The organism is Colwellia marinimaniae (assembly GCF_002207865.1).
GTDB lineage: Bacteria > Pseudomonadota > Gammaproteobacteria > Enterobacterales > Alteromonadaceae > Colwellia > Colwellia marinimaniae.
Map to the genome: position 1 here is coordinate 115343 of NZ_BDQM01000004.1, position 57671 is coordinate 173013.

At 38.9% G+C, this 57671-nt stretch carries 44 protein-coding genes and 3 tRNA genes (2 of these 47 running past the window's edge); 30 read left to right on the forward strand and 17 right to left on the reverse strand.

All coding sequences use genetic code 11. The annotated features are described in order from the left end of the window. On the reverse strand, positions 1–459 hold the 5' portion of the coding sequence (locus MTCD1_RS04080) for a TIR domain-containing protein (protein ID WP_057181170.1). It extends 405 nt beyond the left edge of the window; the window shows 459 of its 864 coding nt (coding positions 1–459); the start codon lies at positions 457–459; the stop codon falls past the left edge of the window. Between the two features lie 1178 nt (positions 460–1637). Between MTCD1_RS04080 and MTCD1_RS20615 the strand changes: the two genes are divergently transcribed. The 3 genes from MTCD1_RS20615 (at position 1638) to MTCD1_RS04090 (ending at position 4952) form a co-directional block, all read left to right on the forward strand. Then, positions 1638–1880 carry a hypothetical protein gene (locus MTCD1_RS20615; RefSeq protein ID WP_143760085.1) on the forward strand — a complete coding sequence of 81 codons (243 nt, stop codon included), beginning with the start codon at positions 1638–1640 and terminating at the stop codon, positions 1878–1880. A gap of 430 nt (positions 1881–2310) precedes the next feature. Continuing rightward, positions 2311–4341, forward strand: a complete 2031-nt coding sequence (locus tag MTCD1_RS04085; RefSeq protein ID WP_057181169.1) for an MHYT domain-containing protein — start codon at positions 2311–2313, stop codon at positions 4339–4341. Between the two features lie 176 nt (positions 4342–4517). Beyond that, the gene (locus MTCD1_RS04090; RefSeq protein ID WP_057181168.1) at positions 4518–4952 is read left to right on the forward strand and encodes a plastocyanin/azurin family copper-binding protein; all 435 of its coding nucleotides are present in this window, start codon (positions 4518–4520) and stop codon (positions 4950–4952) included. Between the two features lie 250 nt (positions 4953–5202). Here MTCD1_RS04090 and trxC read toward each other — a convergent pair whose 3' ends face one another. Beyond that, a complete protein-coding gene (trxC, locus tag MTCD1_RS04095) occupies positions 5203–5637 on the reverse strand; it encodes a thioredoxin TrxC (protein WP_057181167.1) in 435 nt (144 codons plus the stop codon). Positions 5638–5872: 235 nt separating this feature from the next. On the opposite strand from trxC, the gene MTCD1_RS04100 reads away from it, so the two are divergent. The 6 genes from MTCD1_RS04100 to MTCD1_RS04120 all read left to right on the forward strand — a co-directional run bounded on the left by MTCD1_RS04100 (position 5873) and on the right by MTCD1_RS04120 (position 14392). Further along, the gene (locus MTCD1_RS04100; protein ID WP_057181166.1) at positions 5873–7861 is read left to right on the forward strand and encodes a collagenase; all 1989 of its coding nucleotides are present in this window, start codon (positions 5873–5875) and stop codon (positions 7859–7861) included. A 309-nt stretch (positions 7862–8170) separates the two neighbouring features. Continuing rightward, entirely contained in the window at positions 8171–8362 is a 192-nt protein-coding gene (locus MTCD1_RS20620) for a hypothetical protein (protein WP_143760086.1), read from the forward strand. A gap of 394 nt (positions 8363–8756) precedes the next feature. Then, on the forward strand, positions 8757–8960 hold the full coding sequence (locus tag MTCD1_RS04105; protein ID WP_057181165.1) for a hypothetical protein: 204 nt from the start codon (positions 8757–8759) through the stop codon (positions 8958–8960). A 289-nt stretch (positions 8961–9249) separates the two neighbouring features. Next, positions 9250–9684, forward strand: coding sequence for a CBS domain-containing protein (locus MTCD1_RS04110; RefSeq protein WP_057181164.1), 435 nt, complete (start codon positions 9250–9252; stop codon positions 9682–9684). Positions 9685–9879: 195 nt separating this feature from the next. After that, positions 9880–13995: an ATP-dependent RNA helicase HrpA gene (gene hrpA, locus MTCD1_RS04115; protein WP_231733034.1), complete on the forward strand. Its 4116-nt coding sequence runs from the start codon at positions 9880–9882 to the stop codon at positions 13993–13995. A 97-nt stretch (positions 13996–14092) separates the two neighbouring features. Further along, positions 14093–14392, forward strand: a complete 300-nt coding sequence (locus MTCD1_RS04120) for a PilZ domain-containing protein (protein WP_057181163.1) — start codon at positions 14093–14095, stop codon at positions 14390–14392. Positions 14393–14504: 112 nt separating this feature from the next. On the opposite strand, the gene MTCD1_RS04125 is transcribed toward MTCD1_RS04120, so the two are convergent. Further along, entirely contained in the window at positions 14505–17591 is a 3087-nt protein-coding gene (locus tag MTCD1_RS04125; RefSeq protein WP_057181162.1) for a collagenase, read from the reverse strand. 634 nt (positions 17592–18225) lie between these two features. Then, a complete protein-coding gene (locus MTCD1_RS04130) occupies positions 18226–19416 on the reverse strand; it encodes a class I SAM-dependent methyltransferase (protein WP_057181161.1) in 1191 nt (396 codons plus the stop codon). 148 nt (positions 19417–19564) lie between these two features. On the opposite strand from MTCD1_RS04130, the gene MTCD1_RS04135 reads away from it, so the two are divergent. Beyond that, positions 19565–19834 carry an acylphosphatase gene (locus MTCD1_RS04135; RefSeq protein ID WP_057181345.1) on the forward strand — a complete coding sequence of 90 codons (270 nt, stop codon included), beginning with the start codon at positions 19565–19567 and terminating at the stop codon, positions 19832–19834. Positions 19835–19875: 41 nt separating this feature from the next. On the opposite strand, the gene MTCD1_RS04140 is transcribed toward MTCD1_RS04135, so the two are convergent. The 4 genes from MTCD1_RS04140 to MTCD1_RS04155 form a co-directional block, all read right to left on the reverse strand. Next, positions 19876–20085 (reverse strand): DUF1653 domain-containing protein, encoded by a 210-nt coding sequence (locus tag MTCD1_RS04140; protein WP_057181160.1) that lies wholly within the window; start codon positions 20083–20085, stop codon positions 19876–19878. A gap of 36 nt (positions 20086–20121) precedes the next feature. Further along, positions 20122–20568 (reverse strand): hypothetical protein, encoded by a 447-nt coding sequence (locus MTCD1_RS04145; RefSeq protein ID WP_057181159.1) that lies wholly within the window; start codon positions 20566–20568, stop codon positions 20122–20124. A gap of 141 nt (positions 20569–20709) precedes the next feature. Next, positions 20710–21690, reverse strand: coding sequence for a cysteine synthase A (cysK, locus tag MTCD1_RS04150; RefSeq protein ID WP_057181158.1), 981 nt, complete (start codon positions 21688–21690; stop codon positions 20710–20712). Between the two features lie 132 nt (positions 21691–21822). Then, positions 21823–22257, reverse strand: a complete 435-nt coding sequence (locus MTCD1_RS04155) for an META domain-containing protein (RefSeq protein WP_057181157.1) — start codon at positions 22255–22257, stop codon at positions 21823–21825. A 312-nt stretch (positions 22258–22569) separates the two neighbouring features. On the opposite strand from MTCD1_RS04155, the gene MTCD1_RS04160 reads away from it, so the two are divergent. The 8 genes from MTCD1_RS04160 to MTCD1_RS04195 all read left to right on the forward strand — a co-directional run bounded on the left by MTCD1_RS04160 (position 22570) and on the right by MTCD1_RS04195 (position 29619). Next, positions 22570–23304 (forward strand): DUF599 domain-containing protein, encoded by a 735-nt coding sequence (locus MTCD1_RS04160; RefSeq protein WP_057181156.1) that lies wholly within the window; start codon positions 22570–22572, stop codon positions 23302–23304. After that, the gene (locus MTCD1_RS04165; protein ID WP_057181155.1) at positions 23282–23785 is read left to right on the forward strand and encodes a DUF2919 family protein; all 504 of its coding nucleotides are present in this window, start codon (positions 23282–23284) and stop codon (positions 23783–23785) included. The genes MTCD1_RS04160 and MTCD1_RS04165 overlap by 23 nt, the downstream gene beginning before the upstream one ends. Before the next feature lie 34 nt (positions 23786–23819). Next, a complete protein-coding gene (gene dnaQ, locus MTCD1_RS04170) occupies positions 23820–24590 on the forward strand; it encodes a DNA polymerase III subunit epsilon (protein ID WP_082606508.1) in 771 nt (256 codons plus the stop codon). Then, positions 24581–25942: a TIGR03503 family protein gene (locus MTCD1_RS04175; RefSeq protein WP_057181154.1), complete on the forward strand. Its 1362-nt coding sequence runs from the start codon at positions 24581–24583 to the stop codon at positions 25940–25942. Before dnaQ ends, MTCD1_RS04175 begins: the two co-directional genes overlap by 10 nt. Positions 25943–26286: 344 nt before the next feature. Then, positions 26287–26363 (forward strand) — tRNA-Asp (locus MTCD1_RS04180). Between the two features lie 186 nt (positions 26364–26549). Next, positions 26550–26626: transfer RNA gene (locus MTCD1_RS04185), tRNA-Asp, on the forward strand. 186 nt (positions 26627–26812) lie between these two features. Next, positions 26813–26889: transfer RNA gene (locus MTCD1_RS04190), tRNA-Asp, on the forward strand. 909 nt (positions 26890–27798) lie between these two features. Then, positions 27799–29619: an acyl-CoA dehydrogenase C-terminal domain-containing protein gene (locus MTCD1_RS04195; RefSeq protein ID WP_057181153.1), complete on the forward strand. Its 1821-nt coding sequence runs from the start codon at positions 27799–27801 to the stop codon at positions 29617–29619. A gap of 104 nt (positions 29620–29723) precedes the next feature. Here the strand turns inward: MTCD1_RS04195 and MTCD1_RS04200 are convergent, their stop codons facing one another. Further along, positions 29724–30404, reverse strand: coding sequence for a TetR/AcrR family transcriptional regulator (locus tag MTCD1_RS04200; RefSeq protein WP_082606507.1), 681 nt, complete (start codon positions 30402–30404; stop codon positions 29724–29726). 148 nt (positions 30405–30552) lie between these two features. Then, a complete protein-coding gene (fadE, locus tag MTCD1_RS04205) occupies positions 30553–32982 on the reverse strand; it encodes an acyl-CoA dehydrogenase FadE (protein ID WP_082606506.1) in 2430 nt (809 codons plus the stop codon). 816 nt (positions 32983–33798) lie between these two features. Here fadE and MTCD1_RS21155 point away from each other — a divergent pair. Both MTCD1_RS21155 and MTCD1_RS04210 read left to right on the forward strand, forming a co-directional pair. After that, positions 33799–33945: a hypothetical protein gene (locus tag MTCD1_RS21155; RefSeq protein WP_159459897.1), complete on the forward strand. Its 147-nt coding sequence runs from the start codon at positions 33799–33801 to the stop codon at positions 33943–33945. A 136-nt stretch (positions 33946–34081) separates the two neighbouring features. After that, entirely contained in the window at positions 34082–34885 is an 804-nt protein-coding gene (locus tag MTCD1_RS04210) for a class II glutamine amidotransferase (protein ID WP_057181151.1), read from the forward strand. Between the two features lie 193 nt (positions 34886–35078). On the opposite strand, the gene rlmF is transcribed toward MTCD1_RS04210, so the two are convergent. The 3 genes from rlmF to MTCD1_RS04225 all read right to left on the reverse strand — a co-directional run bounded on the left by rlmF (position 35079) and on the right by MTCD1_RS04225 (position 37177). Next, complete coding sequence (gene rlmF, locus MTCD1_RS04215; RefSeq protein ID WP_057181150.1) at positions 35079–35984, reverse strand: 23S rRNA (adenine(1618)-N(6))-methyltransferase RlmF; 906 nt, start codon at positions 35982–35984, stop codon at positions 35079–35081. Between the two features lie 44 nt (positions 35985–36028). Further along, positions 36029–36511: a DUF2947 domain-containing protein gene (locus tag MTCD1_RS04220; RefSeq protein ID WP_057181149.1), complete on the reverse strand. Its 483-nt coding sequence runs from the start codon at positions 36509–36511 to the stop codon at positions 36029–36031. A 312-nt stretch (positions 36512–36823) separates the two neighbouring features. Continuing rightward, the gene (locus MTCD1_RS04225; protein WP_057181148.1) at positions 36824–37177 is read right to left on the reverse strand and encodes a hypothetical protein; all 354 of its coding nucleotides are present in this window, start codon (positions 37175–37177) and stop codon (positions 36824–36826) included. Positions 37178–37571: 394 nt separating this feature from the next. Here MTCD1_RS04225 and MTCD1_RS04230 point away from each other — a divergent pair, with 394 nt between their 5' ends. After that, positions 37572–38642, forward strand: coding sequence for an SEL1-like repeat protein (locus MTCD1_RS04230; protein WP_057181147.1), 1071 nt, complete (start codon positions 37572–37574; stop codon positions 38640–38642). Between the two features lie 86 nt (positions 38643–38728). Here MTCD1_RS04230 and dinG read toward each other — a convergent pair whose 3' ends face one another. Next, a complete protein-coding gene (gene dinG, locus MTCD1_RS04235) occupies positions 38729–40867 on the reverse strand; it encodes an ATP-dependent DNA helicase DinG (protein ID WP_057181146.1) in 2139 nt (712 codons plus the stop codon). A gap of 89 nt (positions 40868–40956) precedes the next feature. Here dinG and MTCD1_RS04240 point away from each other — a divergent pair, with 89 nt between their 5' ends. Beyond that, entirely contained in the window at positions 40957–43506 is a 2550-nt protein-coding gene (locus tag MTCD1_RS04240; RefSeq protein ID WP_082606505.1) for a DNA polymerase II, read from the forward strand. 178 nt (positions 43507–43684) lie between these two features. Next, positions 43685–44866 carry a cystathionine beta-lyase gene (locus tag MTCD1_RS04245; protein ID WP_082606526.1) on the forward strand — a complete coding sequence of 394 codons (1182 nt, stop codon included), beginning with the start codon at positions 43685–43687 and terminating at the stop codon, positions 44864–44866. Between the two features lie 532 nt (positions 44867–45398). Here MTCD1_RS04245 and MTCD1_RS04250 read toward each other — a convergent pair. Next, a complete protein-coding gene (locus tag MTCD1_RS04250) occupies positions 45399–46745 on the reverse strand; it encodes an alkaline phosphatase (RefSeq protein ID WP_057181341.1) in 1347 nt (448 codons plus the stop codon). Between the two features lie 676 nt (positions 46746–47421). Here MTCD1_RS04250 and MTCD1_RS04255 point away from each other — a divergent pair. From MTCD1_RS04255 to MTCD1_RS04265, 3 genes are all read left to right on the forward strand, one after another. Beyond that, positions 47422–47772 (forward strand): HIT domain-containing protein, encoded by a 351-nt coding sequence (locus MTCD1_RS04255; protein WP_057181144.1) that lies wholly within the window; start codon positions 47422–47424, stop codon positions 47770–47772. Positions 47773–47982: 210 nt separating this feature from the next. Beyond that, positions 47983–49059 (forward strand): sensor histidine kinase, encoded by a 1077-nt coding sequence (locus MTCD1_RS04260; protein WP_057181143.1) that lies wholly within the window; start codon positions 47983–47985, stop codon positions 49057–49059. 113 nt (positions 49060–49172) lie between these two features. Continuing rightward, a complete protein-coding gene (locus MTCD1_RS04265) occupies positions 49173–50015 on the forward strand; it encodes a LytR/AlgR family response regulator transcription factor (protein ID WP_057181142.1) in 843 nt (280 codons plus the stop codon). A gap of 78 nt (positions 50016–50093) precedes the next feature. On the opposite strand, the gene pyk is transcribed toward MTCD1_RS04265, so the two are convergent. Together pyk and MTCD1_RS04275 are read right to left on the reverse strand one after the other, a co-directional pair. After that, positions 50094–51548, reverse strand: a complete 1455-nt coding sequence (gene pyk / locus MTCD1_RS04270) for a pyruvate kinase (protein ID WP_057181141.1) — start codon at positions 51546–51548, stop codon at positions 50094–50096. A 94-nt stretch (positions 51549–51642) separates the two neighbouring features. Then, positions 51643–52491, reverse strand: a complete 849-nt coding sequence (locus MTCD1_RS04275; RefSeq protein ID WP_057181140.1) for a MurR/RpiR family transcriptional regulator — start codon at positions 52489–52491, stop codon at positions 51643–51645. Positions 52492–52950: 459 nt separating this feature from the next. Between MTCD1_RS04275 and zwf the strand changes: the two genes are divergently transcribed. The 4 genes from zwf to MTCD1_RS04295 form a co-directional block, all read left to right on the forward strand. Continuing rightward, complete coding sequence (zwf, locus tag MTCD1_RS04280; protein WP_057181139.1) at positions 52951–54420, forward strand: glucose-6-phosphate dehydrogenase; 1470 nt, start codon at positions 52951–52953, stop codon at positions 54418–54420. After that, the gene (gene pgl, locus MTCD1_RS04285) at positions 54420–55115 is read left to right on the forward strand and encodes a 6-phosphogluconolactonase (RefSeq protein WP_057181138.1); all 696 of its coding nucleotides are present in this window, start codon (positions 54420–54422) and stop codon (positions 55113–55115) included. The genes zwf and pgl overlap by 1 nt, the downstream gene beginning before the upstream one ends. Positions 55116–55176: 61 nt before the next feature. Next, positions 55177–56991 carry a phosphogluconate dehydratase gene (gene edd / locus MTCD1_RS04290; protein ID WP_057181137.1) on the forward strand — a complete coding sequence of 605 codons (1815 nt, stop codon included), beginning with the start codon at positions 55177–55179 and terminating at the stop codon, positions 56989–56991. Positions 56992–57123: 132 nt separating this feature from the next. Continuing rightward, positions 57124–57671: the 5' portion of a bifunctional 4-hydroxy-2-oxoglutarate aldolase/2-dehydro-3-deoxy-phosphogluconate aldolase gene (locus MTCD1_RS04295; protein ID WP_057181136.1), read on the forward strand. Its footprint extends 100 nt past the window's final position; the window shows 548 of its 648 coding nt (coding positions 1–548); its start codon is at positions 57124–57126; its stop codon lies off the right edge, out of view.

Genomic DNA, 57671 nt, shown 5'->3' on the forward strand with positions numbered 1-57671 from the left:
CAGTCCCTGTTGATTCATTTGTGTTGTAATTTTTATACAAGCCGCATTTACAGCACAATCTAGGTTTGTATCACTTCTATCTGAATCAAAATCTAACGTATTAATACCTGCTAAATCTGAAGCGATGTATAGTTCTTTATTTCTTGGTTTAAGTATGAAACAACGTTCCTTACCAAGCGAGCCAATGAATAGGCCTAATTCAAAAAGAACATTATCTCTTACTGTTTGATGATCACTTCCTCGGATACAAGTTATGTCATCAGGAGAAAAAACAAATAAAGCAAAATCAACATTATTAGCTTTAGTCATTAAAGAACTTAATGTATCGCTGCCTGCTTTATCAAAAACATTTGGCCAGACAGAAACTTCAGCAGTATGATCTAACGCTACATTACATGCGTTTGCTATATCTAAGCTATCGCTTGAAGATCCTATAAAAATTCTAGGTTTATTAGTCATTTTTAATTTTACTCTTTGTTTAAACTTTCCTGTATATATTTTAACAACTTATTGTTATTAATTACATAATTAAAAGTCGCGGTGGCGACGACACCCCAAAGGGGGCTAAACGCCGAGCCCTCTTTGGAATCTCTCAGCGCTGCGGTCCAAACGTGACCTTACATTTATAAAAGTGTTTTCGACGTAACAGCGCTGATGGCACATCAGGACAATATGCGTCCTGCATTGTCTAATAAGGTACATCCTGTACCGTAATGTGCCGCATTACTTTTGCCATCATCCCTGATGGTAATACGTGATATTGCCTTTCTTTTCGGCACTTGATTCAAGCAGACTTGGTGTGTATTGATAGGGTAGGTGATGGTGTTGTTATTCCATCGGCACTTAAAGTCGTCATTCCCGAAGTTTATGATCGGGTATCAAGGGGTCAGAACAGTTGATTTGATATCAACAAGGTCAGAGTTAGTTGATATTATTGTCGCGGTGGCGACGACACCCAAAGGGGGGCTAAACGCCGAGCCCCCTTTGGAATCCCCCAGCGCTGCGATCCAAACGTGATCTTACATTTATAAAAGTGTTTTCGACGTAACAGCGCTGATGGCACATCAGGACAATATGCGTCCTGCATTGTCTAATAAGGTACATCCTGTACCGTAATGTGCCGCATTACTTTTGCCATCATCCCTGATGGTAATACGTGATATTGCCTTTCTTTTCGGCACTTGATTCAAGCAGACTTGGTGTGTATTGATAGGGTAGGTGATGGTGTTGTTATTCCATCGGCACTTAAAGTCGTCATTCCCGAAGTTTATGATCGGGAATCCAGTTCACTAAGGTCTGAATCCACGATTAAACCACCACGAAGATGACAGTTGTTATGTGAGCTATCCGTGCCAAACACTCCAACCCCATCTCAGTATCAAGGGGTCAGAACAGTTGATTTGATATCAACAAGGTCAGAGTTAGTTGATATCAAGGAGCCAGACCAGTTGATTTTATATCAACAAGGTCAGAGTTAGTTGATATTATTGTCGCGGTGGCGACGACACCCAAAAGGGGCTAAACGCCGAACCCCCTTTGGAATCTCCCGGCGCTGCTAATCAAGTGTAATCCTCCATTCAAGGCAATATCTTCGACGTAACAGTAATGATGGCACATCAGGACAATGTGCTCCTGCATTGTCTAATAAGGTACATCCTGTACCGTCATGTGCCGCATTACTTTTCCCATCATCCCTGATGGTAATACGTGAATATTGCCTTTCTTTTCGGCACTTGATTCAAGCAGACTTAGTGCGTGTTGATAGGCTAGGTAATGGTGTTGTTATTCCACTGGCACTTAAAGTCGTCATTCCCGAAGTTTCTGATCGGGAATCCAGAGCACTAAGTTCTGGATCTTCGACTAAGCCACCACGAAGATGACAGTTGCTATGTGAGCTACCCGTGCCAAACACTCCAACCCCATCTCAGCAATGAAATGACAGACTAGCAGTTAGCAGCCCTCGACCTGAGATAGGATGTCGATGGCTGCCGTTGTTCAGGGATGATAAATCGGCAGGAATCGTGGTTTGCGCTAGTGTGTTATTGAATGTTCTGCTGAGCTGGGCGCTCTGGGGATTGGAAAGGGGAGCAGAGCGGTCGTTCCCCTTTCTGTGTTGTCGCCACCGCGACACCAAGCTGGAGAATAAAGCTCAAGCTTTACGGTTCACCTGCATAACAGCGGTATTGTTCAGGAAGTGTGAGAGGAGGTAATCGATTCTCCTGAAACTAGCCGTTATAGCAAACTAACTGGCCTTGTCTATACTTTGATGAATAGTTAAAAGTCCAATAATTTCGATAGGTATCCACAATCATGGATCACAAGCATTTTTTTAGCTGGGGAGTAGATGCTAGTACTTCGCTGATAGGTAGTTATGATCCGCTATTGGTACTTTTATCGTATATTGTCGCCGCAATTGCTGGGTTTTGCGCGCTTAATATCATTAACTTTATCCGTACTAAGGTAGGCTCGAATCATTACTTATTAAAAGTATGTGGTGGTGCAATCTTAGGTTTAGGCGTTTGGAGTATGCACTTTATGGGCATGCTGGCTTTTTCCTTGCCTATTCCTGTATTTTATGATTTAACCATTACCTTGATTTCAATTTTACCGGCCATATTCGCAGCTATTGTTGTACTACATAACATCAGCAAACCTGACATCAGTTATACCAATATTATCTTTACCGCTTTACTGCTTGCCCTAGGTATCGCATCAATGCATTTTATCGGCATGAGTGCCATGTCGATGCAAGCCTATATGAGCCATGATGTGGTATTTGTTAGTTTATCCGTGTTAACTTCCTGGTTTTTAGCGGTAACCACCCTACTTATCAAGTCGAGGCGTATTGGTATTTTTAATTTAAGTGGCCGAGGTATTGATATTTTAGCGGGTTTGTTTTTTGGTTTTTCTGTAGCAACTATGCATTATTTAGCCATGGCTGCTACCTTGTTTTTTCCCGATAATACGATACATACTTCGGGCATAGATAACCGTGTAATTGGTTATGGCATTATCATTAGTGTGGTGCTGTTAATGGCATTATTAATGGCGGTGCTTTTTTATAAACAAAAAATAAAACAATTACTTGAACTGGCTTCTACTCATCACAAACGGGTTATTGAAACCATAGATAACATGCAAGACGGCTTTGTATTAAGTGATGAAAATGGCATCGTTATTTTAGTAAATACAAAGTTTATTAAAACTTTTGCTCATTCAGATCCTAAATTTGTCGGGGTGGGAGAAAATATTGCCAGCATGTATCAACGTATCGCGACTCTTTATTTGAAATTTTCCAATGATGCCGAGCGTATGCAGGTATTAGAGTTAATCAACCACAGCAGAGATCATTCAATATCGTTAAAAGTGCAGACTAAAGACGGCGGTTGGTGGTTGTTAAGGCAGAATAAAACTTTTGCTAAATCACTGATTCAAACATGGACTGATATCACTGAACAAACTAGTCAAGAGCAAGAATTGATAGCCGCTAAAAATACTGCTTTTGAATCGATAGAAAATTTAAAAAGTGCACAAGATGAATTAGTTGAAGCGAAGAAAATGGCATCTTTAGCCAGTGTAGTGACTGGGGTGGCTCATGAACTCAATACGCCTTTAGGTGTGGGCATCACCGCACTTTCATCTATCAAAGATATTATAGAAAATTTACAAAAAACAATTAATAGCGGTAAGCTAACAAAATCTAAGTTGGACAATAACTTAGATTCTATTTATAAGTTTGAAAGCTTAGCAATGTCTAATTTTGAGCGAGTAGCAAATTTAATACAGCAATTTCGTTATATTTCCGTCGATCAGCAAATGGAAGATAAGCTTAAATTTCAGCTAGATAAAAGCTTTCTTAAGATGATGCCCATTTGGCAACAAGTCGCTAAAAAGCAGAACATTAGTATCAATACCGATATTCCTACCAATATAACCTTATTTAGTTATGAAAATGCTATCTTCCAAGTACTGACAAGTTTCGTCACTAATTCACTAGAACATGCTTTTGCCGGCCAAAGTGACGGTGAAATACATATATCTGCACAAGTCGATAAACAAATGTTGCGCTTAACATACAGTGACAATGGTTGTGGTGTTAACACCAAGATAGTGAGTACTATTTTTGATCCCTTCGTCACTACGAATAGAAATGCAGGGGCGATGGGTTTAGGTTTGCATATTAGTTATAACTTAGTGCATCAGTTACTCAAAGGTAAAATCAGACTAGGCTCAGATAAAAATAGTCAGTCGAAAATAAAACAAACCCTGTTTATTGTTGAAATCCCATTAGATTTAAGTGCTGAAAAAAGTGACTCTATTGCTGCTAAAATCAGTAGTTAGCTCTGGTATGCGCTATTTTTTTGTGCTGTTTTACCGGTAAAAAACATTGCCAAGGCCTTTACTTTGAATTTTTAGTGATAGAAATATATCTGGCTGTGTTGCAACTACATTACCATTGATAATCTAAATGAGAATTGTTAACATGATTTTTTATAAATAACCTACAGAAGTAAAAGATGAAACGATTAATTATTACCTTGGTATTATTACTACCGACTTTACTTGTGGCAAAAGAGCACCAAGTTAAGTTATTAACCGCCAATGCTAGTGGTCAAACTATGATCATGGAGCCTGATTTTTTGAAAATTTCACCCGGTGATACCGTGCGCTTTATTCCGTCTGATGCTTCCCATAATGCACAATCTTTGCTCAGCCCAAAAGGTGGTATTACGTTTAATACGCCTATGGGGAAAGTTGCAGTAGTCGAATTCAAGCAAGAGGGGGTTTTTCTCTATAAATGTCTACCGCATTTCGCCCTTGGTATGGTTGGCGTTATCCAGGTAGGTAATGCGGTAAACCTAGCTGATGTTAAAACTCAGTGGCAAACATTACAGGCGGGTGTAGTGATGAATAAAGACCGGGTAACCGCTACTATTGCTAAAATAAAATAAAATAAAATAAAATAAAAAATCACAATCTCTATAGATTAAATTCAAGTGCACTGAGAAAGTTGCAACCAATTTATTATATGGATAAACTATAGTGCTGCTCATATCTCTCTTAAAGGGTTTAGTTAAATCCTCTAAGAGAGTTTTTCGTCGCTAGGCTAGTTGCCCTTGCTATTTATTATCTTAATAAATGAATATTTAAAAGCCGCACTTGTGGCTTTTTTTATCGGTGATTTATGCTGGCGAGGCAAATCTACTTAGAAATTTTTTGCAAACTTTGCCCTAGCCACTGCTTCATTTGTATTTCATTAAGGCCACCGGAAATACGGTCGATTTCTTCGCCCTTATGAAAAAAGACTAGAGTAGGTAAGCTGCGAATATTAGCCTTAGCTGCTATCTGCTGTATTTGCTCAGTGTTTACTTTGGCAAAAAGTAATGTCGGGGAGTCTTGTGACACTTTACTAAATACTGGCGCCATGTTTTGGCATGGGCCACACCAGCTTGCCCAAAAATCAACAACTACCGGTAAATCGTTACGTTCAATAAAGGCATAAAAATTATTACTTGTTAACTCAACAGGTTTAGCTGAATAAACGCCTTGCTGACATTTACCGCACTTTCCCTTGTTATGGTCTTTATCATCAGGAATGTGATTGGTAGTAAAACAGTTGGCACATACTATATTCATACGTTAGGTGTCACTTTCTTTAGAGGTCAATTTGTTGAATATTACCTGATTAGCAGGAAACTGTTAATAACTATCGACGCTGGCTCTTTGTTGATAAGCAAAGTGTGTCAATATGAATGCTTATGGTCATTCTTACACGTTTGTCGGTAAGTAACCGCCTTAACTAAATAGTCAGTGTACCGCTGGTATATTGTATGCAATAATATTTTATCATTCAAACAACAAAAATATCTAGATGCATAAATTTTCAATGACACTTGCCGCCGTTGCTATTACTTCGCTCCTTGCCGCTTGTGGCTCCAGCACTCATAACACAATAGCGCAGCAAGCAAACACCAGCATGACCACGGTAGCAATTGATCCTATGGTTGCCCAAATATTAGCGACAGATGTTGAGCAATTGTGGAGTCAAGACTTTAACCATTATCAAGCGGGTTTGCTCAAAGCGGTTGCCGATGCAATTTCACTTGAAGCATTAAAAGGTGAGTTAAATAATGATAACTTGGCCAAGCTAACTTTCTATTTACGTATCTACAGTAGTTTTGGTAGCGATAAAGACTGGCCTGCAGATACGGCTGAATCTGTTAACAATGCCTTGACCCATTTGTACAATATGCCGGGATTCTTTCAAGTAAATCAAACTACGGCGCGTTTGCATGAAAATTATGCTGTGGCCCTATACCGTTTGTATTTTTTAGCACCATTACAGCCTTTTACTGCTGAGCAAGTAAAACCGTTAACTCAGTTAATAGATCTTTATGCCAGCGCCGATTTAGCGGATGCGGAGCGCATAAATGATAAAGCCATTGATTATGCTTTATGGGAAATTCTTCGTGCGAGTGCCATTTTACCTTACGAAGCACGAAGAAAAAATAACAGTGTCTTTACCCAAGCGGTATTAGGTGCGGATGAGTTACCACAGGCGCTAACCGAATTTATTAGCGGTAAAAATAATACCTTAGCCGATAATGATTGGCCTAGGCAACACGCACTTTGGGCCTTGGCCCAATATTATAATTTATATAATAAAGAATATTGGAATGAATATTATCAGCGTACCAGTGACGAGCAAAAACGCTTAGATGATGACAAGCTAACACTGCAAGTCGAAGCTAAAATGGCTGCCCTTGATAACAGTGTTTGGGCTGCGTTAACTATAAATGACCAAGTATCAGCCCAGCAAAGTAAAACGCTTTTTAGTGTGCCGTATGTGGTCAACACTTTTCGAGGAAAATCAGCATGTGAAGAGGGGACATTAGCCGATCGCTGCATTACACCTACGATTGAACAAGCATTACCTAGCAATCATGAGTGTTCAGACCGAATTTATATTCTTAGCCAAGCTATGTCACTCGCCCAGTTAAATGACTCTTGCCAACAATTAATTTCTCAAGAAAGTAATTTTCATAACATCTTAGCCACTAATAATCAGCCAGTAGCCAATGATTTTAACGATAAATTACGTGTGGTCATTTTTGATAATCACGCAGAATATAATAAATACGGTCAACTGGTTTTTGATATTAATACCGATAATGGCGGCATGTACATAGAGGGCAGCCCACAAGATCCCGATAATATTGCTACTTTCTATTCATTCGAACACTTTTGGCTTAGACCTGAATTTGCCGTGTGGAACCTAAATCATGAGTTTGTCCATTACTTAGATGGTCGCTTCGTAAAATACGACACCTTTAATCACTTTCCTAGTCATATGGTGTGGTGGTCTGAAGGGTTGGCTGAATATGTAGCTAAGCAAGATAATAATCCTAAAGCCTTTAAATTGCTCAATGATACTCAAGCGCAAGATTGGCTGAGTTTAACGGATGTTTTTAATACCGAATATAAAGATGGTACCGACCGAGTGTATCGCTGGGGCTATTTAGCGGTGCGTTTTATGAATGAACGCCATCAAGTTGATTATAGAAAAATGGCACACTTGTTAAAGACTGATTTCTTTGCCGGCTATAAAAAATTATTAGCTGAGTCAGGAGAACAGTTTAAGGATGAATTTACTCACTGGCTTGTTGAGCATAATGCAAACTATGTCGCTGAAGCAGATGAAAATAATCCACACAAGCCACGTCAATTTTATCGCTATACTTATAAAGACTACTTACAGCCGGCACATTTAGTCGAAGATCACTTACATATGCACTGGCAATATTGGCATGAAAATGCCTTAAAGTCGACAGAAGCAAAACTTGCCAACGAGCATAACTAACCATCAATTAAGCTAATCTGTGGCTAGGCCCTTGAGCTTCCATTGCCGATAAACGCTAGCTAAAGGGCTTATCAATACCCTATGACTAGCGTTTTTTTATGGTAAGTTGAAAAGCAGTTTTGCAAACTGCGATTTATTAGTTGCAATAAGATAAAATTAACCGTCAGCTTGCTCATGAGTGAAAAAATATCTACAACATCAATAACTAATAAAATATTAAATTTGGCACTATTGATGCTTATCTTTTATTAATCATAGAGGTAATAAGTAAAACGTGTCGCGTAATTTTACTAAGTTGAGGGTAGTTGTATGTCAAGTAATAGTAATCATAGACGGATAATAATGTCAGCAGCTTTGCTGGATTTATATCAACAAAATGCCAAGGTAACACCTCAGGTTGATATGCATAGTGATAATTTTAATGAGCAAAACATTGAGAAAACTACGAAGAAATTGCTCGATAAGGATGACAATCCTTTTTATATTTTGGGTTATAACTAATACCAATCGGACTGATTTATTGCTCATTTAGCGAGAATTAAAAGCCTTAGTTTGTTCGTAAACTTTATTGTGCTTAATCACTATTTTTATCGATGAATAATGAACCGTGATAGTAGTTACTCTTTGATAATGCTAATAAGAATACTGCTATGGGGATATTAGCCTCAGCTAATGAGCAACAAGGTAACTTTATCTATAGCGGTAGAATGTTGTCACCAAACATTTATCCAAGATAAATAAGACTGCTAGTTAAACTACCTGGTGCCAGAAATTTTACTGTGCACCGAATACTGGCGCTATTCCTGACGTTAGTTTTGTTTACCTAGGCTGCTATAATAATAGACATAGAGAGCATCATGATATTTTGGTGTATCAACTATTTATGGAGGTTGAGATGGTTTCGTCAATCGAAGGTAATGGCTCTGTAGCCAAAGTGCTGCAACAACAGCAGCAACACATTGCAAGTCAACAAGAAGATCAGCGCATTAAAGATCAGCAAGAAGAGGTTAATCGCCAAGCGCAAGCAAGAAGCGCTGCTGAATCAAGTCGAAGCTCTGCTGATGATAGAAAAGGTCGCTCTGTGGATTTAAGCGTTTAATGTGACTATTTTAGTGCAACTTGCGGTCTGTTTGATAAGCCTACTCTAATTGGGCTTGTTCATTGTTATGAGAAAAAACACAATAACTTGTCTGACATTTTAACCCTATAAAATATTTCATCTCACTTGGCAAGTTATTGTTCAATAAAGTACCTGAGTCTACTAATAAAGGTAATAAAAATAAGTAAAAAGTGGTTTTATGGCAAAGGCTTAGCTAGAGTTAGTATTAAGTAAACGCTCGATTTAATAACAATGAAAAGTCTACATTACTATTTAGTTAGGGGTTAAAATGGAATCATTAAAAGTACAAGAATATATGAATCACTACCCAGTCACTTTTACCGAGAATATGTCTGTTGAAGAAGCGGTCTTACGTTTTTTAAAAACCAAGCAAATTGGCGGGCCAGTGATTGATGAAAACTATAAATTGTTAGGCTTTATTTCTGAAGGTGATGTTTTGGCTATTATGTTAGAAAGCCTTTATTTTAATGAACATGTTGCCATGATCAAAGATATTATGCGTAAAGATGTTTTATCAGTAAAACCCTATGCCAGTATCATTGAGCTGGGACAAAGCATGCGAGAAAATAAACCTAAGGTATACCCAGTGATTGATGATGATGACAATTTACTGGGTACTATCTCTCGTAATGAAGTATTACAAGCTTGTTATCAGCATGGCCGAGCAAGGCTATCCATTGAAAAAGAGCATGCTGCTGTTTGATGAAAAATATCGATACTCAAGGTGATATTCCTGATAGACCGGTGCTACTTGCCGCTGTAGGCGGCAAGTAGCACCGGTAAATAGGCGCGCAAAGCTCATTTACTGCCTTGTCCTTACTCTTTTTAATACTTTACTCGCTGTAATTACGAAGTATTACTGCTAAAATGCTCTTTTGATTTTCTATCCGAGTCTGTTTTGTCTGTTTCGATTGAGTCTGCTATCACTTCATTTTCCCATCTACAAAATCTTTTTGAATTATTGCCACAAGCAAAACATTGTGATGTGCCACGTTTTAAAAAAAGATTAAGCAACCTTAAAAAAACAATTGCTAAGGAGGCTGGGCAAAAGTCAGCGACCGAATTAGCAACATTGGCGTTATCAGCTAAGCAAATAAACTTAGTTGAGCAGTTGCAATGCCACATTGTTAAATCAATTAAAGATAAACAATATAAAATAAATAATTTACCAAAAATTAGCTATCCTGAAGGTTTACCCATAGCGGATAATGCCAAGCAAATTGCCCAAGCTATTCAAGCTAACCAAGTGGTTATTATTTCCGGTGAAACGGGCTCAGGAAAAACCACGCAAATCCCTAAAATTTGTCTAGAGCTAGGTCGTGGTGTTGATGGCCTTATTGGTCATACTCAACCTAGGCGTATTGCTGCGAGAACCGTTGCCAACCGAATTGCCGAAGAACTGGGTACCAAACTAGGCGACGAGGTCGGTTATAAAGTTCGTTTTAATGATCAAGTCAGTGACCGTAGCTATATTAAATTAATGACCGATGGTATTTTGCTGGCGGAAATGCAAAAAGACCGTTTACTGCGTCAATACGACACCATTATTATTGATGAAGCCCATGAGCGTAGTTTAAATATCGATTTTATTTTAGGTTATTTAAAACAAATACTGGTTAAACGACCTGATCTTAAGGTTATTATTACCTCAGCAACCATTGACCCGCAACGTTTTGCCAAACATTTTGCCAGTAAAACAGGTGTATTAGCGCCAATTATCGAAGTATCGGGCCGAACTTTTCCGGTTGAAATTCGCTATAGACCTTTAAATGATAGGCCCGTTGATGACGGTGAGGCGCAATCCAGCCAAGATGTCGATATTATCAGTGGCATTTTATCGGCGGTTGATGAACTCAGTGAGTGTAGCCAAGGCGATATTCTAGTGTTTCTTAACGGCGAGCGAGAAATACGTGATACTGCGGCCGCGCTCAATAATGCGAATTTACGCGATACCCATATATTACCCTTGTATGCCCGTTTAACCATTAGTGAGCAAAACCAGATATTTAAACCTCATAGTGGTCGTAACTTGATTTTGGCTACTAACGTCGCCGAAACGAGCTTAACCATACCGGGCATTAAATACGTTATTGATCCTGGTACCGCGCGTATTTCCCGTTATAGTTATCGCACTAAAGTTCAGCGTTTACCCATTGAAGCTATTTCACAGGCAAGTGCTAATCAACGTGCAGGCCGCTGTGGTCGTGTCTCTGATGGTATTTGTATTCGCTTATATGCCGAAGACGATTATAATAATCGGGTTGAATTTACCGAGCCAGAAATTTTACGCACTAACTTAGCCACGGTTATTCTACAAATGCATGCCCTAGACTTAGGCGACATTGCTAACTTCCCGTTTGTTGAGGCGCCAGATCATCGTAATATCTCCGACGGTGTGCGTTTATTGGAAGAAATCGCCGCCATTGAAAGTGTCGATAAGGACGGTAAATCAGCCCAAGGTAAACAGCTAAGTACGGCAACACAACTGACCAAGTCAGGGCGTTTATTAGCAAAGTTCCCCATAGACCCACGTTTGGCCAAAATGGTTATCACCGCCATTGAGTTTGGCTGTATAGAACAAATACTTATTATCGTTAGCGCGTTAAGCATTCAAGATCCGCGTGAAAGACCTTATGAAAAAAAACAGCTTAGTGATGAAAAACATAATCGTTTTAAAAATAAGCAATCTGATTTTGTCAGTTTATTGAATCTTTGGCAGTATTTTAACACCCAACAAAAAGACTTAACACAAAGCCAGTTTAGAAAGCTCTGCCAGCGTGAGTTTCTTTCTTATGTGCGTTTACGTGAATGGCAAGATATCTTTAGTCAATTAAAGATGACGCTAAAAGAGCAAAAAATAGCGTTAACATCCGTTGATTACCGTTTTACCTTACCCAGTATTGAGCAAGGTCAAGCAAACGATAAAAGCAAAGAGAGTGAGCAAGACTCAGCGTTAACACCTATTCACCAAGCATTATTATCTGGCTTGTTGAGTCATATCGGTCAACAAGATGAAAACCGCGAGTATAAGGGTGCGCGCGGCATGAAGTTTTTTATTTTCCCTGGCTCAGCATTAACTAAAAAGTCGCCTAAGTGGTTAATGTCGGCTGAATTAGTGGAAACCAGTCGATTATTTGCCCGTATGAATGCCAAGATAGATCCCTTGTGGCTTGAACCGCTGGCACAGCATCTCGTTAAGCGCAATTACAGTGAGCCGCACTGGGAGAAAAAGCAAGGTGCGGTGATGGCCTTTGAGCAAGTGACACTCTATGGGTTAACTATCGTCAATAAACGTAAGATTAACTTTAATACTATCGAGCCGGCTACTTGTCGTGAACTATTTATCCGCGAAGCGTTAGTTCATGGTGATTGTGTTATTAAAGAAAAATTCTTAAGTAAAAACCAACAATTAGTCGAAAGTATTGAAGCCTTGGAGCAAAAAGCTCGCCGGAAAGATTTCTTGATTGATGAACAGCACTTGGTAGATTTTTACCGTGATAAGTTACCCGAAACGGTTATTTGCCAACGTAGCTTTCTTGCTTGGTGGAAAAAAGCCAAGCAAGTTAATGGTCATTTATTAGACTTTAGTAAAGCCTTTTTATTAAATGAATCCTCGGCTGAACTGAGTGAAGCAGACTATCCAGATCTGTGGCATCAAGATAACATTACCTTGCCGCTAAGCTATCATTTTACGCCAGGTGATATTGATGATGGCATTAGCCTTATTATTCCTATTGCCTTATTGAACCAAGTACAGGATGTTGGTTTTGATTGGTTGATCCCAGCATTACACCATGAGCTCGTTATCGCTTTGATTAAAGCACTGCCTAAAACATTAAGGCGTAACTTTGTTCCAGCACCTAACTATGCTCAAGCTTGTTTAGCGGCAATGCCGAGCGAGCAAGGTGATTTGCAACCGGCACTGGCAAAACATCTATTACGCATGACTGGGGTACGTTTACCCGAAGATGCTTGGCATGATATTTCACTGCCAGTACATTTAACGATGAATTTTCAAATAGTAGATGATAAAGGTAAGTTATTAAAGCAGGGCCGAGACCTTAACGAGCTTAAAGCTGAGCTACAAGGTAAAGTTAAAGCCTCGATAAAAAAAGTAGCAGAAAAAGGCATAGAGCAAACCGATTTAACTCAGTGGAACTTTGGTAAATTACCTAAAGGTTATGAAAAGAAAATTGCCAATATAACGATTAAGGCCTTTCCTGCGTTAGTTGACCATAAAAGCAGTGTCGCCATCGAGCTTTTTGAGCAAGAGCAACATGCACAAGATGCCATGTTAAAAGGTATCAGCCGACTTATTTTGTTGAATATCCCGACACCAGTAAAATATTTACAGGAAAAACTGCCGAATAAAGCCAAGCTTGGTTTATATTTTAACCCTTTTGGCACAATCAATGAGCTACTACAAGACTGTATTCAAGGTGCTTGTTTGTCTTTGGTGCAAGAGTTTGCTCAACAGAAAAATGCTGGCCAACTTCCGCGTGATGAACTACAGTTTGCTCAATGTAGTGATTATGTTAGGGCTGAAATAGCTGAATGTGTATTAGCGGCCGCCATTAAAGTGGAGCGTGCCTTAAGTTTACGCTATGAAGTGGCCAAAAAGATGAAGGGTAGCGTGCCGTTAAATGTTATCCAATCTCATGGTGATATTAAACAGCAATGTGAAAAATTAGTGTTCAAAGGTTTTGTCAGTGACTCTGGCTTAAGTAGACTCGATGATATTACTCGCTATTTACAAGGCATGTTACGTCGTTTAGAGAAGCTACCCATTGACCCTAATCAAGATAGATTAAAACTTATTGATGTGAATAAAGTGAATGACGCCTATCAAGTCATCATAGGTAAACAGCGCAAAGATAAACCCGTTGAAAGTGAGTTACTTAACACTCGTTGGTTGATTGAAGAGCTGCGTATTTCATTGTTTGCACAAAACCTTGGCACTGCCGCGCCGGTATCAGTAAAACGTATTCTTAATTATTTAAAGGACTTTTCTTAGTTAACCGTTAATGTGCTTTTTTATGACGGTTAGTTGACACTTCGGCTTTTGCTCAGTATAAATAATAAGGTATTAAATAGTTTGTTTGGGAGAGCGAATGAAAGGTTTTGATGATAAACGTGATTTTTACCGCATGATGTTAAATAGTGAAGTTTATGTCACTGTTATAGATGACGAAGTAAACAGTCATTTTCTTGCTACCTGCCGGGATTTAAGTGCCACGGGTATGGCGTTTGAAATTGAACATCCATTAGCTATATCGACCCATGTTAGAGTGAAAATTGATTCAGCTAGCAGTCAAGTTCAAGCACTGGATGTCAGTGGTCGTGTGGTGCGCATTGAAGAAGAAAGTAAAAATTGTTACCTCATTGGCATTACTATCGAAGAAATTGATTAGCGGATTCATTTACTTTTTCCATTTCGATAAAAATAAAACCAGAGTAAATTCTGGTTTTATCTAGTCTTGCGGTTATTTTTTTATATTCACCGTTTGATTTATATTAATGGCCTTAACGACAACCGCTAGTATCAAAATCAATAACTAACGAAGCATTATTCGCCTCACCAGATACCTTAATATATCCCCAGTATTCCGACAGATTTGTTAAGTAAATACACTCACTATTACCTGAGTTATATGAAGCACCATGATGATTAGCACCATTTGGCCAGCCCATATTACTAAACTCTATGCTTAAGTCGCCAGTACCATTACCGGTAGTGATAGCAATACTGCTATGACCACTAACATCGGCAATGGATAACCAACTAGTACTTATATTACCAAGACAAATGGCTTGTCCTGCTTGTACTTGACCACTTGACTGTGGCCCTTGCACAGCACACATATCAGCAACATTACTACCTGGTGTTGTTGAGGCACTAATATTAGCCGTTGTTGTCGCTGTTTCCGTTAAACCTTGATTATCGGTAATGCTCAAGGTTACTGGATAATTGTTTGCTGAAGTATAAGTATGACTTGGGTTTGCTAATGAGCTGCTCGCGCCATCACCAAAGTTCCAACTATATGAGGCAATTGCACCATCAGAATCATAGCTGCCGGCGCTACTAAAGCTAACCTCGACACCTTCATCCGCAACATACGGGCCATTGATGTAAACAACGGGCGCTGTATTTGGTGTTCCTTGACCTGTATCGAAGCTGGCCGTAAGGGTGACATTGACAAAGGCACTATACGCATTAACATTCATATACCAAGTCCCAGCAGCAGGAGCGGCAACTGTACATGTTTCATTATTACCCGCCAGGTAAGGACGACAATCATAGCTACTAGCCGATGGCGCTGTGCCTTGCTTAAGGAATAAGTCAGCGTCGCCACTGCCGCCATTAATACTTACCACTAAGTTTGTTGCTCCCACGGGGACATGAATATAATAACTGTCAGTGGTTTGATTAGTACTTGCGCTTAAGCCTGATTTTGAGCCACCGTTAGCAATTTCAAGACTGGGTCCAGAGGAAATAGTCACCGGTGCAGTTGCTGTACCAATAGCGCCTTTATCATCTGTTACCGTTAAGGTTACCCTATAGTTATTAGCCGTAGCGTAACTGTGGCTAGTGGTGCTACCTGTGCTCGTTGTACCATCACCAAAATCCCAACTATAACTTACGATAGAGCCATCTGAGTCTACTGAGCCGTTACTATCAAAGTTGATCACTTCATTCACTTGACCTGCATAGGGTCCATTCGCGTTGGCTGATGGTGCCGCGTTATTTGGTGTTGTGCCACCATCACTTTTCACGGTTTGTGTCCAGGTGGTAAATTCGTTACTGTAATTGCTAACCCAAGTATTTAAACGTGTTTTATAAGCAGTCCAGTTACCGGCGCGTGTTTCTGCAATCATGGCTTTAACTTCACTGAAATGGTTTTCAAACATAAAGCGCACCGCTAAATAACCCCAGCGATAAATTCTATCCTGATCAAAACCATCATAAGTGGTTTCAAATATGGTACTTAGGGTATAAGTTGAGCCATCATGAATGGTATCAATTGCTGCTTGGTTATTATTTTGATTGGCAACGTATTCGGCCACACCTTCAGCCCACCAAACAACTTTTTCAGTTGGGGTGTTAAAGTTGCCAAACAAATCAAAACGCCCATCTAGGTAATGTACGTACTCGTGCTCTAAGTTCCAAACATAATGTGGCGCTTCAGCATAAGAGGCTTCATAGGCAACAAAGTTTGGGATATTACCGGCAACGGATGGGTCACCTTCTAAATACATACCACCATTATTGGTATTTATATCAAAGATAGCACCGGCATATTTACCATAGTCGGTGCTGCTATCGAAAATATTAATTTGCAATTGATTATTGGTATCACCAGGTATTGGCACATTGCCAGACTGTGTTTTGTTGTGGAAATAAGTTTCTTCAGCCCCTAACACGGAACAAGCAGATGATTGCTGCGCCGATGTTAGGTTTTGCGAGCGAATTTTAAGCGTTGAACTACAGGTATAAGTTTGTGCTAACGCTTTTGCTTCTAATTGCGTTTCATAACCACAAATACCGTAATCAGCACAGTTACCATAGTAAGTGGCGGTATCAGCAGCGCCTAACCAGACAGCATCGCCATTACCAAACATAACATAGTTAGCAAAAATGCTATTTAGGCCTGAGTCAACAGTAGACTGAATAGCCGTACCGTACATCTTCATTCGACCTAATTCACGGGCCGCATTAGAGATAAGATATTCAGACTCACTGTTAAGCATCCAACTTTGTTGAGTAAAGTTATTTAAGCGACTTATTAACGTGGTGTCATTATTTACTAAGTTTTTAAAATTAGTATTGTATTGGCCGCGAAATAAAATAGTGAAGATACCATTAACGGCACTACGTATATTCCATTTATTGGCGTAACTTTGATTCCAGCGGCTTAACCATTCTTTAACAACAGGTAAATATATATCTTGTTGCTCAGAGCTATCCATAGTGATGATAACTTCAGCTAAGGTTTTACCATGGGCGTCGTTATCTTGGTAAAAGTTGGCATTGTTAACAAAAGCATCAATAGCACCTTTAACCGCAGGTTTTACCCAAGAGACAAACGTTACGCCATTATTGTAAAACTCGACATAATAGCCAGCGCGTAGATAAAGAAACATGGCTTCAATATCTACGTCACCACCACCGGCATACGATTGAGATAAGCTTTTTAAATGATTAGCCACTGAGTACATGTTGTCTGAGCTATAGGCACTTGTTTGAATGCTAGCTGAGGCGTTAAACAATTCATTAACACAATTCGGACCTTGAGCTTTAATTTCATTGATCAAGGTTGATGCGTTTGATGTAGCAAATGCATTAACGTTACAAGGCGCTGCGGCAGCGACTTGTAATGACATGGGCTGCATAGCTTGGCTATTTATACTTGTTAATGGCTTTGCCGTTGTTTGCTTATCCCTTTGGGGCGTAGGTGCTTTAATATCTAGGGTGTTTTCATGTGCATGACCACTGTGTAATTCGAGGCTTGGCACGCTTGCTTGTTGGGGCGCTTGCGGTATGTGTGCTGCTTGTGCCGAGGCCATTGTTAGCAAAGTACAGCTAGCAATAAAGAGCTTGTTAAGCTTCATGTTTATCTTCCTTTTTCTTGTTAGTATTATTTTGTCTTCCCTAAGTCATGAATTATTCATGTAAAAGCCACATCCATGAGGCAAACAAAATCTACCATATACTTTATACCGTATACAATATAAAAGTTGATCAATTTTTAAGCGCAAACTGTACCCTAAGGATTGCTTACCTTGATAATACTGGTTTGAATTGAGGTTAATATTAATGAACTATCTTGTTAACACATTGTAAATTAACAGCAATGTAAAGGAGGATTAAATATTATCGTCGTAATAATTAGGGGCAAGAATTAGCGATTTTGGTGGGTTATTTAAAGAAAATAAATTTTAATTTCGAAGCTGTTTAAGCTGAAGTTTGTGCAATATAACGTTAGCTATTGAATTGTAATAGTTAAGTGATGCCAATATCTCTACTTGATATTTTTTACTGCAAGGCAAGTTGAGCCGACAATAACAACCTATTGCCAGTGAATTTACGCAGGCGCCGGTAAAATAGTTGCTAGAACAACATATATTAAGCAGAGTATCGCTTATTTAAGCGCTTTAACCTGAAATTTATCAACATTGGCTAATTTTTATTGAGATGGCCATCCATAGCCATCACTACAATGAGATGTTTTTGCTGATATGTTAACTACTCAACCTGGCAAACTAAACCTTTTAGATAATAGCCTTCAGGGTAATTAGATGAAATAGGGTGATCTGCAGCTTGTTGTAATCGTTCGACAAAATAAACCTTTCTTTTGGCATCTAATGCGGCATCGGCAACTACTTTTTGAAATAAACTTGCATCGAGTAAGCCTGAGCACGAAAATGTCAGCAATATGCCATTAGGGTTTAATAACTGCATAGCAATCATGTTGATGTCTTTATAACCACGACAAGCGCCCGTTAACTGTGCTTTTGATTCAACAAATTTAGGCGGGTCAAGGATAATCATATCAAAGCGACGTTTTTCTTCGCGGTATTTTCGTAATAACTTAAAAACATCATCTTTAACAAAAGAAACGTTGGCGTCAGTCAAACCATTTAAGGCCAGGTTACGTTTACCCATATCAAGAGCCGCTTGCGATACATCGACATTAATGACTTCTTTGGCATTGTTCGCCGCGCAATGTAGTGCAAAACTACTGGTATAGGAAAAACAATTTAAAATAGTCTTTCCTTTGGCAAACTTACCCGCAGTAAGTCGAGAGTCTCGTTGGTCGAGATAAAAACCTGTTTTGTGGCCAGTAGCGATATCAACGTAAATTTTGATACCGTACTCTTCAATAATACATTCGGTTGACTCTTGTGGCTCAGTTAACCAACCGGTTACCGGCTCTAAGCCTTCTTTCTTACGGACATCAACATCAGAGCGCTCATAGATATGACAATTAGGATAAAGCTCGGTTAAACAGCTAACTATGGTGTAGCGATGGAAATCTGCGCCAGCGCTAAGTAACTGACACACTATAAAATTATCATATTTATCAATAGTGACGCCAGGTAGGCCATCGGACTCACCAGCAATCAAGCGATAGCCAGTTAATTTTCCCTGAGCGATAAACCAATCACGCCTAAGTTGCGCCTTTTGTAATTTATTAAAGAAAAAATCACGATCAATTTCTTCATTCTCATCAAAGCTCCAGACTCTTATTCTAATTTGAGATTCAGGTGAATAAGCACCTTTAGCTAACCAATTACCTTTACTATCGAATACATCAACAGTATCCCCAAGCATAGGTTTACCTTTGATTTTATTGATAGCTTTCGAAAAAATCCACGGGTGTTTACGTAATAAAGATTTTTCACGACCAACATTTAAAGAAATTCTTGCTGACATAGGTCTATACTTATTTTTAATGAATAAAATACCTAGTGTGAAACGAGGTTTTATTCGGTGAAAGAGATATTTGTGCCGATTTTAGACAATGACGGTCCCAGGTGCAAACTTTACTGATAATAATAGTGATTTAATAAGAGAAACAGGTATGAATGTTAGTTATATTGCGCATATTTCCGGTAGGGTGCAAGGGGTTTATTTTCGAGCCTCATCTCAGCAACAAGCTATTGAATATAGCTTAAGTGGCTATGCGCGTAATTTAGCCGATGGTGATGTCGAAGTGCTACTTTGTGGTGAGCAGGTTAATATTGACAAAATGCTAGTATGGCTGGCCCATGGCCCAGATAAAGCAAAAGTGACCGAAATACAGCATAAAAAAGTGCCATGGCAAGAACATAACTTTTTTTCTATTGGATAAGTCCGCTGTTAAGAATCATTATATTGATAACGGTAAAAGTGTTATGGCTTAACAAAGCTAAAACGTTTTAGCATTTTACCGTCTCGCTCGATCGTTTCATCAAACATAGTTAAAGGGCGCAGCCATATATCTTCTTTATTATCAGCAGGGTGGTAAACCACCATATATTCTTCGGTTTCACTATGTCGACCAATATGAAGTACTTGGTAGTAGTTGCCTTTAAAGTGCTGGTAGGTACCTGTTTTTAACATTATTTTATCTTATTGGTAATTATTGTAGAGGAGGTGTTAAAACGGGTCTTTTAATATTTTATCAATAAACCACTTGCCGTCACGCTGGACAATCGCGAGGCGTTTAATGTCTTTAACTCGGTTTTCTTGGTAATAGCCATCAAAATATACGGTAATTCTAGCACTACCTTTAAATTGTTCTCTCACTTTTACCCCTGAGCTATCGGGCGTAATTGTAACTTTATCGTATGACATATTAAACAAGTGACGGGCTACCGCTTGAGGTGAGCGATAATGAAGAATAAGTCGGGCTAACTTAGGATTACAAACCGAAGCGGCTTTTTCAATATTTTTTTCATTATAAAGTGCATCAAAAAACGCAATGGCAACAATTTCTGGGTCATCAACCGTGGTGATTTTTTTTGAGTCATTGTTATCACAAGCAGTTAATAAAAAGATTGAGCTTAATAACAAAGCAGATATAAGGGTTTTTAGATAGCGCATTAAAGTAAGTCAAAGTAAAAGCATCATGCTTAATACTAACGTAATTACTTCGTTAAAGTGAAGTGAAATATCTAGGTGAACGGTTAAAAAGAAAAAGGCACCGAAGTGCCTTTAGTCAACATTAAGTTCATCTAGTCCTATTTATTGAACAAGTTCTTTATCGCTAAAGCTGTCACTAAAAAGCGCACTTGATAAATAGCGTTCCGCAGAGCTTGGTAAAATAACGACAATATTTTTACCTTTATTTTCAGGACGTTCAGCTATACGTTTCGCAGCAACAACTGCGGCGCCTGATGAAATACCAGCAAGAATACCTTCTTCTTTCATTAAACGGTGTGTCATAGCAAAAGCATCCTCATTTGAAACGAGTTCAACGGCATCTACCATTTCAAGATCTAAGTTACCAGGAATAAAGCCGGCACCGATACCTTGAATTTTATGAGGGCCTGGTGTTAACTCTTCACCCGCAAGAGCTTGAGTGATTACCGGGGAGTCTACTGGCTCAACTGCAACCGTAATAATGGCTTTACCTTTGGTTAGTTTAATATAGCGACTGGTACCGGTAAGGGTACCACCAGTACCAACACCAGAAACAAAGATATCTATATTACCCTCGGTATCATTCCATATTTCTGGTCCAGTGGTTTCTTCATGAATCTTGGGGTTCGCTGGATTATCAAACTGACCTAATAATACATATTTTTCTGGGTCAGAATCTTTTATCTCTTGGGCTTTAGCAATTGCGCCACCCATACCTTTAGCGCCGTCAGTAAGTTCAACTTTTGCACCTAACGCAATCAGTAATTTACGACGTTCTAAGCTCATGGTGCTAGGCATGGTTAGGGTAATGGCGTAGCCACGCGCTGCAGCAACAAACGCTAATGCGATACCGGTATTGCCACTTGTTGGCTCAACAATTTCTTTTCCTGGGCCTAATAAGCCTTTTTCTTCAGCATCCCACACCATACTCGCGCCGATACGACACTTAACGCTGAAGCTTGGATTTCTAGCTTCTATTTTAGCGTAAACATTTGCGCTATTTTCAGCATTAATTACTCGGTTTAGCTTCACCAGAGGAGTGTTACCTATGGTGGTGGTGTTGTCTTTGAAAATTTTAGACATATTGGATCCTGTGAATTAGTTATATTAACTGACTAAGAGTAGCTTTTTGTTATAAAAAAAGAAGTGATATTTTGTTATAACTTATATTCCTATATAGCAAAAAAGTATAGGTAGCTTGTTTTTTGATATTAATTAAGTGCTAGGCTCTGGCTTTGCTCTTTTTGCTTTTATTTGTAAGCCGCCTTGTTGGTCGTACATTAATAGCTCACCATTATGTAATTGAAAGCGTTTTACTTTAGCAAGTGCTTGTAATAATCGAGACTCTTGTGCCATTAACGCCGGTGCACACATTTTCCGAGTCGTGGCTATAGGCCCAATGTTTAGCGAGTTGTTCTGTATACTATAGCGTGATGATATATTATTACACGATGCCGAGCCGCTTAAGCCGTTTGTTTGATCAAAGTTTAAGCGAGCAATATTTTGCATCATAACCGCTTTATCTTGGATTGACTGAACGAGCCAGCTGCCAGGTAATGTTTCTTGGCTAGGCACGGCAGGGGAGCTATTACAAGCAGCCAGTGTAGTTGAAATAGCCACTAATAAGGCCAGTCGTTTGATGTTTTTCATAGAAATTCCTTGCTTGCGTTATATGTACTTCAAGGCCAAAACGCGGTGAATTATAATAACGTCAGTGTGATTGTAATATATATAAAATTCAAATGTTTAGTTCATACATTATAAAAAACTAAATGAGCAACTTGCTTTTAAGGCGCAATTTTTATGCAGACTAACACTTTTATTCGGTATTTTTTAGCCGGCCAAATTACTTGTCGTAATCGAAAATACTTTTTTATCTATTAAATGAAGTTGTTGGTCAATAAAAGTTGTTGACGTATAATCATATTTTTATTATCCCAATTACCTATTAAGGAATTAATCTTGCCTTTTACCCTAATCGATATTTTAGCCTTATCTGTTTTTATTGCCGCTTGGTATGGTTATACCGTATTTGCACGAAGAAAGGCGAAAAATACCGATTGTATCGCAAGATCTTTACATCAACACCGAATTCATTGGATGTATGAACTTATTTCCCGTGAAATTAGAGTATCAGACGCGGCTTTACTCGCCAACTTGGAACGTAATATTGCTTTTTTTGCTTCTAGCACCTTGTTGATTCTTGCCGGTATTTTTACTTTATTTGCCAAAGTCGATACCTTGGGGGTAGTGATTTCATCATTACCCTTTGCCGCTGAGGTTAACCACTTAGCCATACAATTAAAACTCAGTTTATTAGCCTTTATATTTGTTATTTCTTTTTTTCAGTTTACTTGGTCTATGCGCCAATACGGTTTTTTGAATGTAATGATAGGGGCGACGCCCTATCAACAGTCGGGTAAAAATGAGAATTTACTGGCTTATGCAAAACAAATGGCGATAGTACAAGATCAAGCCGCCCATTCTTATAACTATGGCTTGCGGTCGTATTACTTTGCCTTAGCCGCAATATGTTGGTTTTTTCACCCGTTTTTATTTGTCTTGGTGAGTTTATGGGTCGTTTACACCTTATATACCCGTGAATTTAAATCTAAAGCCGTTAAAGCCATTACTACCGCTCAACATTTATTGCATCAAGAGCGTCAATTAAAAAATGAGCAAACACCTGGTGCCTAAACAATATCAACAGTATTCCATTGAAGATTTTGATAAGTTTGACTGCTTAAAGTTATCAAAACGTTTTTATCTGGTCTTGCTGTTTGTTTTACGTGGTTATCTCGTTTGGCTTATGTCGGTAACTAATATGCAAGATAGGGTGTCAACCATGCAGTGGGTTTATCCAGACACCAATGTATTCTTGCTAAGCTTGCTCTCCGGCGTCATTGGTTTATTTGTGGTCCTGATTATTAGTCTACGTCGCCCCAATGCGCCAAACTGGGTAAAAATGCTTTGGCCTCATTGCCGAGCATTGTTGATAGTGGCGCTAATTTTTGACTTCACCATTAACCTTATTAGTTTTTTTTACTGGCAATTGACTTCAATGCCATGGCTAATTTGCCAAGCATTGATTGTCTTTGCTTTAATTACTCTATGCTTTACCAGTAAACGTATGCACATTAATTTAATTGAATTTCCCCAAACACTACCAGATAAATAGTCATCGTATTAAACTTTAAATATAAGGCCCGCAAGTGAATAATGTCCCCGATCAGCAAATTTCAGACAAAGACCAGCGCTTAATCATTTTGGATACTGAAACTACTGGTATCAACCCTAGGGAAGGGCACAGAATTGTAGAAATTGGTTGTGTTGAAATGGTGAACCGCCAATTAACAGGTCGAACCTATCATGCCTATGTAAAACCCCTTGATCATCGTGGCCAGGTATTTGAGATGGATAAAGAGGTTATTAATATTCATGGTTTAACCAATGAATTCCTTAATGACAAACCTATATTTTCCCAAGTTATTCATGAGTTTATTGATTTTATCCGCGGTGCAGAGTTGGTTATACATAATGCAAAATTTGATGTTGGCTTTATGGACCATGAATTTGCATTGTTTAATGCCAGAGCGCGGGGCCAAGATAAAGTACCGATGACGGCAGAGTTCTGTACCATTACCGATACCTTGAAACTATCAAAAGATGAATTAGGCTCCCCAAAAACCTTAGATTATTTAGCACGTTTTTATCGAGTAGATAAATTAATAGACCGTACTTATCACGGGGCATTAATTGATGCGCAACTACTTGCTTTTGTCTATATTGAAATGACACGCAAGCAGTCTAGTTTAAACTTGTCGGTAGGTGACGGCAGTAATGCTGACGCGAATGCCATCAGGCGTTTATCAGCAACACGTAATAAATTAAAGGTTATAACGGCTTCGGCCGATGAATTAGAGGCACATGCAGATCGCATTGCTGTCATCGCGACAAAAGGAGGAGAGCCACTTTGGAAATAAATAAGCATTATTGTTTTAAGCCTAAAAAAAATAAAGTAGCAAGCTGGTCTGCTGTTTTTCTTTTTGTGGTTGCCTCCTTTAGTGCTGGGGCTTTCATGACGAGTGATATAGAAAAAAACAAAAAAGCAGGTAAGCTTAATAAAACGAAAGTTGAATATTATCAAAATGATAATATAACCAACCAGGTACCCTATTTTGATAATCGTTTTCGTCTCGATGCAAACTTAGATGAAATAACGTTAATTTTTTATCGTAAAAGTGGCAGTAAACCTATTATTCTTATTAGACCTGATGGCAGTAAAATAAGGGTTAATGACTTTGATCATAAAAAAGTACAATGGTTTGATGACCGGACTTTTGACATGATTAAGATAAAAAAACCTATGCCGGGGCCTTGGCAAGCCGTAGGCGATATCTTACCTCATAGTCAAATACTGGTTGTTTCAGATATTAAAATTGTCGTAGAGCCATTACCCGAAATTGCTTTTTCTGGGGAGACCCTTAAAGTAGAAGGGCGCTTATTTAATGGTGACGAGGCAATAGATAGCCCCCATTTTAAAAATGTTGTTAAATTAGATGTTAATTTTTACAGTACTAATAACTCTGCCTATGAAAATTTTGGTGCAGATGCCATTAAAGTGACGTCCTTTCGTGATGACGGTTATGGTTTAGATGAATATGCTAATGACAATATCTTTACTGGTGAGTTTATCCTAGATTTTGCTCCAGGAGAATGGCAACCAGTTTACTTGGTCAAATTACCCATGGTAACGCGAGAGCTAAGACAATCGACTATATTATTACAAAAAACACCGGTAGCAGTGAGTGTGGTTAAATCACAAGTCGCTGATAAACCCCACCAGATACTGCTTACGATAGACCCTAGTTATGTTGACCCTGATAGCCTTGTCTTTCAGGGGAAATTTACTTTTCCTGACCGTCAAGTTGAGCCTTTTTCCATTATGGAAAGTCATGGCGAGACGAGAAGTATAACTATGGCCAATACTGAACCTGGTCTTTATCGGATCAATGTCAGTGCTTTTGGTAACACAATTACTGGCCGAGAATTTCGTTTAGTGTTGCCAGAGTTCACCTTTAATATTGAGGCAACTAACCAGCTGATGGTTAGAGTTGGTGATGAAGTCAACTCGGAGGGCGCTGAGGCTATTACCGCAGATTTTCTGGCTAAAACAGCACAAGAAAAAGAGTTGGCTTTATTAAACCAGCAACAAGCGAAAGATGAGCAAGAAACTATATTACTTATTGTCGCTGGCAATGGGGTAATTATACTTATTGCGGTGGTACTATTTTTTTCTTTACGTAGAAAGAAAGTAAAAAACAAGCAAAACTAAGACGATTTTTAATTTATCACTGGGTATAGTGATGGAATATGCTTTGATTTTCAGCAGATTGCTCGTCAAATGCACATGCAGTCAATTTTATTAAAAAAGTGGTTGACTGCACCGCGCCATAACCGTATTATCTCGCCGCATTCAACGACATGTTGTTGAATGCGGCCATAGCTTGCAATGATTGATTAAGGTCAGTTGAGTAAGCTATAGCTAAAGATTGTAAAGTAGTAGCTCAGTCGGTTAACTTTTATTAGGTAATCGGCCTGTTACGACCAGTGATCTTTTATCGGGTTTGAGTACCGTTCACTTCCCCTAGTGAAAAACTCAAGATAAACAAGATATGCGGAGTGGTAGTTCAGTTGGTTAGAATACCGGCCTGTCACGCCGGGGGTCGCGGGTTCGAGTCCCGTCCACTCCGCCAATTTTGTTGAAATCATCATAGTTGCTGCGACATAAGAGTCGTTAAAATCTTAAAACGAAATACAGCGCAGTGGAAGTTCAGTCGGTTAGCTTTTTATAAGATAGCGGCCTGTCACAGCGGATGTCTTTCGCGGGTTCGAGTACCGTTCACTTACCCTAGTGATAAACTCGAGATAACAAGATATGCGGAGTGGTAGTTCAGTTGGTTAGAATACCGGCCTGTCACGCCGGGGGTCGCGGGTTCGAGTCCCGTCCACTCCGCCAATTTTGTTGAAATCATCATAGTTGCTGCGACATAAGAGTCGTTAAAATCTTAAAACGAAATACAGCGCAGTGGAAGTTCAGTCGGTTAGCTTTTTATAAGATAGCGGCCTGTCACAGCGGATGTCTTTCGCGGGTTCGAGTACCGTTCACTTACCCTAGTGATAAACTCGAGATAACAAGATATGCGGAGTGGTAGTTCAGTTGGTTAGAATACCGGCCTGTCACGCCGGGGGTCGCGGGTTCGAGTCCCGTCCACTCCGCCAATTTTGTTGAAATCATCATAGTTACTGCGATCTAACAGTCATTAAAATCTTAAAATAAAATACAGCGCAGTGGAAGTTCAGTCGGTTAGCTTTTTATAAGATAAGCGGCCTGTCACAGCGGATGTATTTACGGCTCTATTCCCGTCCACTCCGCCAATTTTGTTTAAAATCATCATAGTTACTGCGATCTAACAGTCATTAAAATCTTAAAACGAAATACAGCGAATCGGTAGTTCAGTTGGTTAGCTTTTTATAAGGTAGGCGGTCTGTCACACCGAATGGTTCTTCCCAGGTTCGAGTCCCGTCCACTCCATCAAATTTTTTTAAAATCATCATAGTTGCTGCGTCATAAGAGTCGTTAAAATCTTAAAATGAAATACAGCGAATCGGCAGTTCAGTTGGTTATCTTTTTATAAGGTAGGCGGTCTGTCACACCGAATGGTTCTTCGCAGGTTCGAGTCCCATCCGTTCCACCAATTTATTTGATTATCTAGCATATCCCCCTTGATATAAATACCCAGTTAAACACCCAATAAAACACAGAATGTCTGCTAATACGGAATTACATCCCATATTTTCCTTCTATAGCATTAACTAGTCGCAGCTTTATCTTAAACACTTACCAAAAATAATAGATTATCAATTACTTACCTTGTTATTTTTATTTGCACTAGCACTTACTTTCTTTATCTTTCTAATTGATTTTTATAGCGCTTTGCGTAGTTAAGCCTAGGTTTATGCTTTTATATAGCGGGTTATTTTGCTGGCAAATATTTGTTGTCTATTGTCATTATTAATAAAAAACTAAAAAAAGCTTGAATTAGTGGTACGACCAGTGCTTTAATCTAGCTATAAAATTATAAAATTATAAAATTATAAATAGTTCACTAAATTTGTCGGAGAAAGCTAATGCTAACTTATAAAGCACCCATAGCAGATATTAAATTTTTGCTTGAAGACGTATTCAATTATTATGATCATTATAAAAAATATGAAGAATTTAAAGAAGCAACGCCTGACTTAGTGGATGCAATTCTGCAAGAATGTGCAAAGTTTTGTGAAAATGAATTACTGCCTTTGTATCAAAGTGGTGATAAAGAAGGTTGTCACTATGATAATGGCAAGGTAACAACACCTAAAGGCTTTAAAGCAGCTTATCAACAGTACATTGATGGCGGCTGGTCTTCGTTATCGCATTCATTGGAATATGGTGGACAAGGTTTACCACCTTCATTAGGCATGGTGCAATCAGAATTGACAGGCACAGCCAACTGGTCTTGGGCAATGTATCCAGGCCTTAGCCATGGTGCCATGAATACTATTACTACCCATGGTAATGATAAGCAAAAAGAGTTGTATCTAACACGTTTAATTCAGGGTACTTGGACCGGTACCATGTGTTTAACCGAGGCGCAATGTGGTACTGATTTAGGGCAAGTGACAACAAAAGCCGAGCCAAATGGCGATGGCACTTACAATATCACCGGCACTAAAATATTTATTTCTGCAGGTGATCATGACTTGACGGATAATATTATCCATATCGTCCTAGCAAGATTACCAGACGCGCCAAAAGGCACTCGTGGCATTTCCTTATTTATTGTACCAAAAATAAAAACGGATCAAGACGGTACCCTAGGTGAGGCAAATAATGTTACTTGTGGCTCAATAGAAGAAAAAATGGGTATTAAAGCTTCTGCGACAGCGGTTATTAATTTTGACAATGCCGTTGGTACGCTAATAGGTCCAGAGAATAAAGGTTTAGAATGTATGTTCACCTTTATGAATACTGCGCGTATCGGTACAGCGTTACAAGGCGTTTGTGCCGCAGAGCTAGCTTTTCAAAACTCATTAATTTATGCCAAAGAACGTTTATCTATGCGTTCTTTAACAGGAAAAAAATATCCTGATCAAGTTGCTGACCCTATTATCGTTCATCCTGATGTGCGTAAGATGCTGATGACACAAAAAGTGATTTCTGAAGGCGGCAGGGCAATGATTTATTATACAGCTAAAATTGTTGATGATATTTCTATGGCAAAAACCGAAGCAGAGCGTCAAGCAGCAGATGATCGTTTAGGTTTTATCACGCCTATCTTAAAAGCTTTTTTAACTGAACTTGGCACTGAAAGTGCTAATCATGGTTTACAAATTTTTGGTGGCCACGGTTATATTAAAGAGTGGGGCATGGAACAAATAGTACGAGACGTAAGAATTTCTACGCTTTATGAAGGCACCACAGGTATTCAGGCACTCGATTTATTAGGTCGTAAAATATTAATGACTCGTGGTAAGTCTTTAAATGATTTCTCTAAAGAGGTCCTTGGCTTTTGTAAAAACAACAGTTTAATTTCAAGTAATCCACATAAACGTAAAATGAATCGCTTTATCTGGCCATTGGGTAAGGCTATCGCTAACTGGCAACAGTATTCAATACGCTTAGCACTCAAGGCTAAATCGAATCGTGATATTGTTGGCTCAGCATCAGTCGACTTCTTGATGTATTCTGGCTATATCGTCATGGCTTATTTTTGGGCTCAAATGGCGCAATCTGCCTATGAAAAATTAGCTGGAGATGTTGAAAATCGTGACTTCTACCGAGCAAAAATCAAATCAGCTGAGTTTTATTTTGAGAGAATGTTACCTAGAACTAAGTCTTTAGCTAAAACTATGATGACAGATCCAAAAAGCATAATGCAACTTGATCAAGAATTGATGTCGTTTCTTTAATTCATAACTAAAGTAAACTAAATTAAGTTTTAGTCTTTAGTACAAAAAAGGCCCGGTAACTATATATTATAGTTAACGGGCCTTTTTTATTAACCATTTATCAATTATTTTAGTGACATAATCCAAGCAATAATCCTGCGAGTTGTCTGTGCAATTAACTCGCTATCAATGTTTACTTGCATGGCAAGTTGAGCATATTGCAGTTGAGAGAAAACCGTGTACATTATTTTAGCATCAAGTTCAGGATTCACTTTGTTAAAAAATCGACATAGCTGCTCATAAGGTACTAACTGAGCTAATTGATGTTCTTGGGCAAGCAAGCGTAACTCTGGCGTTACTTGGATCTCGGTTAACATTAATTGTTCGACAGCAAGAGATATAGCTTGGTGTTTGATGTTGTCAATTAAATACTGAGATGTCATTTCACTCAATTGTAGACACAATGCTTCCTTAACTGCTGTCTTTCTTAGTTCTTTCTTCTCTATTTTAGTAATAAGGATACAAGCGGCGGCTAAGTTTGTATCAGCACGCGAGGTGATATGTTCTGCATTCAATTTAAATGCTTGATTAATAAGTTCTTGAATATCTTTAAAATAATAAGTCGTTAAAGAAAGCTGTAGTTGTGCATGGCTGGCAATGGCACGGTGGGTAGTCCCTTTTATACCATTGAGCGCTAAAACCTCAATCGCAGCAATCAGAATTTTCTCGCGTGTTCTTTGCCCTTTTGAGCGACGTTTTACCGGCATATTCGTCTGCTCTTGGGGCATTATCTCTTTTACGGGCATGTTCAGCTCAGTTAAAGTATTAGTTTTATCATTATATTTACCTTATGTTAACATCGTTTCTTGCAACTGATAATATTTAAAAGGCACTTTATATATCCATACTACAAATTCACACAGTTACTAAGGTGGATTTTAGTACATTATTTATCTAAATTTTGGGCTTAAATGCAGATAATTCTTTACTATCAAAGTCGTCTACGGCAATAACCCATTGTCGCCCAGTCTCTGCAGTCGTTAATAACTCTGCTTCATCTTTAGAAATAATGTTTTCAGACAGCCCAAGCTCGGCTACTTTATCTAGTTGATAAAATGGTAATGTTTTATTTAAAGCACGACAGATTTTTTCATGAATTGCTTCACAATTGATAATATCCTCAAGTACTTGTTCTAATTTACCAAAAATATTATTGCCATCGCGAGTTAAATATTGCCCTTGACCTAAGCGAGTACGACTTGCACCAGGTGTTTGTAGTATTCTTGCTACCTTTTGCGCTATTTCATCACTTGGTTTTTTCAGCCACATACCTAGAGGGAATATTATCAGCCGTAAAAGTTTTGCCACCACCTTGTTCGGAAAATTACTAATAAGCTCGTCAATGGCATGTTGCATACTATAGAGACAATCTTCAACGGCATGCTGAACAAAGGGCAGATCAGCCGTTTTTCGGCCCTCATCATTGTATCGTTTTAAGGTGGCACTCGCTAAATATAGCTGGCTAAGTACATCTCCTAACCGCGCAGAAATACGTTCTTTACGTTTAAGCTCCGCACCCAGTATAAGCATGGAAATATCCGAAAGCATCGCTAGGTTGGCACTAAAGCGAGTAAGTAATTGATAGTAACGGTGAGTTTCGTCATTAAATGGGCTATTCAAGAAGCGTGAACCGGTAATTGAGCACCATAAACTACGGCTAATATTACTGATAGTAAAACCTATATGTCCAAAAATCGCATGATCAAAGTCATTAAGCGCTTGTTCACTATCACTATTATTGGCAGCTTCTAACTCTGCCAGCACATAGGGATGACAACGAATGGCGCCTTGACCGTAAATAATTAGACTGCGGGTTAAAATATTAGCCCCTTCAACGGTGACGGCGATAGGTGCCCCTTGATAGCCGCGTGCTAAATAGTTGTTCGGTCCCAGGCAAATACCTTTACCACCGTGAATATCCATGGCATCGATAATGGACGAACGCATCTTTTCGGTTAGGTGATATTTGGCTATGGCTGAAATAACAGACGGCTTTTCACCCAGATCTATGGCTCCGGTTGACATCGTGGTGACGGCGTCCATGAGATAGGCATTTGCGCCTATGCGAGCAAGTGGCTCTTCAATACCCTCCATTTTACCAATGGGCATTTTAAATTGTCGTCTTATCCTGCTATAGGCTCCAGTAGCTAAAGCCACGGTTTTAATACCACCGGCACTATTTGACGGTAAGGTAATAGCACGACCTATAGAAAGGCATTCAACCACCATACGCCAGCCTTGTCCAGCCATAGCAGAGCCACCAATGATAAAGTCAAGTGGCACAAAAACATCAGTACCTTGTGTTGGACCATTTTGAAAGGGAATATTTAAAGGGAAATGTCTACGGCCAATAATAATATTAGGTAAATTGGTGGGAATAAGGGCACAGGTGATGCCCCACTCTTTTTTATCTGAGAGCAGTTGGTCCGGGTCTTGTAATTTAAATGCTAAGCCTAACACTGTCGCAATAGGGGCTAAAGTGATATAGCGTTTATCCCAAGTGAGCTTCATACCTAAGACATCTTTGCCTTCAAACTGGCCATGACAAATAATGCCGTAATCTGGAATAGCACCCGCATCAGATCCTGCCTCTGGACTGGTAAGGGCAAAACAAGGGATTTCTTTACCTGAGGCTAAACGTGGTAAGTAATAGTCTTGTTGCTCTTTAGTACCATATTCTTGTAATAATTCACCTGGACCTAATGAGTTAGGAACTCCTACAGTACTGGCAAGCACGGAACTCACCCCAGTAAGTTTTTGTAAGACACGAGATTGGGCAAAAGCGGAGAACTCTAGGCCGCCATATTTTTTTTTAATGATCATGGCAAAAAATTTGTTTTCTTTTAAAAATTTCCATATCTCTGGTGGTAGATCGGCAATTTCATGAGTAATATGCCAATCGTTAACCATGGCGCAAACCTGCTCAACAGGTCCATCGATGAATGCTTGCTCTTGGGGGCTCAGTCGCGGTCGAGGGTAATTATGTAATTTTTCCCAATCAGGGTCACCGCGAAATAAATCAGCATCAAACCATGTGGTACCGGCATCAATGGCTTGTTGTTCTGTTGAGGACATTCGTGGCATTATTTTCTTGAAAAGAGCCAACAAGGGCATACTAATAAACTGTTGGCGGATATTATCTATATTCAGTGGTAGTGCGATTACAGCAAAGAGTAACCAAGATACTATACCTATTATGTTGAAAAAAGACCCTAAGGCCATCAGTGCGGCAAAGGCTAAGGTAAAACTAGATAATGTTGTTCTGGCATAGCTCATAAACCAAGTAAGCGAAAATGCGACAAATAACCAAATAATAATATCCACAGGAATCCCTTTTAGTGTTTTTTGATGTGATGCTTAATATAAGAAAAAGTATTTGAATTTAAAATAATTTATTGTCAATGATATACTCTATTTATAGAATAAATTGTTGCTTTAGCCAAGCATATTTTACTTTTAAGTTAAGAGGTTAACTATGTATTAAGTGCTATCAATGGCACATTGTTAGGTAAGAAATATTTTTTTAGCACTATCAGAATTAGTACCATCAAATGGTAACCTGCTGTCTATATCAATGTTGCTGTAAAAATATGAGATGGCCATTTTTTACCCATGTCACTTTAGGTGTACGGGTGAAATTTTCAAGGATGCGGCGGGTACTAGTAAGGAAATATGCGCCATTATTGTAGCCGCATGCTAAATCAGGCGTATCAATCATTCATTATGATAGATATAGCTAGGTAAGTGAGAAAATCGCCGGCGGGAATATGTGGATAGTATTTTTAATGAAAAAGGTAATAAATAAAAATATAATAAATGCAACAACACAGTGGCATACAACACGATAAAGCTACGGTATACAATAGCGTGTAATGTAATGTAATGTTTTTATTCGTAACAAGGAGTTACAATTTTCATTGTTGTATTTGTTTTTAAAGTGTACCAGGTCAAATGTACTGGTTTTTACAGTTAATAATTGAAGGTTTTGTTAAAACCGGTAAGTTATTAACTGTTTTTTTTAATTAACTTTAAATTTTAAAGATTCAATGATGTTGGAATTATCCAGTGTAAACATGACTAAACTTCAACGTGCTGCTCAAAAACTCACGATAAAAAAGGGAGATGAAGCAGTAACTCCTAATGATGGCGCTGGTGGTATTTAATCCGCCTACCTTAAGTACTCACCCTCACCTAGGTGTTGGCCCATCACAACAAGCCCCAGCTTTTACTACACTAAAAGAAAGTGTGGTTAAGTTATCTAGTGACTTAACGCCAATTACAGCTTAATATTAATTAAAGCTAAACGGATTTTTGATCTGTTTAGCTTTTTATTTTCTATAGTGACCCCCTTACTGACACTGCACTGAATTTCCAAGGTTGCCAGTTCGATTAAGTTACTTGTTTTAAAAGGATTAATTGATTTATGTGTGAGCTCTTAGCGATGAGTGCCAATGTGCCAACAGATATCTGTTTTAGTTTTAGTGGTTTAATGCAGCGTGGTGGTAATACTGGGCCACACAGTGATGGTTGGGGCGTTACCTTTTATGAAGGCAAGGGGTGTCGAAGCTTTAAAGATCCCATGCCTAGTGCACATTCGCCTATCGCCGAGCTGGTTACTAAATACCCGATGAAGAGTGAAGCGGTAGTTTGCCATATCAGACAAGCTAATTCTGGCGCGGTATGTCTTGAAAATACCCACCCGTTTGTTCGTCAAATGTGGGGTAAAAATTGGACTTATGCACATAATGGTCAGTTAAAAGACTTTAATAGTGAGCTACCTATTCACTTTCATTTACCCATTGGTACCACGGATAGTGAACATGCTTTTTGTTGGATACTTGATCAATTACACTTAGAGTTTGGCGCTAAGCAGGTAGAGGCTAAAACATTATTTGGCTTTATCGCGGCACTTACGGCAAAAATTGATAAGCTTGGCGTTGCCAATATTATTATTACTGATGGTGAATACATGTTCGTGTATTGCTCTACTAACTTGCATTGGCTCACTCGTAAAGCCCCCTTTGGTCAAGCAAGTCTTATTGATGCAGAAATGGCGGTCGATTTTCAAAAAGAAACCACCAGTAATGATATTGTCACTGTTATTGCGACAAAACCGCTCACCGGTGATGAAACCTGGCATAAAATGGCGCCAGGGCAATGGCAGTTATTTCGCTTGGGAGAGTTGGTTACGGGTGGTCTTGCTAGTACAGATAACGAAAACGCTTAGGGGCTTTAATGTCCCTAAATGGCCGCATATCTTAAATTATCGCTCACTTGTGCGGGTTAAAATACTCCATGTCAGCGTTGCTCTCAATCCCAATAGCTCGCTATTGCTCAATCGAGCGTCTTGCCCTGATTTATTTTTCCTGTGCACAACAAGACCAAAAACTTAATAAAAGAGGTATAAGTGTCTTATTAGGTTAACTAATATCATAAAAACTCCAAGCAATAAAGCGACTTATCTTTTGCCCTTGAGCCATTTTAATCACTTTGATTTGTTTTACTTGCGCTTTTTTTAAATAGAATTTTAGTTTTGACAGGTGCTCTTTTTTCGAGACTAAACAGGTAAACCAAAGTACCTGTTGCTGATAATTCTTACTTTCCTTAATCATTTTATCAATAAAGGCTAATTCACCACCTGGACACCATAGTTCAGCTTTTTGTCCGCCAAAATTTAGTTTTTCTGTTTGCTTTTTCGAGGGGGTGCTAGCTTTATTCAAATTTTGCCATTTTCGCCTAGTGCCTTGACTTGCCTCTGCTAAAGAACGATGAAATGGCGGGTTACATAGGGTTAGATGATAAAATTCATCTTCAGCGATAATACCATTAAAGATATGATTGCTATTGGGTTGTAAACGACAGCTAATCGCTTGGTTGAGTGTTTTATCAGCTGATATTATCTGTTTTGCCACCTTGATTGAAATGGGGTCAATATCAGAGGCGACAAAATGCCAGCCGTATGCTCTTTGCCCTAAAATAGGGTAAATGCAACTGGCTCCTGTGCCTATATCGAGCACTTTAACGGGTTTCTTCGCAACTAACCGTGTTGTTGCCGTTGCCGTGAGTAAGTCATGGAGATGGTGAATATAGTCAACTCTTCCCGGGACAGCGGGACATAGGTAACCATCAGGTATATCCCAGAAGCTGATATGATAGTCACTTTTTAATAAAGCGGCATTAAGTACTTTAATTGCCAATGGATTAGCAAAATCGATGGTATCTTGGTTATTATATTTATTTTTTATAATAAAAGGTGATAATTCAGGATGTTTTTTAACTAAAACCGTAAAGTTATAACCTTGTTTATGGCGATTGTTTTTATGCAAAGTAGGACCGTTAGAATAAAAAGTTGATTTGAATAGCGGATTGCTTAAGAATTGTTTGGTTTTTGGCCAACTTTAAAATAGCCATTACTGGTAAATTGCACCACTTGTTGACGTTTTTTACCCAGCAAAATAGGGCCATCATCCATAAACAAAAAGTTTTTCCAACAACGTTTGAATATTAACCAATTTGTCTCTATGACATTATCTCGGGAATTACAGTAGTAGACCACGGTATTTTGATCCCAGTCTAGATGTTGGTCGATTAACTCAGGTAGTGCGGCTTCATTGCTGTCCCATAGCCCCTCCCACTTTCCTTGCTCTAACCAGTTGCTATTATCTGAGGGCCAATCGCCTTTTTTGAAAAAGTCTGGGTGATCTACTTGGCGAGAAATAAAGGTGTCCCATACTATATTGGCACGTTCGATACTCAGAGGTTTTATTTTTGCTAGATCCGATTCAGCAATAGGTAAACTCTTATGCTTGAAAATCCAAGCATTTTTTAAACTTTCTAGTGGCAGGTAATTCATTAACAATACTCAAAAAGGGAAACAAGGTAATTATACCCAGCAATAGCGAAATAAAAAAGCGCTAGATAAAGTAACATATTGTCAGGTGTCTCAATGGCCGAATAATAGTCATGGTCTAGGGTACATTAACGCTTGCGCGAGGGGATGCTGAGGCAAATGTGTAGCGTTTATCACTTTTCTAATATGCAGATAAGAATTTAGCCTAAATAACAACTTGCTAGCTGCAAAATAACCCGTTGATGTTGTAACTGGCCATTTTGTCGCTACTGATACCTTAAAAGTAAAAAGCAGCTGAAATTTACTTTACTGGTTTTATTCGCTGATATTATCTGCTTTGCTTTTTTTTGCAATTCGATAGGCGTCAAAAGCGGAAAGTCCCCAGATAGCTAGCATTACATAACCTACAGTTGTTAGCTGAGGATTTTCTAATACGCCTTGCTCAATCAATGCTTGTCGGATTGCAGCAACATCAAGAGAAACGTCCCCTCGCATAATACTGTCAATGACTTGTTGACTCTTAGTCAACATCTCATTGACAAAACCCAATAGTAGGTAGGCAAAGCTAGCGATAAACCCTAAGGCTATTGCATATTTTTTTAATAGTAAATGTCCAACGCCCGGGAATATAAGTAATGATAATAAGGTAACTTTAATTGTTTTTTTCATGTGTAAACTGTAAATAAGACAAGTGAGGTACTTGGCATCTTATCCTGATAAGTCAAGTTAGGCTAATACAAAATAATAGCCGCTACGTTAACAAAGAGAGAAAATTTGTCAGGTAAAAGGCTATTTTTGGCACAATAATCAAACGATTGTTTTAATTGCTATAAAAATGTATACTTAAAACCATTAAAATATTCGTCTAAACAATTTAAATAATTTTAATAAACTCAGATGCTTGCGATGTGAATTAAAGCCATTGCTACTGGGCATCTTAGTGTCATGTTGAAGTGGTTTTAGTGTAGCAATACAAATGTTAAATCAAAGTAACATAAAATTAACGCTTGTTTAATTTATGTTCAAATGGTATTAATTATGAAAATAAAAATAAGGAGCGGTTATGCCACAAGCAGCAGTTCGCCAATATGAGGAAGATGGAGCTTTGCCCGAAGCAGAAGTTGAGCAACAGGCTGTATCAGAAGCAGAATCTGAAGAAACATTAGCTAGTGCCGATACTCCAAGCGCAGAAGATAAACAAGATGAATCCTATTACCATTATACTTTAGATACTAAGGATCCCGATCCTTGGCTGACCAAGCATAGAAGTAAAATAATCGCTGTGGTTGTTTTTGCTGCAGTTGCGCTAGCGGTTAGTATTTTTTATAAAAACTACCAATTAAGCGAGCAAACAAAAGCTATTGTCGCTGCGCCTCAATTGAATGATATTTATTATATCGATTTCCGAGTCATTGAAGATAACCTTCGCCCCGCGGAGAAATTTCGTATGGCAAAAGTTAAAGATATTACCGGCGATGTAGTCACGCTTAACTTTAGTAGCTTTTTTTATCCACAAGAGCATGAGTTGAATGAAACAATACGTTATGCGCTACTGAGGTCCGAAAGTTTTTTCCAAGAAAAACGTCATAATTATAATGCTGAAGAATTACAAGGAATGATCACTTCAGGTGCTATCCTTTTGGCTCGTCGCCCAGAAAATAATATACTTGACGGTAATGTAGTTGTCCCAGATTCACATTTTGAATCGACTTCGGTATTCATTCCAGGTAAAAAAGAAAACTTTATTGGCTTAGAGTATTTAAAGTTTGCTGAAAGCGGTAGTGAATCAGCACTAGCAATAGCATTAGTGAAGGTTCAAGAGTCTGCAGATCTTGGCTTTGCTCAAGGTCAAGTCAATCTTGCTCAAATGTACCTTACCGGCACAGCGGTACGGAAAAGTTTACCTGCAGCGCTGGTTTGGTTTAAAAAAGCCTCTTTGCAGGCCTATAAGCCAGCAATATTTAAATATGCCATCGTTTGTCAACAAGTTAAAAGTTGTGCTATAGCCGATTTTTACCAAGAGCTAGTTAAAGCGGGAGTGAATATTGACTTTACTAAACAAGTCGATATTAGAGCGACAACAAAGGCTTATGCTAAAGCATTAGAATATGCTCGAGGTAAGAAAGCGTATTAAATACCCGTTAAAGGCTTAAAGTTTTTTTAAGCCTTTTTATGGTGTACAGAACAGTTTATTAAAGCAACAGTTAAAATTAGCTTAAATTATTTTTCATACACTCGGCTAAAAGGCGGCAAAGAGTCGAGTATTTGCTTACCATAGCGTTTGGTTACTACACGTTTATCCAATAAGGTTATAATACCTTTATCCCTTTCATTCCGTAATAAACGACCACAAGCTTGTACCAATTTTTTCGCTGTATCAGGTACAGATAAGGTCATAAACGGGTTACCACCTTTAGCGGTGACATATTCAGCTTGAGCTTGTTCAACTGGCGAAGTTGGCACCGAAAACGGCAGTTTGGTGATAATTAAGTTAGTAAGGTAGTTTCCAGGTAAATCTAGCCCCTCTGAAAAGCTTTGTGTACCAAAAATAATACTTTCTTTGTTATTATCGCAACGTTTTTTATGCTCTGTTATTATTTGTTGTCGCGATAATTCGCCTTGCACCATGATTTCAATATCACTTTCATCCCTGAGTGCTTGTGCGACCTTATTCATTTGCCAATAGGAAGAGAATAGCACCAAGCTGGCACTTCCTTGGGCAAGGTATTTTGGTAATTTAGCAATTAATTCATCAGTGAACTCTTGTGCGCTGGCTTCATTTTCCATATTAGCTATAACTAATTTCGCGTTATGCTGGTAATCAAAAGGGGAGTCAACGTATTGATATTGACTGCCATCATTATTTTTTAAACCCACCTGAAAGCGAAAGTGGTCGAAGGAATTTAAGGCCCGTAAGGTTGCTGAGCATAATACGGCACCTTCACATTTGCTCCACAGCATATCTTCTAAGGTAAAACCTACTTCGATAGGGGATGCGCTTAATAGGTAATCATGACGCTTAGAGGTCAGTTTCTGTAACCAACGAGCCATAGGGGCTGCTTTTTCACTATCAGTTTTAGCATACATAAACCATAGGGCTTGTAAATTGTCTAAACGTTGCAACATAAAGCCAGCTTCAGCCAGTAATGGCTCGGCTAAATACAGTTGGGTATCGCCATCTTTTACCGATTCAATAAGTCCGTTATAGAGTTTATTTAAATGGGCTAATGATTTTTTACTTAAGCCTTGTAAATCTTCAGCCCAGGTTTTTAATGTTGGTGGGATGATGCCATTTTCAAATCGATACACTTGTTCATCATGTTGAGATTTCTTAGTAAATTTATTGTTCTGGGATAATGAATCATTTTCTTGAAAATAAGTATTGGCATTAGCGTCAATGAAATTAACTACTTTTTGCATTTCCATGAGTAAATCTTGGCAGTCATCGCCTAATTTAGTTGCCGGAGAAATAGCACTTTTTGACTTAATCAATTTAGCCATTTTATCGCCAGTTTCTCCGAGTTTAGTTAACCACTCAATTGAGCCTTTTAGGCTAATACTGGCACTGGAAAAATCACGGGTTACCTTGGCTAGGTGGTGCGCTTCGTCAATGATATAATAGGTATCTTCTGGTGATGACAGTATTCTACCGCCACCGAGCTCAAGATCGGCTAATAATAAACTATGATTGATAACTAAAACATGAGCTTGGTCCATCGTTTCACGTGCTTTGTGAAAAGGACAGTGACTATGCTCAGCTAAATGTTTTAAACAGCTATGTTTATCACTTTGTACCTGCTGCCAAATATGTTGAGGTAGCTGGGTTTTCCAAGAGTCAATATCGCCTAACCAGGAGCCATCAACAAGGGCCTTGTGCATGGCATTGAGTGTGCGAACATCTTTTGCATCGGGCTTTTCTGCAAAAGTAAAACCAACTTGAGCGGCTTCATTATCTGAGCCAGTGGTCACCGCTTGGCTTAATTTTTGTCGACAGACATAGCGTTGTCTGCCCTTGACTAAAGTAAATTCAAAATTTAAGCCCGAGTGTTTTTTAAAAAAAGGCAGATCTTTGTCGACTAATTGTTCTTGTAAGGCGACAGTGGCCGTTGAAATACAAACCTTTTTATCTCGATCAAGCGCTAGGGGAATTGCGCCTAGGCAATAAGCGAGGGATTTTCCTGTACCTGTGCCAGCTTCAATAGTAATTATCTTTCTATCTTTACTGTATTCACCTGCTAGAGTTTTAGCTATTTCGGCAATCAGTAAAGTTTGTTGTTTACGAGGATTAAAGTGAGGTAAGTTCTCGCCGATGGCTTTATAGGCCTGACGAATAGCTTGTTTTAACTTATCAGATAACATTGTTACTAGTTTCCAAAAAACAGGATATCGGTTACACTGCTGTATATATTAACAGGTTTAAGCGCTTCACACGAAAAAAACACCATAAAATGGCAACTTTTAACAACATCAATATCAATAGCGGCTTTCTACTTACCCGCCAAGTGCAAGATAGCGCCAGTGGTTTGCAAGTTACCCTTTGGCTGAAAAGTAGCTCTGGCCCAGTTAAACTGCAAATAAAGCATGAACTCGCTGTTTTTTTTGTTGAACATCATCAATTAGAGATTGCTCAAGGTATATTGACTGCCCAAGATATTCCTTTAGCAAAATCTCAACAATTATCATTAAAAACCTTTGCTCAGCAAAAGGTTGCTGCCCTGTATTTTAACTCTATGCGCAGTTTTTACCGTGCTAGAGAGGCCTTAAAAGCTAAACAAATAAAATGTTATGAAGATGATATTCGCCCCGACGACAGATTCTTAATGGAGCGCCATATTACTGCAGATATTACTTATGTAAGTGATGTTATGACTAAAGGGCTAGGTGATTATATTGATGGTAAGCCAAGTAATGACAGCGATAAAGCTTCTCAGGGTTACCAATTAATAACACAAGCTAGGTGTAAGCGCGCTACAGCACAAAGTGACATTAGCCTTACTATGCTCTCTATAGATATCGAATGCTCTATGCAAGGGCAGCTATACTCCATTGGTTTGTACGCCTGTAATACTAATACCTCGGCTAGTAAAGATGAATTTAAACGGGTCTTAATGATTGGTGAGCCACAAGCAACGAGCGAAAATTATATTCAATGGCTAAAAGATGAAAAACAGCTATTGCAGCAATTTATTGTGGCAGTGAATGGATTTGATGCCGATATTCTTATTGGTTGGAACGTCATCAATTTTGATTTTATCTTATTACAAAAACGTTGTGACTTATATGGTATTGAGTTTGCTATTGGCCGTGATGGTAGTAGTCCTAATTGGCGTAAAAATGCCAATAACCCTGAGCAAAATTTTATTGAAATAGCAGGTCGTGTTGTCCTTGATGGTATCGATTTGTTGAAAAGTGCTACTTATAGTTTTGCTAGTTTTTCACTTGATAATGTCGCCCATAAGCTACTTGGCTTGGGCAAAAAGGTGGTTGATGTTGATAATAGAGTAGAAGAGATCACCGACAATTTTAACCATAACAAACCAGCACTGGCCGCTTATAACTTAGAAGATTGCCGCTTAGTTTGGCTTATTTTTGAAAAAACTCAGTTACTGGCTTTTGCCCAGCTAAGGGCGCAACTTACGGGTTTAGCCATTGATAGAATAGGTGGCTCTGTGGCGGCATTTACCAATCTATACTTACCTAAGTTGCATCGCAGTGGGTATATCGCCCCTAATATGGGGGATGGTGACTCTGGTCTAGTATCTCCTGGTGGCTATGTTATGGATTCAATACCGGGCCTGTATGAAAATGTTTTGGTACTGGATTTCAAGTCGTTATATCCCTCTATAATACGTACCTTTAAAATTGATCCCATGGGCTTAATTGAAGGTCTTGAAGAGGTTCGTGCGCTGAAGTCAGTGAAAGACAAGGACGGGCATTGGCATCAAGATAACCGTCTTCGTGTTATCAAGGGCTTTGATGGCGCTTATTTTTCCAGAGACGCGCACTTTTTACCTGATATCATCGAGACCCTTTGGTTAGAGCGAGATAAAGCTAAATTACAAAAAAATGCCGCTTTATCACAAGCCATTAAAATTATTATGAACAGTTTTTATGGTGTTTTAGGCTCTAGCGGGTGTCGGTTTTTTGATCCTCGACTTTCGGGCTCTATTACCAAACGAAGCCATGAAATCTTAAAGAAAACCAGTCGTTGGATCACCGCAAAAGGCCATAAAGTCATCTACGGTGATACCGACTCCCTTTTTGTTTATATCGGTGCCGATAAATCAAAGCAACAGGCAACGAAAATAGGCCTTGAGTTACAAAAATTTATTAATGATAAATGGCAATATACCCTGCAACAAGAATTTAAAATCACTAGCCAATTAGAAATCGAATTTGAAACCCATTTCACTCAATTTTTAATGCCTAAAATACGTGGCTTTAATACCGGTAAAAACGCCGGTAAAAATACCGGCAAAGGTCAAAATGATATTGGTACTAAAAAGCGTTATGCCGGTATTGCTAATGGTGTGATGATCTTTAAAGGCTTGGAAACAGTGAGAAGTGATTGGACCGAGTTAAGCAAAGACTTCCAACAAGAGCTTTATCGGTTAGTGTTTAACGATGAGCCCATTGATGAATATATTAAAATGATAGTGGCTAATTTGAAGCATGGCCATTATGACAATAAATTGATTTATCAGAAAAAAATTCGACGAAAGCTCAGTGATTACGTTAATACACCGCCTCATATTAAAGCGGCACTGATTGCCAATAAAAAGTTAACAGCGCAGGGTAAAGAGCAACAATATAAACATAGGAGTACCATTAGGTATGTAATTACTCTAGAGGGGGTCCAGCCCTTAGAGTTTAACGACAGTAAACTTGATTATGATTTTTATGTGGAGAAACAACTTAAGCCAATAGCAGATGATATTTTACCCTTTATTGGCCGAGACTTTGAGTCGATTGCTGGTGACCAGTTGGGTCTTTTTTGACGATTATTTAATGGCTGCTATGTTTTTTTATTTTAATTACATTTATTTTCAATTTATATTAACAATTTCTAGTCAGTAAGCTTTAATCAGGTTATAAATGCTTTATCATTATTTAGATGGCTAGATAGCTGGAATAAATTTTTATGCGCTTAGCTAAGCCCCTTTGATGGAAGTTGATATGAAACATGATACTAAAATAGTAAAAGCTGGACGAAACGCAAAATGGACTAAGGGTGTGGTCAATCCTGCAATTACCCGGGCATCAACGGTTGTTTTTGATACGGTTGCCGAAATGAATCATGCCGTTGCCAATCGACATAATCAAACCATGGTTTATGGCCGTCGTGGCACCACCACAGCTTTTGCTTTTAGTGAGGCCATGACCGAGTTAGAGGGCGGTGCTGGTTGTGCATTATACCCATCGGGTACTGCTGCTATTACCAATGCTATTCTAGCTTTTATCCAGCAAGGTGATCATATTTTAATGGTGGATACTGCTTATGAGCCTACCCGGGATTACTGTGATAAAATATTAGCTAAAATAGGGGTTAGTACCACCTATTATGATCCTATGATCGGTGCTGGTATTGAAGCTCTGATCCAAGATAATACCCGTATTGTTTTTTTAGAATCTCCCGGCTCAATTACCATGGAAGTACAGGATGTGCCGAGCATCAGTGCGGTTGCCCATAAACATGGCTGTATTGTTATGCTTGATAATACTTGGGGCGCTGGTATTAACTTTAAACCGTTTGATTATGGTGTAGATATTAGCGTGCAAGCGGCGACTAAATATATTGTTGGTCACTCTGATGTTATGCTGGGTACCGCAACGGCAGTAGAAAAACATTGGCCGCAACTTCGTGATTACAGTTATTTAATGGGTCAGTGTACTTCCCCAGATGACTTATACCTAGCGTTGCGTGGTATTCGTACCCTAGTCGTTAGATTAAAGCAACATCAACAAAGTGCAATTACCGTTGCTACTTGGTTAACGGCACGACCAGAAGTCGCTAAAATTTTACATCCCGCTTTTGCGTCTTGTCCAGGGCATGAGTTTTTTAAGCGGGATTTTTCTGGCTCGAATGGCTTGTTTTCATTTGTACTTAATTGCGGCAACAAAGTCGCATTAACCGCATTTTTGGATGGTTTAGAGCACTTTAAACTGGGCTATTCATGGGGCGGTTTTGAAAGTTTAATTTTGGGTTTTAGTAATGTAAATTCTATTCGTAGTGCCACTAGCTTTGATTGCGAGTTCCCATTAATTCGCCTCCATATTGGTTTAGAAGATGTTGAAGACTTAATCAGTGATCTTGAAAGTGGTTTTGAACGATTTAATAAAGTTCTAGCTGAAGGTTAAGTGTATTTAATAAAAATTTGCTTCTGTTCCACAATACTGTTGTCTATATTGTCACCTTATGATTTTATAATGAGTATTGCTGAAGTGATAACAGCGAGTTTCATAAGCATGACGGTATATGGATAACCTTGTTAGACAGTGCAGGAGCACACTGTGCTGATGCTTGTGTAGACCTACGCGTCTCGCTTGTTTACTCAGCAACACTAAACTACAACACAGTGAAAAAATTTACTGATAAACTGACAAATAAGCGCACTATATTTTGTGCTCATTTGTCAGCTATGTCTATTTAGTTAACCTGAACTCTGGATAATGAGTGCTTGATGTATAAGTAAAAACAACGAGTTACGGTTGTTAAGAACAAAATATACAAGATTAAGTAGCAATATACACTATCAATGTTTCAATTTATTCGATTATCAAGGCAAAACGTTTATGAATAACGGGTTATTTATCGACGTGTTAACGCTGAGAATCGGATAAAGGGGAATATTGAGCAAGTGCTGCTTATCCAGAGTTCAGGTTAGTTACCTTATTTTCCTAATAAGGTAAATATCTTTTTAGCAATATCGGTATTGTCTAATTGGCCGCTAAACTGTTCACTTTGCTTGCCAAAAGCAAATACTGGCACATCAATGGCGGTATGGCCCGTTGTGGTCCAGCCAGTATTGGTACGTTTATCAATGATAGTCAAAATTGCCTGGCGATAGAATTCTTTAAGTTCTGGCGCTTTTTGTGCTGTTTTTTCTGTAGCGCTTAACAACAAGTGCAGTGTTGTCGCTTGCTGGTAACTAGCGTTCACCTGAATTATTTGTTGGAATTCTTTGCTGTTTAAGTCAAAGTTTAGCCACTGATTGATTTCCTGAAGATTTAGCTGGTCGTTAGCGACAATATTTTTCGCTATTGTTGCTGGTGAATGCTGCATGGTACGTAATATTTCAGGATTCCAGCGATAGTCTTTATTGGCCGCCAAGGTCAAGCCACCAGTACTGTGATCCGCGGTTAATACCACTAAGGTATCAGGGTTCTCTGCAACGAATGATTCTAAATATTCCATCACTTTGGCCAAGTCATCCATTTCATGCATGGCCGTCGCGATATTATTATCATGTCCGCCCCAGTCAATTTGGCTAGCTTCAACTAATAGAAAAAAGCCAGCCTCGTTTTTCAATTGCTTAGTCGCAGCCTTGGTTAAAAGTGTTAGTCGGTGTTTATTACTGTCATCAAGCGCCCAAGGCAAGCCAAGGTCGGCAAATAAACCAATGACAGGTTTATCGTGAACTAATTCAGTTAACTGGCTGTAACTATCAATGTATTGAAAGCCCGCTTGTTTAAATTCATTAACGATATTTCTATCGTCGCGAATATAGTTTTTCCAGCCACCACCAAAGTAGACATCAGCTTTGATGCCATTATCGATATAGCTATTTGCCAGCTGGTCATAGTTTCGGCGGCTTTCATTATGTGATAAATATGAGGCAGGTGTGGCATGGTTAATACGCGAAGTTACCACTACGCCGGTCTTCTTACCCTGTTGTTTAGCCCATTCAAGTACCGTTAGTAACGGTTTTTTATTTATATCAACACTAATGGCGCCATTATAGGTCTTTATGCCAGTTGCTAGTGCTGTAGCCGCTGCAGCCGAGTCGGTCACATAACCTGAAACAGGTGCCGGGTAAGTACTGGCGAGACCTTTTAAATGTCTGTCAAAAACTGTTTGCTCTATTTCATCCGTTGCTGGATTATCATTAAAATACCGATAGGCAGAGGTGTACGCTGGTCCCATGCCATCGGCAACAACCATAATGATATTTTTAGGTAAATCTACTTGCTTTACTTGACCCTGCTGCTTCATATCTGTAGCAGTTGCATTATTCATAGTTAGAGCAACAGCACTTAATAAGGTCAGTGTAGAGAAAAACGAGGTATACTTTTTAGCACTAAACATAGGGCACCTGAGCATGTAAAAATGTGTAATTCTAAACAGTCACCTTAGCTTTGTCTATCTAATGACAGTAAGTAAGCTATTATTAGAATATCTAGGCAAAACAGAGCCTTATTATTTTCAGCTGGACTATATTTCGGCTGAAATTTGTTTAGTCAGATAAAAATAGGCATTTACCGCTATGAGCATTGAAAAATTGTACCTAATCGAAGCCATTAACATCAAACTAAGCAAAAATTTAAACGTGGAAAAAGTGAAGCCGAGCCGATGTAGCCGTGGTCGCTACTGAGTTTAGCGCAATCGTTGCGCTGAGCTTGATAAATAATGAAGGTCGGTCACCATTTTAGCGCAGACCTCTCTGATGGCCGATTCAATTAAGCATGCTCGCTGACCATAAGGTTTGCACTTTGCCGGGCATGCTAAAGCACAGTTTTTATCACAAAGCAGGGATTAATATCCATGCCAGCCTTAATAAACAATATGCATGTTATCGCTAGCTTAACTAGCGTGTTGCTTAAGGTTAATAAACTACAGTAAAGAGTGATTTATATTTATATAAAGGTAAACTAGTCAATAAAATGTTTAGTAATTGACAAAGGAAATAATAACCATGACTGAAGAAACCATTTTTTCGAAGATTATACGTCAAGAAATCCCCACGCCTTTATTATATCAAGATGACTTAGTAACCGCTTTTAGAGATATATCGCCACGTGTAGATAGTCATATTTTAATTGTGCCCAATAAGCACATTGCCACTATTAATGATGTCACTAGTGAGGACGAATTAACTTTAGGGCGTATGATTACTGTTGCCAAAAAGCTTGCTAAAGAAGAGGGCATTGATGAGGATGGCTACCGTTTAATTATCAATTGTAACAGCGATGGCGGTCAAGAGGTTTACCACATTCATATGCATTTATTAGGTGGGCAACCATTGGGGCCATTGCTTTGTTGTTAGGTTTATCTTTTGGGGAAGTCAAATAGACTCTGTTAGATGGCCTGTTAATCACTGACAACCTACCTTTAGCGCTAATGGCTACTATATTGTCTTTGCTAAGATAATAGCTTGATTATCTTAGTTACTATGCGATAAGTCGCTAGTTTACTAAGGTCAAAGGCAATGAAATCATTTAATTATTAGCGCATACTTCCTTATAGCATCCTTTAAATGGTTACCTTTGTGAATTGGAAAGAATTACTAGAAAATAGAAATCGTTTATTTTGGCTGGTCCATACTGCTGGTTGGTTTGGCTTTGCTTTTGTGCATTATCTTGGCTCATTACAGCATGATTTGCGTGATATATTTGTGGTAATTATTTTTCTTAACGCTTACGCTGGATGGTTGTTTACCGTACCCCTTCGCTATATTTATCAAAAAGCGTGGAACTTTCCGCCCATTAAAATTGCCTTGGTGGTGATACTTTCATCTTATTTTACCGGTGTATTATGGCAAATAGTTAAAAATATTAACTATTGGGAAATCTACAAACACGGTTATGAGCCAGAATTTTGGTATATGTATACCCGTTCCACGTTAGGCTCTTTTTACATTATTTTAAGTTGGAGCGGCTTATACTTTGGTAGTAAATACTATCAAATGCTGCAAATAGAAAAGCAAAATGTCCTTAAAGCGAATGCTGTGGCACATCAAGCCCAGTTAAAAATGTTGCGCTATCAATTGAACCCTCATTTTTTGTTTAATACCCTCAATGCTATTTCAACGCTTATTTTGGTGGCAGAAAATAAAACCGCTAACTCTATGGTCACTAAACTCAGTGAATTTCTCCGTTACTCCTTAGATAAAGATCCGATGAAAAAGGTTAGTTTACAAACAGAAATACAAGCCTTACAACTATACTTGGCAATAGAGCAAGTACGTTTTGAAGACCGATTACAGCTATATTTCCACATAGATGATGATTGCCAAGCTGCGTTAGTTCCGAGTATGATTTTACAGCCATTAGCTGAAAATGCGATAAAACACGCTATTGCGGTGCAAGAGCAGGGTGGTAGTCTTACTATTACGGTACGGCGTTTTGCCGACGACTTATTAATTGAAATAGCTGATAATGGTCCAGGAGCTGATATTATCGATGGCAACTTACACCGAGAGCGTGGTGTCGGTTTAGTGAATACCCGCGAGCGCTTACAAGCTTTATATCATGAGAAATTTTCGTTAGTTGTTTCCCATAACCAACCGACAGGTGTTAAAGTGAATCTGCGTATGCCATTCGAACTAAATTAACAATAAAGTATAGTTTAACTTCGACAAGTTAAGTACCGCGTTGCTCTTTACCGTAACTCATAGCAAGTGGCTCAATAAAGTAGTGTAATTGGTATAATAAATTAGGAATCATTATGTCTCTATCAACCATCATTGTTGATGATGAACCACTGGCTCGAAAGGGGTTAACCATACGTTTACAAGCCCATGATAATATAAATATTATTGAGCAGTGTTGTAACGGTAGAGAGGCATTAGCAGCGATACGTGCTTATCAAGTGGATCTGATGTTTCTTGATATTCAAATGCCAGGTCTCAACGGTTTTCAGGTGCTCGAAAGTATTATCGAGCAGGGCTTAACTATGCCTATGGTGGTTTTTGTCACCGCCTTTGATCAATATGCAATTAAAGCTTTTGAAGTACACGCGTTGGATTATTTATTAAAACCAGCCGATGAAGTCAGACTGGCGCAGACCATTAAAAAAATACAACAATATTTTAAAAGCAGCGCCGATAGTGCACATAAATCGAAATTAGTGCGTTTAGTGAGTGATGTCACGGGCAATGATTATCAGAAAATTTTAACGGAATTAGAGAATAATCAAGAATTAACCTTATCTAGCTATTCAGATATCTTGGCAATTAAGGATGCCGGCGAAGTGAACCGTGTACCGGTAAAAGATATTCTTTGGATTGATGCTGCTGGTGATTATATGTGTGTACACACCTTAGAAACTAAGCAAAACATTTTACAAGAAAATACCTATATTCTTAGAAAAACCATGAAAGAACTAGAACTGTGTTTAGATCCTAAGCAATTTATTCGCAATCATAGGTCGACCATAGTGAACAAGAATGTTATTCAAAAATTTTGTAGCCAAGTCAATGGTGAATATTTTTTAGTATTGAAAAATGGTAAAGAATTGAAGGTGAGTCGCAGTTATAAAGATAAAGTTAAGCAGGCCGTTAATAGTTAGTTAAGCGTTTACTTTCATCGCAACAAAAAAGGCCAGATGTTGATAACATCTGGCCTTTTTTAGCCTTAATTCTGGGTGTTATTTACTAAGGTGTTTTTTAGTGACGGTTAACACTTTTAAGGTATTAGATGCACCAACAGTTTCCATGATATCACCGTGCGTTAAAATCAATTTATCACCAACAGCTAGGTCAATGTGACCACGGAGCGCTTTTAATATCTCATTCGATAAATTGTCATGATTGACCTTGCTTGAATCAAATTCAATAGGGTAAACTCCACGGTATATTGCCGTTTTATTCAATGTTTTTGTATGACGAGATAAGGCGAAAATAGGTAGACCTGAGGTAATGCGTGACATTATTTTAGGGGTTTGACCTGACTCAGTTAACGCTATAATTGCTTTAACGCCTTCTAAATGGTTAGCGGCATACATAGCGGATAAGGCAATCGTTTCTGAAACTTCACTGAAAGTAAGCTCAATTCTGTGGCTGGAAACATTTACCGAACGGTGTTGCTCAGCACCTAGACAAACATTTGCCATCGCTTTTACGGTTTCAACCGGGTATTTACCCGCCGCTGTTTCGGCCGATAACATTACCGCATCAGTACCATCTAACACAGCGTTTGCTACATCCATAACCTCGGCGCGAGTTGGCATAGGTTGCTCAATCATGGTTTCCATCATTTGTGTGGCGGTAATGACCACACGGTTTAGTTGACGAGAACGGGCGATAATATGTTTTTGTGTACCAACAAGCGCAGCATCGCCAATTTCAACACCTAAATCACCACGGGCAACCATAACAACATCTGAGGCTAAGATAATTCCGTCAAGAATTTTATCATCATTCACGGCTTCAGCACGTTCAATTTTAGAGACTAAACGGGCATCACAACCAGCTTCTTGAGCGAGTAAACGCGCTTCGCGCATATCGGCTGCATCACGAGGAAATGAAACTGCCAGAAAATCAACATCAATTTTAGCGGCAAGTTTAATATCTTCTTTATCTTTAGCCGTTAAAGCTGGGGCAGTTAGGCCACCACCTTGTCGGTTAATGCCTTTATTATTAGATAATGGACCACCAACAGTCACTATCGTAAACACTGACGTGTCAGAGGTCGATAATACTTTTAATTGTACGCGACCATCATCAAGTAATAAGATGTCATCGGTATTCACATCTTGTACTAATTTTTTATAATCAATACCTACTTTTTCTTGGCAGCCTTGACCTTTTTCTAGCGTGGCATCTAATTCAAATTTATCACCAATGACTAATTTAATGGGGCCATTTTTAAAGGTAGAAACACGAATTTTTGGACCTTGTAAATCACCTAATATACCAACATAAATGCCAAGTTCTTTCGCTATCTCTCTGACGTTTTTTGCTCTATCAATGTGATCTTGCGGAATACCATGAGAAAAATTCAGTCTAACTACATTTACACCCGCAGCTAATAAATCTTTTAAAACTTTTCTATCGTCAGTTGCAGGACCTAAGGTAGCAACAATCTTTGTTCTTCTTGGCATTTTAATCCTCTTACGTTTTTAATTACGTTTTAAATTGGTTTATGGCTTGATTAATGATGGTTGAAATACAGTGTCAAATCTTAGAACTAAATACTTAGTCTTTTTTTTCGAAGCGTGAACTTCTTAAACTATCTTTTACTTTTTTTAAGTTGTCTCTAAATTTACTACCACGACGTAGGGTAAAGCCTGTCGCTAAAACATCAATTAAAGCGAGTTGGGCAATGCGTGATGACATAGGCATATACAGGTCAGTATCTTCACAAACATCAACGGACAATACTATGCTACATTCCTTAGCAAGTGGCGTACCTTTTGCAGTAATGCCAATAACCGTGGCGTCGTTTTCTTTTGCTAAATTAGCAACTTCAACCAGTGATTTAGTACGACCTGTGTGAGAAATCATAATAACCACATCACCTTGGCGACTATTTATAGCACTCATACGTTGCATTAATATGTCATCAAAATAAACAACAGGCACATTAAAGCGGAAAAACTTATTCTGGGCGTCATGGGCAACGATGGCAGAAGCTCCTAAACCAAAAAATGAGATTTTGCTGGCTTGGGTTAATAGGTCGACCGCGCGATTGATATCATTTGAGTCTAAGTTTTTACGGGCTTGTTCAAGACTTGCCATCGTTGATTCAAATATCTTGTCGGTATATTCTTCAGCCGTATCATTTTCATCGACATGGCGGTTAACGTAAGGGGTACCATTAGCTAAGCTTTGCGCAAGATGAAGTTTAAAGTCGGGGTAACCTTTAGTATCTAACCGACGACAAAAACGGTTGACTGTTGGTTCACTGATCTTAGCTTGTTTGGCCAGTGCCGCAATACTTGAGTGAATAACAGTACTTGGTGACGCTAAAATGACTTCCGCTACTTTACGTTCTGATTTACTGAGCATGTCTAGTTCGTTAGTGATCTTTTCTAATATATTCATTATGGTCTGATCCTAGATCGTCTTTATCTAAATATTTAAAGTACATTTAAACGATATTTGAATGATAGCCAACATTAATTAATGGGCTATTTTGTCTATACTGTAATTTATTTTCTGCCTAAGGAACAGAAATAATGAAATTTTATTTCATAATTTTGGATTAAACTCAGTAAAGTTAGTTGAATTGGTACTGTTTACCCTTTAAACCATACTATGTTGGGCTTGTTTTGACGAATAGAGCAATTAATCCTTAGCTCATCTTGTTTGTAAGCTAATAGTTCACCGTGGTATTGATATATGTAGTAAAATTACAAAAAGTTCTTTACTGTCAGCTAAACAAGCGCTAAATTAGGCCCATATGTAGTTTAGTTACAACTATTTTTTACTGTAACTGCACTTGCGTCGAAACTTGCGTAAAAATATAAGTAAAGCAATACACTTTTAAATAAGAGAAATTCTATGAGTAATTTAGATTGTCAATCAGCGAGTGACATCGTCATTTTTGGAGCCTTAGGTGATTTATCACGACGTAAGCTATTACCCGCACTCTATCAATTGGAGGTGTCGGGTTTAATCCATAAAGATAGCCGTATAGTGGGCGCAGCAAGACAAGAACATAGTCTAGAAGAATTCAAAAGTATTGTGGTCGAGAATTTAACTAATTTTGTCAACGAAACAATAGATGAACAAGTACTGACATGTTTCATCAATCGTTTTGTTTATCAACAACTGGATTTTAAAGACAGTGCTTCATTTAATCTCTTAGCTGATGCACTCGCTAATGGCAATAAGACTCGTGTTTATTACTTTTCAACACCTCCGTCAATTTATGGTGATATTTGTCAGGGTTTAGCTCAGGCTAATTTAATTAATGATGCTGATCGTGTGGTTATGGAAAAGCCTATTGGTCACTCCTTAGAGTCTTCTATTGAAATCAATAACCAAGTTTCAAAATACTTCACAGAAAAGCAAACTTACCGAATTGATCACTATTTAGGTAAAGAAACGGTACTGAATCTTTTGGTGTTACGTTTTGCAAATTCATTGTTTACCAATAATTGGGATCGTAACAGTATCGACCATGTGCAAATCACCGTGGCTGAAAGTGTCGGTATTGAAGGTCGTTGGGGGTTTTATGACGAAGCAGGGCAACTGCGCGATATGGTACAAAATCACCTATTGCAAATTTTGTCGCTATTGGCCATGGAGCCTCCTGCAGATTTAAGTGCCGAGAGTGTGCGTGCAGAAAAACTTAAAGTGATAAGAGCATTAAAGCCCATTAACCGCGAAAACATTAAAGATAAAGTGGTTCGTGGCCAATACAGTGATGGCTTTTTAGAAGGTGTTGCTGTACCAGGCTATTTAAATGAAGAAGGTGCTAACGCCAACAGTAATACGGAAACCTTTGTCGCTATAAAAGCAGAGATAGATAACTGGCGTTGGAAAGGTGTGCCATTTTATCTTCGAACCGGCAAGCGTATGCAAAAGAAGCATAGTGAAATAGTCATACACTTTAAACAACAACCCCATAATATTTTTAAAGACAGTTACAGTGATTTACCTGCCAATAAATTAACCATTCGTTTGCAACCTGATGAAGGGGTTGAGTTACAAATGATGAACAAAATACCCGGTATAGCTTCACAGATGCTTATTCAAGAAAATAAATTGGATTTAAGTTTCTCTGATACCTATAAAGACCAGCGTGTTGTTGATGCTTATGAGCGCTTAATGTTAGAAGTGTTAAATGGTAATCAATCATTATTTGTTAGTCGTGACGAGGTTGAAGCCGCTTGGACTTGGGCTGATAGCATTATTGAAGCATGGAAAACCACCAATGAAGTACCTAAACCTTATGCTGCCGGTTCTTGGGGACCTGTAGCTTCTATTTCCTTAATCGCGCGTGATGATCGCCAATGGGTTGAATAATGCACCAGTTAACAGAGTTCTCTACACGTAAAAATTTAGATGTTGCCTTGGCCCAAACAGTGAGTCAAATCCTTGCGCAAGCAATAAGCCTAAAAGGCAAAGCAAGTATCGCCGTTTCAGGTGGTTCAACACCGAAAGGCTTTTTTAAGGTGTTATCACAACGTGATATTGACTGGTCAAAAGTAACCATCACCTTAGCGGATGAACGTTGGGTGGCAATCGATAGTCAAGACAGTAATACCCGCTTAGTGCATGAAAATTTACTACAAAATAATGCCGCGGCAGCGAATTTCTTTCACTTGAAACAAGGTGATGAATTAACGGATGAAACCCTTACTGATTTAAACGTGGCGGCAAGTAAAACGTTATTACCACTGGATGTATTAATTTTAGGTATGGGCGAAGACGGTCATACTGCTTCATTATTCCCGTGTAGCGACGAAATTAATGTTGGCCTTGATGAGAAAAACGATGCAGTACTCATGAAAGTTCAACCTAAAACAGCGCCGCATCAACGTATCAGTTTTACTTTTGCTAGCTTAATCACCAGCAAAAATATTTTCCTTCATTCATGCGGAGAAGGAAAGAAGACGGTATTAACACAAGCGTTAAATGGTGATGATCCGTTTGAAATGCCGATCAGAGCATTTTTACAACACCCTAGCTTAAACACGCAAATTTTTTGGGCTCCCTAACTCACTTGTCAAATAAGTTTAAGTAATAAATAAAATAAAAGTATATAAGTTGAGAGAGAAAATGAAACAGCAAATAGTAGATATTACCGACAGAATAATAAAACGTAGTGCTAAAACACGTGCTGAGTATTTAGCGAAAATTGACGCGGCAAAATCAGACACAGTACATCGTGCAGCTTTATCATGTGGTAACTTAGCCCACGGCTTTGCTGCCTGTGGCAAGGATGATAAGTCATCATTACGCGGCATTCAACACTCAGATATCGCTATTGTTACATCTTACAATGATATGCTTAGTGCGCATCAACCGTATCAAACTTATCCTGATATCATTAAAGCTGCAGTAAAAGATGCCGGTGGTGTTGCCCAAGTCGCTGCTGGCGTACCTGCCATGTGTGACGGTGTTACGCAAGGTCAACCAGGTATGGATCTTAGCCTGATGAGTCGTGATGTAATTGCGATGTCAGCGGCTATAGGTTTATCTCACAACATGTTTGATGGCGCATTAATGTTAGGCATCTGTGACAAAATCGTACCGGGTTTGTTGATAGCGAGTATGACCTTTGGGCATTTACCTATTGTATTTATTCCTGCGGGGCCCATGCCTTCAGGTCTGCCAAACAAAGAAAAAGCTCGTGTGCGTCAGCAGCATGCTAAGGGTGAAGTAGATGAAGTAGTGTTACTTGAGGCTGAATCTGCATCATATCATTCTGCCGGTACTTGTACTTTCTTCGGCACAGCAAATTCAAATCAACTGGTTGTTGAAGTGATGGGCTTACATTTACCAGGTGCCTCTTTTATTGCACCTAATACCCAGCTTCGTGAAGAATTAACAAAGGCTGCTGCTCGTCAGGCGACACGTTTAACTCAGCAATCGGGTAACTATATGCCGATTGGTAAAATGGTCGATGAACGTTCAGTTGTTAACGCAATTGTTGCCTTGTTAGCAACGGGTGGCTCTACGAACTTGGTCATGCACATCATTGCTTTTGCTAAAGCGGCTGGCATCATTATTAACTTCCAAGATTTTAATGATTTATCTTCAGCGGTTCCTTTGCTTACCCGTATTTACCCTAATGGTCATGCGGATATCAACCAGTTCCAAGAAGCAGGTGGTATGGCATTACTGTTCCGTGAACTTATTGAAGGCGGACTTGTATTTGAGGATGTTGAAACCATCTGTGGTCGCGGCTTAACTCGATACACTAAGAAGCCTGTGCTAGATAATGGACAGCTTAAGTGGGTTGATTGCGTTGAAAAGTCACTTGATGATGCAATTATTGCCACAGTTGCTAAGCCATTCAGTTCTCATGGTGGTTTACGAGTGATGAAAGGTAATTTAGGTGTTGCTGTTATTAAAACGTCATCACTTAGAGAAGGCAGCTTTGTTATTAACGCTCCAGCGGTTGTTTTTGAAGACCAGCATCAATTACAGGCGGCATTTGACGCCGGTGAACTCGAAAAAGATTTTGTTGCAGTGGTAAGATTCCAAGGGCCTAAAGCGCGTGGTATGCCTGAATTACATAAATTAACGCCATTGTTAGGCGTGCTGCAAGACAAAGGCTTTAAAGTAGCCCTTCTTACTGACGGACGTATGTCTGGTGCTTCGGGTAAGGTACCTGCAGCCATTCATTTATGCCCTGAGGCACTTGATGGTGGTTTGATTGCTAAGGTTCAGACAGGCGACATGATTAACCTCAATGGTGAAACAGGTGAGTTAACATTGCTCGTTGATGAGCAGGAATTAGCCAATCGTAAGACGGCACTATTTCAAGTTAATGGCCACCATGAAGGTATGGGGCGTGAGTTATTTGGCTTTATGCGCCGTAACTTGAGTTCAGCTGAAACAGGTGCCTGTTCGCTATTCGACTCTTAATCACTAGTAATAAGAGTAAAGAACAGATAACGATTAAGGAGTCATACCTTGGCTCCTTAATAATTAATAATTTAAAGCATTCAGCGCCTATTTAACCCTAGGTTTAATAGGCCAAGAAAATAGAGAGGATTTATGACAGTATCAAAAAATTGGCAAATCATGCCAAAGGACCTTTTCAACATGGGGCCTATTGTTCCTGTATTAGTAATCAATAAAGTTGAAGATGCGTTGTATATTGCGGAAGCATTATTAGCTGCGGATGTTAATGTCTTAGAAGTAACCTTACGTACGCCCGTCGCACTTGATGTGATTAGTATCATTGCCAAAGAGCTGCCAGAAGCGATCATTGGCTCAGGTACAGTGACCAATCGTCATCAGTTACAGCAGTCTTATGATGCTGGTGCTAAATTTGCAATTAGCCCAGGTTTAACCAAAGACTTATTACAAGCCGGCAATGACGGTAATATTGCCCTAATACCCGGTATATCTTCAATTTCTGAGCTTATGGATGGAGCAGATTATGGTTACGACCATTTGAAATTCTTCCCAGCAGAAGCATCCGGTGGTATTAAGGCCCTTAAATCAATTGGTGGACCTTTCCCAGACATTCGTTTTTGCCCAACAGGAGGCATAAATTTAAATAACGTGCGTGACTATTTGGCCTTACCTAATGTTGTTTG

Bases quoted from the DNA above. Each gene is read 5' to 3' on its own strand.
- MTCD1_RS04085 (WP_057181169.1), top strand. From the start codon at position 2,311: ATGGATCACAAGCATTTTTTTAGCTGGGGAGTAGATGCTAGTACTTCG.
- MTCD1_RS04090 (WP_057181168.1), top strand. From the start codon at position 4,518: ATGAAACGATTAATTATTACCTTGGTATTATTACTACCGACTTTACTT.
- trxC (WP_057181167.1), bottom strand. From the start codon at position 5,637: ATGAATATAGTATGTGCCAACTGTTTTACTACCAATCACATTCCTGAT.
- MTCD1_RS04100 (WP_057181166.1), top strand. From the start codon at position 5,873: ATGCATAAATTTTCAATGACACTTGCCGCCGTTGCTATTACTTCGCTC.
- MTCD1_RS20620 (WP_143760086.1), top strand. From the start codon at position 8,171: ATGTCAAGTAATAGTAATCATAGACGGATAATAATGTCAGCAGCTTTG.
- MTCD1_RS04105 (WP_057181165.1), top strand. From the start codon at position 8,757: ATGGTTTCGTCAATCGAAGGTAATGGCTCTGTAGCCAAAGTGCTGCAA.
- MTCD1_RS04110 (WP_057181164.1), top strand. From the start codon at position 9,250: ATGGAATCATTAAAAGTACAAGAATATATGAATCACTACCCAGTCACT.
- MTCD1_RS04120 (WP_057181163.1), top strand. From the start codon at position 14,093: ATGAAAGGTTTTGATGATAAACGTGATTTTTACCGCATGATGTTAAAT.
- MTCD1_RS04125 (WP_057181162.1), bottom strand. From the start codon at position 17,591: ATGAAGCTTAACAAGCTCTTTATTGCTAGCTGTACTTTGCTAACAATG.
- MTCD1_RS04130 (WP_057181161.1), bottom strand. From the start codon at position 19,416: ATGTCAGCAAGAATTTCTTTAAATGTTGGTCGTGAAAAATCTTTATTA.
- MTCD1_RS04135 (WP_057181345.1), top strand. From the start codon at position 19,565: ATGAATGTTAGTTATATTGCGCATATTTCCGGTAGGGTGCAAGGGGTT.
- MTCD1_RS04140 (WP_057181160.1), bottom strand. From the start codon at position 20,085: ATGTTAAAAACAGGTACCTACCAGCACTTTAAAGGCAACTACTACCAA.
- MTCD1_RS04145 (WP_057181159.1), bottom strand. From the start codon at position 20,568: ATGCGCTATCTAAAAACCCTTATATCTGCTTTGTTATTAAGCTCAATC.
- cysK (WP_057181158.1), bottom strand. From the start codon at position 21,690: ATGTCTAAAATTTTCAAAGACAACACCACCACCATAGGTAACACTCCT.
- MTCD1_RS04155 (WP_057181157.1), bottom strand. From the start codon at position 22,257: ATGAAAAACATCAAACGACTGGCCTTATTAGTGGCTATTTCAACTACA.
- MTCD1_RS04165 (WP_057181155.1), top strand. From the start codon at position 23,282: ATGAGCAAACACCTGGTGCCTAAACAATATCAACAGTATTCCATTGAA.
- MTCD1_RS04195 (WP_057181153.1), top strand. From the start codon at position 27,799: ATGCTAACTTATAAAGCACCCATAGCAGATATTAAATTTTTGCTTGAA.
- MTCD1_RS04200 (WP_082606507.1), bottom strand. From the start codon at position 30,404: ATGCCCGTAAAAGAGATAATGCCCCAAGAGCAGACGAATATGCCGGTA.
- MTCD1_RS21155 (WP_159459897.1), top strand. From the start codon at position 33,799: ATGATGGCGCTGGTGGTATTTAATCCGCCTACCTTAAGTACTCACCCT.
- MTCD1_RS04210 (WP_057181151.1), top strand. From the start codon at position 34,082: ATGTGTGAGCTCTTAGCGATGAGTGCCAATGTGCCAACAGATATCTGT.
- MTCD1_RS04220 (WP_057181149.1), bottom strand. From the start codon at position 36,511: ATGAATTACCTGCCACTAGAAAGTTTAAAAAATGCTTGGATTTTCAAG.
- MTCD1_RS04225 (WP_057181148.1), bottom strand. From the start codon at position 37,177: ATGAAAAAAACAATTAAAGTTACCTTATTATCATTACTTATATTCCCG.
- MTCD1_RS04230 (WP_057181147.1), top strand. From the start codon at position 37,572: ATGCCACAAGCAGCAGTTCGCCAATATGAGGAAGATGGAGCTTTGCCC.
- dinG (WP_057181146.1), bottom strand. From the start codon at position 40,867: ATGTTATCTGATAAGTTAAAACAAGCTATTCGTCAGGCCTATAAAGCC.
- MTCD1_RS04240 (WP_082606505.1), top strand. From the start codon at position 40,957: ATGGCAACTTTTAACAACATCAATATCAATAGCGGCTTTCTACTTACC.
- MTCD1_RS04245 (WP_082606526.1), top strand. From the start codon at position 43,685: ATGAAACATGATACTAAAATAGTAAAAGCTGGACGAAACGCAAAATGG.
- MTCD1_RS04250 (WP_057181341.1), bottom strand. From the start codon at position 46,745: ATGAATAATGCAACTGCTACAGATATGAAGCAGCAGGGTCAAGTAAAG.
- MTCD1_RS04255 (WP_057181144.1), top strand. From the start codon at position 47,422: ATGACTGAAGAAACCATTTTTTCGAAGATTATACGTCAAGAAATCCCC.
- MTCD1_RS04260 (WP_057181143.1), top strand. From the start codon at position 47,983: ATGGTTACCTTTGTGAATTGGAAAGAATTACTAGAAAATAGAAATCGT.
- MTCD1_RS04265 (WP_057181142.1), top strand. From the start codon at position 49,173: ATGTCTCTATCAACCATCATTGTTGATGATGAACCACTGGCTCGAAAG.
- pyk (WP_057181141.1), bottom strand. From the start codon at position 51,548: ATGCCAAGAAGAACAAAGATTGTTGCTACCTTAGGTCCTGCAACTGAC.
- MTCD1_RS04275 (WP_057181140.1), bottom strand. From the start codon at position 52,491: ATGAATATATTAGAAAAGATCACTAACGAACTAGACATGCTCAGTAAA.
- zwf (WP_057181139.1), top strand. From the start codon at position 52,951: ATGAGTAATTTAGATTGTCAATCAGCGAGTGACATCGTCATTTTTGGA.
- pgl (WP_057181138.1), top strand. From the start codon at position 54,420: ATGCACCAGTTAACAGAGTTCTCTACACGTAAAAATTTAGATGTTGCC.
- edd (WP_057181137.1), top strand. From the start codon at position 55,177: ATGAAACAGCAAATAGTAGATATTACCGACAGAATAATAAAACGTAGT.